The organism is Streptomyces sp. NPDC023573 (assembly GCF_055559735.1).
Genome location: NZ_JBVHKB010000003.1, coordinates 1 through 57,671, shown reverse-complemented (window position 1 = coordinate 57,671; position 57,671 = coordinate 1). Strand labels below are relative to the sequence as shown.

At 70.1% G+C, this 57,671-nt stretch carries 42 protein-coding genes and 1 pseudogene (1 of these 43 running past the window's edge); 26 read left to right on the top strand and 17 right to left on the bottom strand.

The window, feature by feature from the left end; genetic code table 11:
• Positions 1-533: the 5' portion of an AIM24 family protein gene (locus tag ACZ32T_RS10925; protein ID WP_467263708.1), read on the bottom strand. Its footprint begins 142 nt before the window's first position; 533 of the gene's 675 nt are visible here — the first part of the coding sequence; it begins with the start codon at positions 531-533; the stop codon falls past the left edge of the window.
• A gap of 73 nt (positions 534-606) precedes the next feature.
• On the opposite strand from ACZ32T_RS10925, the gene ACZ32T_RS10920 reads away from it, so the two are divergent.
• A complete protein-coding gene (locus ACZ32T_RS10920) occupies positions 607-1,371 on the top strand; it encodes a peptidyl-tRNA hydrolase (protein WP_467366373.1) in 765 nt (254 codons plus the stop codon).
• 172 nt (positions 1,372-1,543) lie between these two features.
• Entirely contained in the window at positions 1,544-2,341 is a 798-nt protein-coding gene (locus ACZ32T_RS10915; RefSeq protein WP_467366977.1) for a DUF4142 domain-containing protein, read from the top strand.
• Positions 2,342-2,347: 6 nt separating this feature from the next.
• Here ACZ32T_RS10915 and ACZ32T_RS10910 read toward each other — a convergent pair whose 3' ends face one another.
• Entirely contained in the window at positions 2,348-3,706 is a 1,359-nt protein-coding gene (locus ACZ32T_RS10910) for a family 43 glycosylhydrolase (RefSeq protein ID WP_467366370.1), read from the bottom strand.
• Between the two features lie 512 nt (positions 3,707-4,218).
• Here ACZ32T_RS10910 and ACZ32T_RS10905 point away from each other — a divergent pair.
• The 3 genes from ACZ32T_RS10905 (at position 4,219) to ACZ32T_RS10895 (ending at position 7,408) form a co-directional block, all read left to right on the top strand.
• Entirely contained in the window at positions 4,219-5,511 is a 1,293-nt protein-coding gene (locus ACZ32T_RS10905; protein WP_467366368.1) for an MbnB/TglH/ChrH family RiPP precursor modification enzyme, read from the top strand.
• A 6-nt stretch (positions 5,512-5,517) separates the two neighbouring features.
• Positions 5,518-6,513 carry a TIGR04222 domain-containing membrane protein gene (locus ACZ32T_RS10900; RefSeq protein ID WP_467366366.1) on the top strand — a complete coding sequence of 332 codons (996 nt, stop codon included), beginning with the start codon at positions 5,518-5,520 and terminating at the stop codon, positions 6,511-6,513.
• 118 nt (positions 6,514-6,631) lie between these two features.
• Positions 6,632-7,408, top strand: coding sequence for a TIGR04222 domain-containing membrane protein (locus ACZ32T_RS10895; protein WP_467263699.1), 777 nt, complete (start codon positions 6,632-6,634; stop codon positions 7,406-7,408).
• Between the two features lie 275 nt (positions 7,409-7,683).
• Here ACZ32T_RS10895 and hemQ read toward each other — a convergent pair whose 3' ends face one another.
• Both hemQ and hemG read right to left on the bottom strand, forming a co-directional pair.
• A complete protein-coding gene (gene hemQ, locus ACZ32T_RS10890) occupies positions 7,684-8,397 on the bottom strand; it encodes a hydrogen peroxide-dependent heme synthase (protein ID WP_356714022.1) in 714 nt (237 codons plus the stop codon).
• Positions 8,398-8,401: 4 nt separating this feature from the next.
• Positions 8,402-9,889: a protoporphyrinogen oxidase gene (gene hemG, locus ACZ32T_RS10885; RefSeq protein ID WP_467366364.1), complete on the bottom strand. Its 1,488-nt coding sequence runs from the start codon at positions 9,887-9,889 to the stop codon at positions 8,402-8,404.
• A gap of 126 nt (positions 9,890-10,015) precedes the next feature.
• Here hemG and ACZ32T_RS10880 point away from each other — a divergent pair, with 126 nt between their 5' ends.
• Positions 10,016-10,990: a DUF4349 domain-containing protein gene (locus ACZ32T_RS10880; protein ID WP_467366362.1), complete on the top strand. Its 975-nt coding sequence runs from the start codon at positions 10,016-10,018 to the stop codon at positions 10,988-10,990.
• Positions 10,991-11,042: 52 nt separating this feature from the next.
• Positions 11,043-12,419 (top strand): FAD-dependent oxidoreductase, encoded by a 1,377-nt coding sequence (locus ACZ32T_RS10875; RefSeq protein WP_467366360.1) that lies wholly within the window; start codon positions 11,043-11,045, stop codon positions 12,417-12,419.
• Here ACZ32T_RS10875 and hemE read toward each other — a convergent pair whose 3' ends face one another.
• Positions 12,420-13,502, bottom strand: coding sequence for a uroporphyrinogen decarboxylase (gene hemE, locus ACZ32T_RS10870; protein WP_467264373.1), 1,083 nt, complete (start codon positions 13,500-13,502; stop codon positions 12,420-12,422).
• A gap of 119 nt (positions 13,503-13,621) precedes the next feature.
• Here hemE and ACZ32T_RS10865 point away from each other — a divergent pair, with 119 nt between their 5' ends.
• The 9 genes from ACZ32T_RS10865 to ACZ32T_RS10825 all read left to right on the top strand — a co-directional run bounded on the left by ACZ32T_RS10865 (position 13,622) and on the right by ACZ32T_RS10825 (position 27,320).
• A complete protein-coding gene (locus tag ACZ32T_RS10865) occupies positions 13,622-14,281 on the top strand; it encodes a DUF3000 domain-containing protein (RefSeq protein ID WP_467263691.1) in 660 nt (219 codons plus the stop codon).
• Between the two features lie 224 nt (positions 14,282-14,505).
• Entirely contained in the window at positions 14,506-15,168 is a 663-nt protein-coding gene (locus ACZ32T_RS10860; RefSeq protein ID WP_033300087.1) for a helix-turn-helix transcriptional regulator, read from the top strand.
• 132 nt (positions 15,169-15,300) lie between these two features.
• Positions 15,301-16,575: an HRDC domain-containing protein gene (locus ACZ32T_RS10855; RefSeq protein ID WP_467366358.1), complete on the top strand. Its 1,275-nt coding sequence runs from the start codon at positions 15,301-15,303 to the stop codon at positions 16,573-16,575.
• Between the two features lie 258 nt (positions 16,576-16,833).
• Positions 16,834-18,054: a thiolase family protein gene (locus ACZ32T_RS10850; protein WP_362938973.1), complete on the top strand. Its 1,221-nt coding sequence runs from the start codon at positions 16,834-16,836 to the stop codon at positions 18,052-18,054.
• Positions 18,051-20,180: a 3-hydroxyacyl-CoA dehydrogenase NAD-binding domain-containing protein gene (locus ACZ32T_RS10845; protein ID WP_467366356.1), complete on the top strand. Its 2,130-nt coding sequence runs from the start codon at positions 18,051-18,053 to the stop codon at positions 20,178-20,180. Before ACZ32T_RS10850 ends, ACZ32T_RS10845 begins: the two co-directional genes overlap by 4 nt.
• Positions 20,181-20,363: 183 nt before the next feature.
• A complete protein-coding gene (locus ACZ32T_RS10840; protein WP_467366354.1) occupies positions 20,364-21,365 on the top strand; it encodes a signaling protein in 1,002 nt (333 codons plus the stop codon).
• A 313-nt stretch (positions 21,366-21,678) separates the two neighbouring features.
• Entirely contained in the window at positions 21,679-23,694 is a 2,016-nt protein-coding gene (locus ACZ32T_RS10835; protein WP_467263683.1) for a hypothetical protein, read from the top strand.
• 85 nt (positions 23,695-23,779) lie between these two features.
• Positions 23,780-25,276 carry an SDR family NAD(P)-dependent oxidoreductase gene (locus tag ACZ32T_RS10830; protein ID WP_467263681.1) on the top strand — a complete coding sequence of 499 codons (1,497 nt, stop codon included), beginning with the start codon at positions 23,780-23,782 and terminating at the stop codon, positions 25,274-25,276.
• Positions 25,277-25,310: 34 nt separating this feature from the next.
• The gene (locus ACZ32T_RS10825) at positions 25,311-27,320 is read left to right on the top strand and encodes a glycosyltransferase (RefSeq protein WP_467366352.1); all 2,010 of its coding nucleotides are present in this window, start codon (positions 25,311-25,313) and stop codon (positions 27,318-27,320) included.
• 78 nt (positions 27,321-27,398) lie between these two features.
• Here ACZ32T_RS10825 and ACZ32T_RS10820 read toward each other — a convergent pair whose 3' ends face one another.
• The gene (locus ACZ32T_RS10820; RefSeq protein ID WP_467263677.1) at positions 27,399-28,523 is read right to left on the bottom strand and encodes a PLL family lectin; all 1,125 of its coding nucleotides are present in this window, start codon (positions 28,521-28,523) and stop codon (positions 27,399-27,401) included.
• Between the two features lie 328 nt (positions 28,524-28,851).
• Here ACZ32T_RS10820 and ACZ32T_RS10815 point away from each other — a divergent pair, with 328 nt between their 5' ends.
• Together ACZ32T_RS10815 and ACZ32T_RS10810 are read left to right on the top strand one after the other, a co-directional pair.
• Positions 28,852-29,946: an LCP family protein gene (locus tag ACZ32T_RS10815; protein ID WP_467263675.1), complete on the top strand. Its 1,095-nt coding sequence runs from the start codon at positions 28,852-28,854 to the stop codon at positions 29,944-29,946.
• 17 nt (positions 29,947-29,963) lie between these two features.
• Positions 29,964-30,365: a PIN domain-containing protein gene (locus ACZ32T_RS10810; protein WP_467366350.1), complete on the top strand. Its 402-nt coding sequence runs from the start codon at positions 29,964-29,966 to the stop codon at positions 30,363-30,365.
• A gap of 7 nt (positions 30,366-30,372) precedes the next feature.
• Here ACZ32T_RS10810 and ACZ32T_RS10805 read toward each other — a convergent pair whose 3' ends face one another.
• The 9 genes from ACZ32T_RS10805 to ngcE all read right to left on the bottom strand — a co-directional run bounded on the left by ACZ32T_RS10805 (position 30,373) and on the right by ngcE (position 42,509).
• Positions 30,373-31,875: an amino acid permease gene (locus tag ACZ32T_RS10805; RefSeq protein ID WP_467263671.1), complete on the bottom strand. Its 1,503-nt coding sequence runs from the start codon at positions 31,873-31,875 to the stop codon at positions 30,373-30,375.
• A gap of 149 nt (positions 31,876-32,024) precedes the next feature.
• Complete coding sequence (gene dxs, locus ACZ32T_RS10800) at positions 32,025-33,938, bottom strand: 1-deoxy-D-xylulose-5-phosphate synthase (RefSeq protein ID WP_467263669.1); 1,914 nt, start codon at positions 33,936-33,938, stop codon at positions 32,025-32,027.
• Between the two features lie 182 nt (positions 33,939-34,120).
• The gene (locus tag ACZ32T_RS10795) at positions 34,121-35,398 is read right to left on the bottom strand and encodes a sugar ABC transporter permease (protein ID WP_467366348.1); all 1,278 of its coding nucleotides are present in this window, start codon (positions 35,396-35,398) and stop codon (positions 34,121-34,123) included.
• Positions 35,395-36,183: an ATP-binding cassette domain-containing protein gene (locus tag ACZ32T_RS10790; protein WP_362939014.1), complete on the bottom strand. Its 789-nt coding sequence runs from the start codon at positions 36,181-36,183 to the stop codon at positions 35,395-35,397. Before ACZ32T_RS10790 ends, ACZ32T_RS10795 begins: the two co-directional genes overlap by 4 nt.
• Positions 36,184-36,371: 188 nt before the next feature.
• A complete protein-coding gene (locus ACZ32T_RS10785) occupies positions 36,372-37,484 on the bottom strand; it encodes a substrate-binding domain-containing protein (protein WP_467263665.1) in 1,113 nt (370 codons plus the stop codon).
• Between the two features lie 119 nt (positions 37,485-37,603).
• Positions 37,604-38,803 carry an ROK family transcriptional regulator gene (locus ACZ32T_RS10780; RefSeq protein WP_467263663.1) on the bottom strand — a complete coding sequence of 400 codons (1,200 nt, stop codon included), beginning with the start codon at positions 38,801-38,803 and terminating at the stop codon, positions 37,604-37,606.
• Between the two features lie 268 nt (positions 38,804-39,071).
• On the bottom strand, positions 39,072-39,989 hold the full coding sequence (locus ACZ32T_RS10775) for a carbohydrate ABC transporter permease (RefSeq protein ID WP_467366345.1): 918 nt from the start codon (positions 39,987-39,989) through the stop codon (positions 39,072-39,074).
• A 97-nt stretch (positions 39,990-40,086) separates the two neighbouring features.
• Positions 40,087-41,010: a carbohydrate ABC transporter permease gene (locus ACZ32T_RS10770; protein ID WP_467263659.1), complete on the bottom strand. Its 924-nt coding sequence runs from the start codon at positions 41,008-41,010 to the stop codon at positions 40,087-40,089.
• A gap of 50 nt (positions 41,011-41,060) precedes the next feature.
• Entirely contained in the window at positions 41,061-42,509 is a 1,449-nt protein-coding gene (ngcE, locus tag ACZ32T_RS10765; RefSeq protein ID WP_467366343.1) for an N-acetylglucosamine/diacetylchitobiose ABC transporter substrate-binding protein, read from the bottom strand.
• 499 nt (positions 42,510-43,008) lie between these two features.
• On the opposite strand from ngcE, the gene ACZ32T_RS10760 reads away from it, so the two are divergent.
• From ACZ32T_RS10760 to lepB, 5 genes are all read left to right on the top strand, one after another.
• The gene (locus tag ACZ32T_RS10760) at positions 43,009-46,857 is read left to right on the top strand and encodes a GH92 family glycosyl hydrolase (protein WP_467366342.1); all 3,849 of its coding nucleotides are present in this window, start codon (positions 43,009-43,011) and stop codon (positions 46,855-46,857) included.
• Between the two features lie 80 nt (positions 46,858-46,937).
• Complete coding sequence (locus tag ACZ32T_RS10755; RefSeq protein ID WP_467366340.1) at positions 46,938-48,401, top strand: hypothetical protein; 1,464 nt, start codon at positions 46,938-46,940, stop codon at positions 48,399-48,401.
• A 185-nt stretch (positions 48,402-48,586) separates the two neighbouring features.
• Positions 48,587-49,294 (top strand): hypothetical protein, encoded by a 708-nt coding sequence (locus ACZ32T_RS10750; RefSeq protein ID WP_467263651.1) that lies wholly within the window; start codon positions 48,587-48,589, stop codon positions 49,292-49,294.
• Between the two features lie 52 nt (positions 49,295-49,346).
• Positions 49,347-49,994, top strand: coding sequence for a class F sortase (locus ACZ32T_RS10745; protein WP_467264371.1), 648 nt, complete (start codon positions 49,347-49,349; stop codon positions 49,992-49,994).
• Between the two features lie 110 nt (positions 49,995-50,104).
• A complete protein-coding gene (gene lepB / locus ACZ32T_RS10740; protein ID WP_467366337.1) occupies positions 50,105-50,770 on the top strand; it encodes a signal peptidase I in 666 nt (221 codons plus the stop codon).
• A 173-nt stretch (positions 50,771-50,943) separates the two neighbouring features.
• On the opposite strand, the gene ACZ32T_RS10735 is transcribed toward lepB, so the two are convergent.
• Entirely contained in the window at positions 50,944-51,567 is a 624-nt protein-coding gene (locus ACZ32T_RS10735; RefSeq protein ID WP_467366335.1) for a histidine phosphatase family protein, read from the bottom strand.
• Between the two features lie 161 nt (positions 51,568-51,728).
• Here ACZ32T_RS10735 and ACZ32T_RS10730 point away from each other — a divergent pair, with 161 nt between their 5' ends.
• Both ACZ32T_RS10730 and ACZ32T_RS10725 read left to right on the top strand, forming a co-directional pair.
• Complete coding sequence (locus ACZ32T_RS10730) at positions 51,729-53,375, top strand: PucR family transcriptional regulator (protein ID WP_467366333.1); 1,647 nt, start codon at positions 51,729-51,731, stop codon at positions 53,373-53,375.
• Between the two features lie 184 nt (positions 53,376-53,559).
• The gene (locus ACZ32T_RS10725) at positions 53,560-54,894 is read left to right on the top strand and encodes a diaminopimelate decarboxylase (protein ID WP_467366331.1); all 1,335 of its coding nucleotides are present in this window, start codon (positions 53,560-53,562) and stop codon (positions 54,892-54,894) included.
• Positions 54,895-54,989: 95 nt separating this feature from the next.
• On the opposite strand, the gene yicI is transcribed toward ACZ32T_RS10725, so the two are convergent.
• Positions 54,990-57,227, bottom strand: coding sequence for an alpha-xylosidase (yicI, locus tag ACZ32T_RS10720; RefSeq protein WP_467366329.1), 2,238 nt, complete (start codon positions 57,225-57,227; stop codon positions 54,990-54,992).
• 325 nt (positions 57,228-57,552) lie between these two features.
• On the opposite strand from yicI, the pseudogene ACZ32T_RS10715 reads away from it, so the two are divergent.
• Positions 57,553-57,671, top strand: a pseudogene (locus ACZ32T_RS10715) (xylose isomerase); the annotation flags it as partial.

The following is a 57,671-nucleotide window of genomic DNA, read 5'->3' as shown; positions in this document are numbered from 1 at the left end:
AGCTGGGCGCTCCAGCCGACGACCGCGTCCGTGTCGACGTACACCGGCTGCTGCGCGGTGACGGGGATCACGATGGGGTTGCCGTCGCAGATCAGGCCGAGCTTGCCGTGTCCGCTGAAGACGCTGTTGAAGAGGCCGCCGCCCGTCATCCCGGCGCCCTTCACGGTCTTTATCTCGTAGGACAGACCGGCGTCGAAACAGAGGACGTTGCGGCCGTTGATGGTCAGGACGTCGCCCTGCTCCATCTCCACGATGAAACAGTTGGCCGCCTCGTGGGCGAACCACGCCTCCCCCTGGCCGGTGACCGCCATCAGGGCCAGCCCCTCACCGGTCACGGCCCGCTTGAGCATGCCGCCGATGCCCTGGCCCTTGCGCTCGAACCGGAGATCGCCGCGGAAGGCGATCATGGATCCCTGACGTGCGTGCATCTCACCGTTGACGGCGTACTTGATGGACTTGGCGTTCTGCAGGGTCATGCCGGGGGCGGTGGCCTGCTGCGCCATGTGCTCGCTGGAAAAGAGGTCGCTCTTCATAGCGCGCATCCTCACCCGGAGCTCTCCGTTCCGCCAAGAACGCCTTGTCCGAGGGGCCTGGCAGACTGGACGCGTGAGCAGCGACAGCATTCCTGAGCCCCTTCCCGCCGCGTCGGAGGCCCCCGCCGACAGCCCGTTCCGCAGTGAGCCGACGTCCCGTGACGAGGCCCCGCAGTTCGTCCTGCCGCTGGTGGTGCACCTCGAGAAGACCGACCCCCCGGCGCGCAACGACGCGCTGGTGACGGCGGCCCGCGCGGTGCTCACGATCCTCTCGGACCCCCGCTCGCTCGGTGAGGACGAGGGCGGGGCGGAGGGCGAGTGGGCGCGGGTCATGCGCGACTGGCAGGACGCCCGGATCCGCAAGGTGGTGCGGCGGGCGCGCGGCGCGGAGTGGCGCAAGGCCTCCGCGCTGCCCGGGATCACGGTCACGGGCGAGCACGCCGAGGTCCGGGTGTTCCCGCCGGTACCCCTGGACGGCTGGCCGAAGGAGCTGGCCAAGCTCCAGGTGTCGGGAACCGACCTGGACGACCCGGAGCCTCCGGCCGCGCCCGGTCCGGGCGGTCCGGTGCTGTGGATGAGTCCGGACGTCGAGATGTCGGCGGGCAAGGCGATGGCCCAGGCCGGGCACGGCGCCCAGCTCGCCTGGTGGGAGCTGTCGGACACGGAGCGCAAGGCGTGGCGCGAGGCGGGGTTCCCCCTCTCCGTCGCCACCCCTGACGCCGCCCGCTGGCGCGAACTCACCGCGAGCGGGCTGCCGGTGGTGCGGGACGCCGGATTCACCGAGATCGCCCCGGGATCCTGCACGGTCGTCGCCGACCACCCGGCCCTGCGCAGCTGACCCGCCAGGCCCGCCGGGTGGTGCCCACCGCCTGCCCGGCCGGCTGAACATCCCTGGGCCGATATGCGTATCTCCCCGTACTGCCGCATCGGCATTACCGCCAAGTAGGTTGTACTCCGAGTCAGTTGGCGGTTGATTCGAGCTGTCACGCACCGGCCCGGGAGACATCTTGCTGCGACGCGTCAACGGAACGGCCCTCATCATCGCCGCGCTGGTCGCCACGCTCGGCGCGCTCGCCTTTCCCGTGTGGTCGTACGCCGACCGCTCCGGCACCGGCGAGGCCCATCTGAACGCCTCCAGCGTCGGGACGCAGTGGGGACCGCTCTCGGCGACCGACCGGGACTTCCTGGTCAAGGTGCGGCTCGCCGGGCTGTGGGAGCTGCCCGCGGGGCAGCAGGCCATCGAGCGCGCACCGAGCGAGGGGGTGAAGCTCGCGGGCGATCATCTGGTGGTCGGACACACCGACCTGGACCGGCGGGCCCGCGACGTGGCCGCCAAGCTCGGGGTGGAACTCCCGAACCAGCCGACCGAGCAGCAGCAGGGCTGGCTCAGGGAGCTCACCGCCGCCGGCGGCCAGGAGTACGAGCAGAAGTTCGCCAACCTCCTGCGCGCCGCGCACGGCAAGGTGTTCGCGCTGATCGCACAGGTCCGGCACACCACGCGCAACGCGCTGATCCGGCAGCTGGCCTCCGACGCCAACCAGACCGTGCTCGACCACATCACGATGCTGGAGCGCACCGGCTTCGTCGACTTCGACGGCCTGGCGCGCGAGGCGGCCGGCGCCTCGACCGCGAGCCCCTCGGGGCCTCCCGTGTCCTCGGGCGCGGGTGTTCCCCCGGTCCCGGTGCCGGTGACTCCGAGCGGGGGCCAGTCGTTCACCTCCCGCCCGGTGCCGGTGGCTCCGGGCGAGGACCAGTCGTTCACCTCCCGCCCGGTGCCACCGACCATGGCTCCGCTGCCTCAGCCGTAGGGACCGTCAGTCACGGTCGCGGCGCTGGACGTACAGTCGGTTGCCCTTCGGCCCCGTCCACTCCACCCGCACGACACCGGGCACGGCCGCCTCGGCGAGCCGTGCCGGGTCGGACCAGTGGCCGAAGTTCGGGTTGCGGAAGAACGTCGCCCACAGATCGCCTCGGGAATCCTCGAAGAAGTTGTTGTGCCCGGCGCCGACGCCGACGGTCCACCGCTCGGAGTAGGGGCCCTCGAAGGCGTCCGAGACGGCTGCGACCGCGTCGTACTGGTACTGCACACGGCCCGTGCCGCCCGGCTCGTAGGCCTGGCGCGCGGTGCCGTCGGCCTCGATCGACGTCCGGTCCCAGGCGGCGTGGAGCAGGAAGTACTTCCCTCCGTACTTGAACACGTACGCGCCCTCGAGATACGGCTCCGGTGTGTAGGGCGTCTGCCGGAAGGCGGGGAGGCCCGTCGTCGGGACGATGTCCTCCATGTCGTCGCGGAACTTCGCGTACAGGTTGTTGTGCAGCACGAGCCAGGCGTCGTCACCCTCACTGTAGAGGCTGCCGTCGATGTGGTGGTAGGCGCCGGGCTCGATGAAGCTCGGCCCTCCGATGAACGACTCGCCGAAGGGCTTCTCCAGGTTGCCCTCGACGAGCCGGTACGGGCCCTCGACCCCGCCCTCGCTCACGAGCATGAACGAGCCCACCTTCTCGGAGTGGTCTCCCATGCAGGCGACGAGGTACCACTTCCCGCGGAAGCGGTGCAGCTCCGGGGCCCACGCCTGGCCGCGCTTGCCGAACTCCTCGTCGTACCAGTACTCCTGCCACGGCGCGACGACCGTGCGCCCGGGACGGTTCTCGTCGGTGAACTCCGGCGACCACACCTTGCCCTTCTCCGCGCCGGGCCGGATTGCGGTCGTGTCGGCCAGCTTCCAGGGCCCCTTGAGGGAGCGGGCCGTCCAGACGAAGATGCCGTCGTTCCACGGGCCGGCCGCTTCGAGGCCGGGCACGCGAGTGGTGCCCGTGGCGACGTAGAGCGGACGGCCGTCGACGACGAAGCAGTTGACGTAGGTGTCCCGCATCCACACCACTCCGCGCTCCTCGTCGCGGGGGCGCAGCTCCAGCGGCAGGACGAACGAGTTGTCCTCACGGGGCCAGAGGTCCTGCCGGGTGTCCGCGAGGCCGTAGGGCTCGGGGTCGGGCCAGTTCGCCGGGTACCGCCGCCTCGCCGCTGCCGGAGCGGCGTGGTCCGGAGCCGGGGCGGCCGCGGCCTGCGCGGCCGGCGCGGCGGCCACGGGCAGAGCGGCCGCCGCTCCCACTCCGGCGGCCCGGGCCAGCAGGGACCGCCGGCCGAGGTGCGGCCTGTTCTCGGTGCTGGTCATGTCGGTTGCGTTCTCCTTCGGTCGTCCAGGACGCCGTGCCCCCCGGTCCCCGGGGACCGTCGAAGGGCACGGCGGATCGTCCGGCCAGGCCCGGGGCCGGCGTCGGCCGGGTCGGGTCTGTCCGCCGGGCGTTCGCTTTCACGGGGGCGGAGCCGGCGTCGGGCGCTACGGGACGCGCGGCACGGCGGTCGTACGGTGCCGGCCCGTACACCCCGCCGGGGGGGTGCGGCCGTCCTTGGATGGCATGTCGATCAGCATGCGAAGGCCTGTCGATCTCCGTCAACAGACCATGGAATTAATCCGGAGTGTCCGGCTCGTCGGCATATCCGTATCACTCCGCCTTTCCGCAGGTCGGCGGTGCGCCGATGAGCCACCGAGAAGCATCACGATCGGATAACGGCGTACTTCGGTCCTGTCCGGGAACCTCAAATCCAGCTCTGAACGTCCCCGCTTCCGGGTTCACCGCCGCACGACGGGGCCATGACCCCAGCACAGGACGGGGAGGGGACATCATGAAGCTGGGGATCGGCATCGGATGGCGGCCGGAGATCGCGGACGCCGTCGAGGCGCTGCCGGGGATCGACTGGGTCGAGGCGGTCGCGGAGAACCTCTGCGCGGACCATCTCCCCGAGTCCCTCGTACGTCTGCGGGAGCGGGGGGTCACGGTCGTCCCGCACGGGGTGTCGCTCGGCCTGGGCGGGGCCGACCGCCCGGAGCCCGGCCGTCTCGCCGGCCTCGCCGCACGCGCCGAGCTGCTGGGGGCTCCCCTGGTGACCGAGCACATCGCGTTCGTACGCGCCGGAGGGCCGCTCACCTCGTCGCCGGTCCTGGAGGCGGGCCATCTGCTGCCGGTGCCGAGGACCTGGGACGCCCTGGACGCGCTCTGCGAGAACGTGCGGATCGCGCAGGACTCGCTGCCGGTTCCGCTGGCCCTGGAGAACATCGCCGCCCTGATCGCCTGGCCCGGCGAGGAGCTGACCGAGGGCCAGTTCCTCGCGGAGCTGGTCGAGCGCACCGGCGTACGGCTGCTGATCGACGTCGCCAATCTGCACACCAACCGGGTGAACCGTGGCGAGGACCCCGCGAGGGCGCTCGACGAACTGCCGGTGGAGGCCATCGCCTACGTCCATGTGGCGGGCGGAGTCGAGAAGGACGGCGTCTGGCACGACACGCACGCCCACCCCGTGACGCGTCCCGTCCTGGACGTGCTGGGCGAGCTCCGCTCCCGGGTGGACCCGCCCGGGGTCCTGCTGGAGCGCGACGACGACTTCCCGCCGGCCGGCGAGCTGGCCGGTGAACTGACCGCGATCCGCTCCACCCTGGCCGCCGCGGCCGCCGGACCGGGGACAGGCCGGAAGCGGCCCACCCGGCCACCGGAGCCGGCCGTCCGCGCGGCCGGGGCCCGTGACCGGACCGCCGTCGCGCAGACGGCGCTGCTCTCCTCGCTCGTGGCCGGCACGCCCGCCCCGGACGGCTTCGACCGCCGGCGCCTCGGGGTGCAGGGCCGCGCCCTGGCCGTGAAGCGGGCCGAAGTCGTCGCCAAGGTCGCACCGGAGCTGCCCGAGATCCTCGGCGACGGCTACCGGAAGGCGTTCCTCGCGTACGCCAGGAACCGGCCGATGTCCGGCGGTTACCGCCGCGACGCGCTCGGTTTCGCCGAGCAGCTGCTCGCCACCGGCCACCCGGACGACGACGCGGCCCGCCGGAGGCTGACGCGCTGGTGGCAGGAGCGCGCCGCCCCCCGTCCGCCGCGCCGAGGGGCCCGTCTGGTCCATGCCGCCCGTACCGCCCTGCTCGGAAGGTGACTTCGGATGAACGCTCTCGCTCTCCTGCTGACACTGGCCGTGGCCGTCTCCTGCACGCTCCTGGTCGTCGCCACACGCCGCGCCGGCCTGCGGGACGACGGCACCACCGGGTATGTGCACGACCTCTCCGAGGAGGCCTTTCTCAACGGTGGCCCGGCCCGGGTCGTGGACACCGCGCTCACCCGCATGCACACGGACGGACGGCTGACCATCGGTGGCCCCGGCATCGTCGCGGTCCAGCGGCCCGAGGCCCGCGACGCGGTGGAGCGCGCCGTGCTCCAGGAGCTGGCCGCGGCTCCGAACGGCGCCCTGCACACCCTGCGGGAGGCCGTGATGCGGCACCCCGCGGTGCAGGAGATCGGCGACGGCCTGGCCGCCCGCGGGCTGCTGGTCGCGCCCGGCGAGAGCCGGACCCGCCGCACCTGGGCGCTCACGCTGGGTATCGGATGCGTCGTGGGCTTCCCGCTCGCCATCGTGCTGACCGTCGCGCAGTACGCCCTGCACGACGGGTTCACGGACCTGCCCTTCCCCTTCGTCCTGAAGGTGCTGCCCGCCCTCGTGGCCGGGGCCGTGGTCGGTCCGGTCACCGCGGCGTCGGCCAAGGCACGGCTCACCAGGGCGGGGCGCAGGGCCGCCGACAGCTGCCGGGCGGCCGACGCCCATGTGACCGACCCGGCCCGCCTGGTGGCCACCCGGGGGCCGGCCGCGCTCCCCGACCCCGAGCTCCGGGGGCAGTTGGTGGCCGCGGCCAGGCAACGGACCGCCGGGCGCTCCTCGTCGGTCTCCTCGTCCTCGTCCGCCGCCGCGGTCGCGTCGGTGCCCGTGGTGTGGTGCGCCGGGGCGGGCCCCGGTGGCGGGAGCTGCGGCGGGTCCAGCGGCGGGGGCGGTGACTCGGGGACGGGCTCCACGTGCGGTTCGGGATCGAGCTGCGGCAGCAGCGGGTCGAGCTGCGGCGGAGGGTCGAGCTGCAGCAGCGGGAGCAGTTGCGGCGGAGGCTCGTGAGGGAGCAGGTTCGGCAGGCGTAGGAATTCAGCCACCTCTGACCGTCTGTGACCGAGGTTGGTCCGTATCGTGAACAACCCATGGCGCTGCCTTGCCGTTTTCGCATAGAACTCGGCCCATGCTCTGGGTTCTTCTTCTTCTGGTCGCGTGGGGCGCGGCTGCCGTCTCCTGCATCCGGCTGTGCCTCCTCACCGCGGGTGCGGCCCAGCGGCAGCCCCCTGCCGCGCGGGTGCCCGTCTCCCCCGAACTCACTCTGTACGAGACGGCGTTCCTGGCCGGCGGACCGCAGCGGGTGGCCGATCTCGCGCTCGTCTCCATGCATCTGCGGCGTCGGCTGCTGCTCGCCCACACGGGCTGGGCGACGGTCGTCGACCCGGAAGGCCGGGACGAGGTCGAGCGCACCGTGATCCGCGCGATCGGCCCGGAAGGCCAGTCCCGGATAGGCCCCATACGGGCGGCCGCCGCGGCGGCCGACGCCGTGCTCTCCCTCGCCGACCGCCTCGTCGCCGCAGGCCTCGCCGTGCCGCACGGGACGCGTACGGGGCTGGAGTCGGCGGTGCGTGCCGTGCGGGGCGCGGCGGTGCTCGTGGTGGCCCTGGCGGTCACCGCCATGCTGATGCCCGGTCAGGAGACGGGCGACGCGGGCCCGGTGGCCGCGTGGTTCGGGCTTCCGCTCGTGCTGACGCTGGGCTGCCTGGCCATCGCGCGGGTGGAGAACCATCCGTACAGCCCGTGGGCCTCCCCGTCCGGGCAGCGCTGGCTGGACTCGCTCCCTGCCCCGGTGCGCGGCGCGGACCGCGATCTCCTGGCGGCGGTGGCGGTGAGGGGCGTGGGGGCTCTGGAGGACCCCGGCCTGCGTGCGGCGATGCTGAGCGGGGCGCGGACCGGCGGCTGACCCCTCGATGTGCGGCAGGGACCACCCCGGAACGACGGGGCGGCCCCTGCTGCCGTGCTGTCCAGTTGTGCGGACCGGGGCACATCGGCCTGACCGGCGAGGAGCGGCGGCCCACGGAGAGGAATGGCTGACTCCCCCGCGGGCCACGACAGTTCGCCGGCCGTCGGCCGATGTGCACCCGGCACCGGACCCGGTGTCGCTGGAACGACGGGCGGCGTCACACGCGCCGTTGCCCGCCAACTGATCTTCCGGGTCGGGATGACCGGAAACGCTGGCTATGCGAGTCCGGCCACCAAGTCTGCGACGGACTTCCTGCGTCCGGTGTAGAACGGCACCTCTTCGCGGACGTGCAGCCGCGCCTCGGAGGCCCGCAGGTGACGCATGAGGTCGACGATGCGGTAGAGCTCGTCGGCCTCGAAGGCGAGGACCCACTCGTAGTCGCCCAGCGAGAAGGAGGCGACCGTGTTGGCGCGCACGTCGGGGTAGCCACGGGCCATCTTGCCGTGGTCCGAGAGCATGCGGCGGCGGTCCTCGTCAGGCAGCAGGTACCAGTCGTAACTGCGCACGAAGGGGTACACGCTGATGTAGTCGCGCGGGGTCTCGTCGGCCAGGAAGGCCGGCACGTGCGACTTGTTGAACTCGGCGGGGCGGTGCAGCGCCATGTTCGACCAGACAGGCTCGAGTGCGCGGCCCAGCTTCGTGCGCCGGAAGAGGTTGTACGCCTCCTGGAGCTCGTCGGAGGTCTCGGCGTGCCACCAGATCATCAGATCGGCGTCGGCCCTGAGGCCGGACACGTCGTACGTGCCACGGACCGTGATGTCCTTGGCCCCGAGCTGGTCGAACAGCTCCTGGACCTCGTCGGCGTAACCGGCGCGGTCCACGGGAAGGACGTCCTTCAGCCTGAAGACGGACCACAGGGTGTAGCGGATGACCTCGTTGAGGTCCTTGGCCTTCTTGCCTGCGTTCGGAAGCTTTTCTGGCGCACTCATACGGCTATTGTCCCGCCTCGCTCCCGGTGCCCCGAACCCGGGGGCGCGTGTTGTCGATCTCCCCCGTGACCGGGCCCGTGAGGTCCTGGACGATCTCGTCCGCGGCGCGGTGCGCGCCGGCGACGCAGGCCGGGATCCCGACGCCGTCGTACACCGCTCCGCAGACCCGCAGACCGGGCAGCTTGGCGACCTCCTCGCGGATCCTGGCGACGCGGGAGAGGTGGCCCACGGGGTACTGGGGGAGCCCCCCGATCCACCGGGTGACCTCGGTGTCCACGGGCCGGGCCGTCAGCCCGGCGGCGGAGGCGAGCTCGCCCAGGGACGCGGCGACGAGCTCGGAGTCCTCACGGTGCAGGTGCTCCTCCTCGCCGTAGCGGCCGACGGAGGTGCGCAGCACGAAGAGGTCGGGAGCCGCGTCGGCGACCCACTGCCACTTGTTGCTGGAGAAGGTGGCGGCCTTGATCGTGCGCCCGTCGACGGGCGGTACGAGGAATCCGGAGCGCCCCCGGAGCGCCTCGGTGTTCTCGATGTCGGTGCGCCGGAAGGCCATGGTGATCAGGGCCATCGAGGCGTACTCGACGGCGGCGAGCTCGACCGAGGCGGCCGGGCACTCGGCGGCGAGCAGGGTGGAGGCGGACCAGGCCGGGGTGGCCAGGACGAGAGCGTCGGCGGCGATCACCCGGCTGTCGGTGCGCACGTCCCAGCCCTCGCCGCTCCGGGTCAGGCCGAGCACCGGGGTCTCCATGAGGATCTCGGCGCCACCGGCCCTCAAGGCTTCGGCCACGGCGCCCGGCAGGGTGCCGATGCCTCCCTCGATGCCCTGGAAGACGGGTCCGGTCTGCTGCCGGGCGGCGGCCCTCTCCTGGATGCGGAGTACGCCGTCGAGGAGCGGGCCGCCCTCCTTCACGGCCTCGAAGAGCTGGGGCACGGCCGCGCGCATCGAGATCCGGTAGGCGTCACCCGCGTACACCCCGCCGAGCAGCGGCTCGACGAGCCGGTCGACGACCTCGCGGCCGAGCCGGTCGGCGACGTACGAGCCGACCGCGACGTCGTCGCCGACGGCGGTCGGGGTGAGGTCGCGCTCCTCGGCGATCCGGGCCAGGCCCTCGGGCGAGAGCACGCCGCTGAGCGCCGACGGGTCGCCCGGCACGCCCATCACATGGCCCTTGGGCATGGGGCGCAGGGCGCCGCGGGTCCAGACCGAGGCGGTGGCGGTGGCGGGCGGCTGGAGCCGGTCGCCGAGTCCGGCCGCGGTGGCCAGCTCGACGGCCTCGGGCCGGCGCGCGAGCATCGACTCGGCGCCGAGGTCGACCCGGGTGCCCGCGATCTCGCCGGTCATCAGCTTGCCGCCGAGCCGCTCCGTCGCCTCCAGGACGGTGACCCGCAGACCGGAGTCCAGCAGCCGGTGGGCGGCGGCGAGTCCGGCGATGCCGCCGCCGATGACGACGACGTGGCCCGTACGTGTGGTGTCGCGCTGAGAGGAACGCTGCATGGGTCCACTCTCTCAAACCCGTCCCGAGTCCCGAACGTGACCGCTTCGAAACCGCGGGGACGAAACCCGCGCACGGGTCCCGCACGTCGAACCGCCACCACCGACAACGGCCCTGGGGGACGCGTCATGCCTTTCGACCGACACACGGACAGCCATCCACCCACCCGCCCCGGCCGCCGGACATCACGCGTGACGGCGGCCGCCGGGCTGCTCGTGGTGCTCCTGGCCACCGGCGCGTGCGGCGGTGCCTCCGACAGCGGCGGGGAGGGGTTCAAGTCCGCGGCGGACGGCAAGGCCGGCCCGGCGGCGGCCGGTGCCGGCGAGAAGCCGGCCGTGAAGCCCGCCGACGGCGCCTCCGCGGCGCCGGAACCCGGTGCCGCGGTCGCGGTGCACGTCATCCGCACGGCCACGCTCTCCATCGAGGTGAAGAACGTGCCGGAGGCGGTCGCCGCGGCCCGGAGCGCCGCGGAGGACGCCGGTGGGATCGTGGCGGACGAGACCACGGAACGGGTCGACGACACCCACGACACGTCTCATCTCGTCCTGCGCGTGCCGCAGGCCCGGTACGAGGAGGTGCTGAACGGCCTCGCCGGATCGGGGAAGCTGCTGTCGCGTACGTCGAACGCGAAGGACGTCACCGGGCAGGTCGTGGACGTCGAGAGCCGGATCGCGACGCAGCGGGCGAGCGTGGCCCGGGTCCGTGACCTGATGGACAAGGCCGAGAAGCTCACCGACGTGGTGACGCTGGAAGGTGAACTGAGCAGCAGGCAGTCCGACTTGGAGTCCCTGCTCGCCCAGCAGGCGTCGCTGGAGGACCGCACCTCCCTCGCGACCGTCACGCTCGAACTCAGCGAGCCGTACGAGGACGGGAAGGATCCCGGGGACGAGGACACCGGTTTCCTGGACGCGCTGGAAGGCGGCTGGGACGCCTTCGTGACGATGCTGCGGTGGATCGCGGTGGCGGTCGGTGCCACGGCGCCGTTCCTGGCCGCGGCGGCCGTCCTGGTGCTCCTGTGGCGGCTGGTCCGCGGCCGACTGCCACGACGCCGTACGACGCCCCGGCCGGCCACGGACACCTCCGAGGCCCCGCCGGCCCCGTAGGCGTCGTAGCGTGGCCCCTGACCCTGCACACGGCGTCGAAGGGACCCGGCACATGACGGAGCGACTGGTGGTCGTCGGAGGCGACGCGGCGGGCATGTCCGCCGCGTCGCAGGCCCGCAGGCTCAAGGGGCCCGACGCGATGAGCATCGTGGCCTTCGAACGCGGCGACTTCACGTCGTACTCCGCCTGCGGCATCCCGTACTGGGTGAGCGGCGACGTCGAGGGGCCGGACGACCTCATCGCCCGGACGCCCGAGGAGCACCGGGCCCGTTCCATCGATCTGCGCACCCGCACCGAGGTGACGGAGATCGACGTCGCCGGGCACCGGGTACGGGCGCTGGACCGCGACAGCGGCGAGACGTACTGGACGGGCTACGACAAGCTGGTGATCGCCACCGGCGCCCGGCCGGTACGCCCCGACCTGCCCGGGATCGACGCCCCGGGCGTCCACGGCGTGCAGACACTGGGCGACGGCCAGGCGCTCCTGGAATCGCTGGAACGGGCTCCGGGGCGCCGGGCGGTCGTCGTCGGCGCGGGCTACATCGGCGTCGAGATGGCCGAGGCGATGCTCAAGCGCGGCTTCGAGGTGACGGTGCTCAACCGCGGCGCGCAGCCGATGGCGACCCTCGATCCGGACATGGGGAAGCTGGTCCACGACGCGATGGACGGGCTGGGCATCACCACGGTCAACGGCGCCGGGGTCACCCGTATCGGTACCGGCCCGGACGGCCGGGTCACGGAGGTCGTCACGGACGGGGGGACCTACCCGGCGGATGTCGTCGTGCTCGGTATCGGCGTCGAGCCGGAGACCGCCCTGGCCCGCGAGGCCGGTCTGCCGCTGGGGCCGCACGGCGGCCTCCTGACGGACCTGTCGATGCGGGTCGTGGGGCAGGACGACATCTGGGCGGGCGGGGACTGCGTGGAGGTCCTGGACCTCGTCGCCGGCCGCACCCGGCACATCGCGCTCGGCACCCACGCCAACAAGCACGGCCAGATCATCGGGTCCAACGTGGGCGGCGGCTACGGCACGTTCCCCGGCGTGGTGGGCACGGCGGTGAGCAAGGTCTGCGACCTGGAGATCGCCAGGACCGGGCTGCGTGAGAAGGACGCCCGCGCGGTCGGCCTGCGCTTCGTCACGGCGACGATCGAGTCGACGGGGCGCGCCGGCTACTACCCGGGGGCGAAGCCGATGACGGTGAAGATGCTCGCCGAGTACCGGACCGGCCGGCTGCTGGGCGTGCAGATCATCGGCCGTGAGGGGGCGGCGAAGCGCGTGGACGTCGCGGCGGTGGCGCTCACCGCGGGGATGACGGTGGAGGCCATGACGGCCCTCGACCTCGGCTACGCCCCGCCGTTCTCCCCGGTCTGGGACCCGGTCCTGGTGGCCGCCCGCAAGGCCGTGTCGGCGGTGCGGACGGCCGGCGGCTGACTAGCGGGCCGTCTGCTGGTGGACGTACTCCACCAGGCGCGTCAGGGCGTCCGGGGGCGTGGTCGGCATGACGCCGTGCCCGAGGTTGAAGATGTGGCCCTCGAGACCGGCGGCGGCGTCGAGCACCTCGCGGGTCTTCGCCTCCACCGCCTCGGACGGCGCGAACAGCACCGCGGGGTCCAGGTTGCCCTGGAGCGCCTTGCCGGGGCCGACACGTCGGGCGCCCTCGTCCATCGGGACGCGCCAGTCGACGCCGACGACGTCCGCGCCGGCCTCGCCCATCAGGCCGAGCAGCTCGCCGGTGCCGACGCCGAAGTGGATGCGCGGGACGCCGTACGACGCGACGGCGTCGAAGACCTTCGCGGAGGCCGGCATCACGGAGCGGCGGTAGTCGGCCGGGGCCAGTGCGCCGACCCAGGAGTCGAAGAGCTGCACCGCGGAGGCGCCGGCCTCGATCTGGACCTCGAGGAACGCGCCGGTGATCTCCGCGAGACGGTCGAGCAGGTCGGCCCAGAGCTCCGGCTCGCCGTACATCATGGCCTTGGTGCGCTCGTGGTTGCGGGACGGGCCGCCCTCCACGAGGTAGCTCGCGAGGGTGAACGGCGCACCGGCGAACCCGATGAGCGGCGTGGCGCCCAGCTCCGCGGTGAGCATCCCGATGGCCTCGGTGACGTACGGGACGTCCTCGGGCGTGAGGTCGCGCAGCCGGGCCAGGTCGGCGCGGGTGCGGATCGGCTCGGCGATCACCGGGCCGATGCCGGGCTTGATGTCGAGGTCGATGCCGATGGCCTTGAGCGGTACGACGATGTCGCTGAAGTAGATCGCGGCGTCGACCTTGTGGCGGCGCACGGGCTGCAGCGTGATCTCGGTGACCAGCTCCGGCATCATGCACGAGTCGAGCATCGCGATGCCCTCGCGGACCTTGAGGTACTCGGGCAGCGAGCGTCCCGCCTGACGCATGAACCAGACCGGGGTGTGGGGCACCGGCTCCCGGCGGCAGGCCTTGAGGAAGGCCGAGTCATGGGTGGCGGGGTTCACCGGCAGGCCCGAGGACGGGCCCTCCCCTGATCGGACGGAGCTCAGCTCTTGGGGAAGGTCGTTGGCACTCACGCACAGAATCTTCGCACGGAGCGACGATGAGCCGGACGCCGCATGGGTGTCCCTCCCTGCACGGCGCTCCGGTTCCGCCTACTCTTCCCCGCATGGCTCCGGCTCAGGGACAATTCTCCGATCACTCCGATGACACCGACAGCGAGGAGGGCGCGGACGGCGACACCGTCCCGCCCGCGTTCCGGTCGGCGGTCGACGCGCTGCGTTCCGCCCGGCTGCGCCCTGAACTGGAGGTCGAGCCGACACGGCCGCCGAAGCGGCTCGCCCCGCACGCGTACGCCCTGGAGGCCGCCGTCGTGGAGGGCGAGGACGATCTCGCGGACGGCCGCCTGGTGCTCCTGCACGACCCGTCCGGACACGACGCCTGGCAGGGCACGTTCCGCTTGGTGACGCTCGTACGGGCCGAACTGGAGCCGGAGATGGCAGCCGACCCGCTGCTGCCCGAGGTGTGCTGGTCCTGGCTCACGGGGGCGCTGGACGCCCGGGGTCTCTCGTACGGGGAGGCGGGCGGGACGGTGACGCGCGCCGGTTCGCACTACTTCGGCGCGCTGTCCGCGCGCCGCCCGGCGACGCAGATCGAGATCCGGGCCTCGTGGACGCCGCGCGAGGGGCGAGGCGGGGTGCCGGACACGGCGGCGCACCTGGCCGCCTGGGGCGATCTCCTCTGCCAGCTCGCCGGCCTGCCGCCGTCGGACACGTCCGACGCGGCGGTGGTGACGCTGCCCCAGAGGCGCGGGCCACAGGTCTCGTAACGCTGCGTCATTTTCCTGGAGAGCCGGTCGCACGTGGACCGGCTCTCTTTTCGTACAATCGATCGCGCGTCCTATTTGCCCGAATTGTTACTCACTAAATCGCGATCTTCCCCTAAAGGAGGACGCGCCTGCTGCCGAAGAGGTCAATGACCCTTCAAGCACGGTTCGCCCCGGCTTCATCCCCGAGCCGGCCCGTCCCGCCACTCCACTCCCCAGGAGGCCTGGTGTCCGTTCTCCTCGAGCAGCCCGCAAGCCTGGTCGCCTACCGCCCGAACAAGCCGACGGCCATGGTCGTCGTGGCCGACCCGCGCGTCCGTTCCACCGTCACCCGCCATCTGTGGGCCCTCGGAGTTCGTGACGTCATCGAGGCGTCGTCCATCGCGGAGGCCCGCCCCCGCGTCGGCAACCCGCGCGACATCTGCGTTGCCGACGTCCACCTGCCCGACGGTTCCGGGCTGACCCTGCTGTCCGAGACCCGAGCCGCCGGCTGGCCGAACGGCCTCGCCCTCTCCGCCGCCGATGACATCGGCGCGGTGCGCAACGCCCTCGCGGGCGGCGTGAAGGGCTATGTCGTCACCGGTACCCGTACCAACATCGGCCACCCCACCCGTCCCGGCGTCGCCCCGATCGGCGCCAATGCCGCCCGTATGCACCGCAGGCCTCCCGGTTCCCCGAGCCACCCGGGCGGCTACCGCGAACTCTCCGGCCGTGAGGTGGAGGTGCTCCGCCTGGTCGCCGAAGGCCAGTCCAACAAGGCCATCGGTGTCTCGATGGGCCTCTCCGCCCTCACCGTCAAGAGCCACCTCGCCCGCATCGCCCGCAAGCTCGGCACCGGAGACCGCGCCGGAATGGTCGCCGTGGCCCTGCGCACGGGCATCATCCACTGACCCCGGGGCCCCTGATCCCGGGACCCCGCCGGCACCTGCGCGGATGCGCAACCGGCCGGTTTACGTGCATGGCCGCCCGTCGACGGAACGTTCCGTCGGCGGGCGACGCACATACACAGATACCCTTGGCATGTGACCGACGCCCAAGAGACCGCAGCAGACACTTCACTGCGAACCACCGGGGGCGCTCCCCCGGACGACGTCGCCCCGGCGCCGATCCCCTTGCTCGAACCGCGCGAGGGCATCCCCCCGGTGGTGGCGACCGACGACGCGCTCGCCCGGGTGGTCGCGGACTTCGCCGCGGGCACGGGCCCCGTCGCCGTCGACGCCGAGCGCGCCTCGGGCTATCGCTACGGCCAGCGCGCCTACCTCGTGCAGCTGCGCCGGGAAGGCGCGGGCAGCGCGCTGATCGACCCGGTCGGCTGCCCCGACCTGTCCGCGCTCGGCCAGGCCCTCACCGGCTCCGAGTGGATCCTGCACGCCGCCACCCAGGACCTGCCCTGCCTGCGCGACATAGGCATGACACCGACCTCGCTCTTCGACACGGAGCTCGCCGGACGCCTGGCGGGTTTCCCCCGCGTCGGCCTGGGCGCCATAGTCGAGAACGTCCTCGGCTACGCCCTGGAGAAGGGCCACTCCGCGGTCGACTGGTCCACCCGCCCCCTGCCCGACCCCTGGCTGCGCTACGCCGCGCTCGACGTCGAGCTGCTGGTGGACCTGCGCGACGCCCTGGAGGAGGAGCTGGACCGGCAGGGCAAGCTGGAGTGGGCGCTGGAGGAGTTCGCCGCGATCGCCTCGGCGCCGCCCGCTCCCCCGCGCAAGGACCCGTGGCGCCGGACGTCCGGCATGCACAAGGTGCGCCGCCGCCGTCAGATCGCGGTCGTACGGGAGCTGTGGACCGCCCGTGACCAGGTGGCACAGCGCCGGGACATCTCGCCCGGCAAGGTGCTCGGGGACGCAGCGATCATCGAGGCGGCCCTGGCCCTTCCGGCGAACGTGCAGGCCCTCACCGCGCTGCCCGGCTTCGGGCACCGCATGGGTCGTCGTCAGCTGGAGCAGTGGCAGGCGGCCGTCGACCGGGCCAAGGAGCTGCCCGAGTCGGAGCTGCCGCAGCCCGGCCAGCAGCCTGCGGGCCCGCCGCCTCCCCGCTCGTGGGCCGACAAGGACCCGGCCGCCGCGGCACGGCTGTCGGCGGCCCGCGCCGCCGTCTCGGAGCTCGCCGAGCGGCTGCACATGCCGCAGGAGAATCTGATCACCCCGGACACCGTGCGCCGGATCTGCTGGGAGCCGCCCAAGGTCCTGACTCCGGACGCGGTCGAGACCGTGCTGGCCGGACACGGCGCGCGCCACTGGCAGATCGGACAGGTCGGCCCGCTGCTGCTGCGCGCCCTGGACACCAGCGCCTGACACCGCGCGACACGCGTACGCCCCTGCCGGATCCGGCAGGGGCGTACGCGTGTCGGGGCCGCACCGGGGGCCGGTCCGTCGAGGAGGATCGAATTCACGCCAGTTAACCGGCCCTCCCGTACCCGCTTCGCATGTGACGTTCACCGCTCCGGTGGTGGGGGGTGGGCAGTCCGGTTACCCGCAAGTAGCATGAGGGGCGTGGCGCGCCGATGCGTGCGCCCGCAGCAGTGCCATCCCGCACCCTGGAGGAGAGCCACCGTGCCTCGTACCATCCGGGACGTCGTCTTCGTCGACGGCGTCCGCACCCCGTTCGGCAAAGCGGGCCCGAAGGGCATCTACCACGAGACCCGCGCCGACGATCTCGTCGTGAAGGCCATCCGGGAGCTGCTGCGCCGCAACCCGGACCTGGACCCCGCGAAGATCGACGAGGTCGCCATCGCCGCGACCACGCAGATCGGCGACCAGGGCCTCACGCTCGGCCGCACCGCCGGAATCCTGGCCGGTCTGCCGCAGTCGGTACCCGGTTACTCCATCGACCGCATGTGTGCGGGCGCCCTGACCGCCGTCACCTCGACGGCCGGTTCCATCGCCTTCGGCGCGTACGACGTCGTCATCGCCGGCGGTGTCGAGCACATGGGCCGCCACCCGATGGGTGAGAGCGTGGACCCGAACCCGCGTCTCGTGTCGGAGAAGCTGGTCGACGAGTCCGCCCTCTTCATGGGCATGACCGCGGAGAACCTGCACGACAGGTACCCCTCGATCACCAAGCAGCGCGCCGACGAGTACGCGGTCCGCTCGCAGGAGAAGGCCGCCAAGGCGTACGCCAACGGCAAGATCCAGCAGGACCTGGTGCCGGTCTCCGTGCGCCGCACCAACGCCGAAGCCGGGGAGACGGGCTGGGGCCTGGTCACCGCCGACGAGCCGATGCGCCCGGGCACGACCCTGGAGTCGCTGGCCGGCCTGAAGACCCCGTTCCGCGCCCACGGCCGCGTGACGGCCGGTAACGCCGCGGGTCTCAACGACGGCGCCACCGCCTCGCTGCTCGCCTCCGAGGAGACCGCCCGCGAGCTGGGCCTCCCGGTCAAGATGCGCCTCGTGTCGTACGCCTTCGCGGGTGTCGAGCCGGAGGTCATGGGCTACGGCCCGATCCCGGCGACGGAGAAGGCCCTCGCCAAGGCCGGTCTCTCCATCGACGACATCGGTCTCTTCGAGATCAACGAGGCTTTTGCCGTGCAGGTGCTCGCCTTTCTGGAGCACTACGGCATCGCCGACGACGACCAGCGCGTCAACCAGTACGGCGGCGCTATCGCCTACGGTCACCCGCTCGCCTCGTCCGGCGTCCGCCTGATGACTCAGCTGGCCCGCCAGTTCGAGGAGCAGCCGGAGGTCCGCTACGGCCTGACGACCATGTGCGTCGGCTTCGGCATGGGCGCGACCGTCGTCTGGGAGAACCCGAACTTCAACGGAGGCAACAAGTGAGCTCCACCACTGAGCTTCTGAAGGGCGCGGCCGAGCTGTTCCCCGACGAGGTCGTCACGCAGGCGCACGTACGCCACCTCGACCTTCCCGGCGGCGCGGGCCGTTTCGCCCTCATCACGCTGGACAACGGCTTCGACCACACCAAGCCGACCACCATCGGCCCGCAGTCGCTGGCGAACCTGAACGCCGCCGTCGACCAGGTCGAGAAGGAGGCGGCCGAAGGTTCGATCACCGGTGTCGGTGTGACCGGCAAGCCGTTCATCTTCGCGGTCGGCGCGGACCTCAAGGGCGTCGAGCTCCTCAAGGAGCACAAGGACGCGCTGGCCATCGGCAAGGGCGGCCACGACGTCTTCCGCCGCCTCTCCGGCCTCGCGGTCCCGACGTTCGCGTACTACAACGGCGCGGCGATGGGCGGTGGCGTCGAGATCGGGCTGCACTGCTCGTACCGCACCGTCTCCTCGGCGCTGCCGGCGTTCTCGCTGCCGGAGGTCTTCCTCGGTCTGGTCCCCGGCTGGGGCGGCTGCGTGCTGCTCCCCAACCTGGTCGGCGCCGACCGCGCCGTCTCGGTGATCATCGAGAACTCCCTCAACCAGAACCGTCAGCTCAAGGGCAAGCAGGTCTTCGAGCTCGGGATCGCCGACGCGATCTTCGAGGGCGCGGACTTCCTGGAGCAGTCGCTGATCTGGACCGCGTCCGTCCTCAAGGGCGAGATCGCGGTGGAGCGTCCCGAGGTCGACCGCGGTGACGCCTGGGACCAGGCCGTCGCCCGCGGCAAGGCGATCGCCGACTCCAAGGTGCACGGGGCGGCCCCCGCCGCGTACCGCGCGCTGGAGATCATCGCCGCGGCCAAGAACGGCGACCTGTCCGCCGGCTTCGACGCCGAGGACCAGGCCCTCGCGGACCTGATCATGGGCGGCGAGCTGCGCTCCGGGATCTACTCCTTCAACCTGGTCCAGAAGCGCGCCAAGCGCCCGGCCGGCGCCCCGGACAAGTCCCTGGCCCGCCCGGTCACCAAGGTCGGCGTGGTGGGCGCGGGCCTGATGGCCAGCCAGCTCGCCCTGCTGTTCCTGCGGCGCCTGGAGGTCCCGGTCGTCCTCACGGACATCGACCAGGAGCGCGTCGACAAGGGCGTGGGCTACGTCCGGGCCGAGATCGAGAAGCTGCTCGGCAAGGGCCGTATCAACCAGGACAAGGCCAACCGCCTCAAGGCCCTGGTCTCCGGTGTGCTGGACAAGGCGGAGGGCTTCTCCGACGCCGACTTCATCATCGAGGCCGTCTTCGAGGAGATCGGCGTCAAGCAGCAGGTGTTCGCGGAGGTCGAGGCGGTCGCCCCGGCGCACGCGATCCTCGCCACCAACACCTCCTCCCTCTCGGTCACCGAGATGGCGTCGAAGCTGAAGAACCCGGAGCGGGTCGTCGGCTTCCACTTCTTCAACCCGGTCGCGGTCCTGCCGCTCCTGGAGATCGTCCGCGGCGAGCAGACCGACGACGCCTCGCTGGCCACCGCCTTCGGCGTCGCCCGCAAGCTGAAGAAGACCGCGGTGCTGGTGAAGGACGCCCCGGCGTTCGTCGTCAACCGCATCCTCACCCGCTTCATGGGCGAGATCCAGAACATCATCGACGAGGGCACCCCGGTCGAGACGGCGGAGAAGGCCATCGAGCCCCTCGGCCTGCCGATGTCCCCGCTGGTGCTGCTGGAGCTGGTCGGCCCGGCCATCGGCCTGCACGTCTCCGAGACCCTGAACCGCGCGTTCCCGGACCGCTTCACGGTCTCCGAGAACCTCGCGGCGGTCGTCAAGGCGGGCAAGCGCGGCTTCTACGTCTACGACTCCGGCGCGCCGGTCCTCGACCCCGAGGTCGCCGCCCTCCTCACGCAGGGCGACACCGTCCTGACGGAGGACCAGGTCCGCGACCGCGTCCTGGACGCGGTGGCGCAGGAGATCGGCCTGATGCTGGCCGAGGGCGTCGTCGCCGAGCCGCAGGACGTCGACCTCTGCCTGATCACCGGCGCGGGCTGGCCCTTCCACCTGGGCGGCATCACGCCGTACCTGGACCGTGAGGGCGTCTCGGAGCGGGTGAACGGCAAGCCGTTCCTGGCGCGGGGCGTGGCGAGCGTCCCGGCGTAACACCTGCCGACGGAGGCGAAGGGTACGGCTCGGCAACGGGCCGTACCCTTCCTCTGTTGCCGAAGTTTCCGGACCAGGCGGACCCGTGACAGAATGCCGCACCTCACCCCAAAGCATGGACGGGCCACCCGTTCCCCGAAGAATCGACGGTCGCGCGCAGTCATGGCCACCTCCCAGAGGCCGATGAGCCGGAGAGCAGTGCTGGCGGGCGGCAGCACCGTGGTCGCCGCCACTGTTGTCGGGGTGGCGTTCGGCCGTCGGGAGCGGCACGCCGCGGGCAACGTCGGCACTGTCGGATCGTTCGACATCGACGCGGCTTCGGAGCTGCTGCCCCCCACCCCGCTGCACCACACCACCGGGCCGCAGTCGATCGCCTTCGACGAGCACGGACGGCTGTTCTCGCTCCAGGTCATGCAAGGCGGGGTCCGGCTGGCCGACGAGCGGCGGACGATGTCCGGGAAGGCACGTCGGCTGGCCGGCGACATGTGTGTCACTGCCCATCGCCACGGCGGCGCGGCACCACAGCACATGTACCTGCGCGGATTCGGGCACGGGATCTCGATGGGCGTGGAGCCGTCCGGCACGGGTCCCCAGCTCTGGGTGGAATCCGACGCCGACGGACGGACCGGGTACGGACGTGCCGTGGCGCGGATCCCCTTCCGCCACGACACGGTGCTGGACAGCTCGTCAGCTGCGGTTCGTCACCACCGGCCGCTGCCTCGCAGCCATCGGATCCACCCGGCCGTCGACGTCGCCGCCAACCGTGTTCTGGTGAGCCATCGGGCGGGCGACGCCCACCGCTATACGGCGTACGCCCTCGACGAATTCCTGTCCGGCTCGTACCGTGCCCTGGCGGATCTCCCGAACCTCGCCCTGCGTGACGGGGAGACGCTCCAGGGCTGCGCCGTGCACAAGGACCTCATCTACCAACTCACGGGGACGCCCTACTCGGAGACGGGCGGAGACAATCCACCGGCAGGCGGAGGGAACACCTTCGTGTCGGCCATCGACATGCGCAGCGGGAAGACCGTGGGGCGACGCAAGGTCTCCGTCGCCCCACGCCTGCCCTTCCGGGAGCCGGAGGGTCTCGCCGTTCGGCCCGGGCCCGACCAGGGGCTGTGCGTGGCGTTCTCGGTGAAGTCCGGGGAGCGACGACGACTCGCGGTCTACGCGTGTCCGTCGTAGCGACGGGCACTCATGTCGGCCCGATGGTCACCGAGCGTGAGAGTCACCCTGTATGCGATCACGAAAAGCAAGCGGTTCATAACTGTTCGGTATCCGGTCGTCAAATGTTCGACTTTTCCCCTCTGAAAGTTCACTAAATCTTTCTCGACTGTCTACAGTTCGGTCTGATGCTTCACGAGCTCCATACGCACCGTCCGCCTCTCGGATAGATTCCGCGGTTCGGCCCCCACTGTGATGACGTGCGGCACTCCCTGCTCCCGCCGGCACCGTCGCCGTGCGTTCGCACGATCACTGAAGGAGGGGCTGTCCCCCGATGGGCAAGCCACAGCGCCAAGCCGCGCTCGGTATTCTGATCACAGCCGCGCTGGTGGGCAGTTTCGTCACCATGATGGTGGCGGTCGTGATGGTTTCCCTTCCTGTCTTCGCCTACGCCGCAGCAGTCAGCTACGGAGCGGACCTCCTCCTTCACACCGCCCAGTCCTCGACGCTGGACCGCCTCAGGGACTCCCGTTTCGGTCTCACCATCCGTTTCCTGATCCGTCAGTTCCTGCTGCTCGCCCTCTGCGGCGTCATGATCGACCTCGACTCGTTCGTCGTGCAGATGACGACGGTCGGACTGCTCCTCCTCTTCGTACTGCAACTCGTCTACGGAGCCCTGCTCAAGCGGGTCCGGTCCGAGCGCGCGGCGCTGCCCTTCACCACGCGTGGACTGGACCTGGAGGCGCTGGGGATCCGTCGCCTGCCGCACCCGTTCCTGATGAACAAGCACGTCCGCAAGATGCTCCACCTGGACGTCCCCCTGGTCGCCGGCGCCATCGGCACCATTGCCACGGACGACTGGCGCTACGTCACGTTCGGGGGGATCGCGGCCGTCTGGCTGTCTGTCGTCGCGGTGCTGGTCCTGCTGCCGGGAGCCAGGAACGCACTGGTCCTGCCCACCCCCGACGATGCCCTGGACGAGCTGAACTGGCAGCTCGCGCAGTACCGGCCCCAGGTCGCGCTCTATTTCACCTTCGCCGCGGTCTCCCGGGACTTCATGTACCAGGTGAACATGTGGCTGGAGTCGCTGGAGGCGATGGATCTGCGCCCGATCATCGTCCTGCGCGAGCGGGCGACGCTGCGCTTCCTGGACGCCACCTCCGTGCCGGTCATCTGCGTCCCGAAGGCCGAGAACCTGGCACGGGTCGAGATGCCGGAGCTCCGCGTCACCCTCTACCCGGGAAACGCGGGCAAGAACGTCCACATGCTGCAGCGCCACGAGGTCAAGCACGTCTTCATCGGCCACGGCGACAGCGACAAGCTGGCCAGCAGCAACCGCGTGAGCAAGGTCTTCGACGAGATCTGGGTCGCCGGCCGCGCCGGCCGCGACCGCTACGAACGCATCAAGCACGCCGTGTCCCCGAACCAGATCGTGGAGGTCGGACGTCCGCAGCTCATGCCGCTGCGCCGGTGGACGGGGTCGGTCAGCAACGAGACGCCCACCGTCATCTACGCCCCCACCTGGGAGGGCTGGACCGACGACGCCTGCTACACCTCGGTCATCCCCGCCGGTGAGCAGCTCATCCGCATGCTGCTCTCGCACGAGCGTCAGCTGAGGGTCATATACAAGCCCCACCCGCTGACGGGTACGCGTTCTCCCGCCGCGGCGGCCGCGCACCGGCGCATCATCGCGCTCCTGCAGGAGGACAACGCCCGCAGGTTCGGCCGGAAGGTCATGGACTCGAAGGCCGCCGCCCGCAGGCTGGCGCGCATCGACAAGCGGCTCGCCGCTCTCCAGGAGCGCGGTGTCCGCTCCAAGTACCCGGACCTGACCGAGGAGGAGCGGACCACCCGGATCCGCAAGTTCCGTGACCAGGCCGGCACGCTCTACTGGGACTCCCTGCCCGTCGACGCCCACCATGTGGTGACGGAGCGGGTGCCCACCCTGTACGACTGCTTCAACCATTCGGACCTGCTCATCGGCGACATGTCGAGCGTGGTCTCGGACTTCGTGGCGACCAGGAAGCCGTACGCGATCTTCAACCTGGAGGGCCTGCCGGACGCGGAGTTCAGGAACGAGCAGCGGACCGCCTACGCCTCGTACCTGCTCGATGCCGAGTGCAACGGCCTGGAAACGGCCCTCACCGCCATGTTCTCCGTGGACCAGGACGTGATGGCCCCCTACCGGGAGCAGCTCAAGGAATACCTGCTGGGCCCGGACAGTCCGCCGTCGACCGTCCGCTTCGCCCACGCCGCGAACGATCTCTACCATCGCGGACTGCGGGACTTCCCGGTCGAGTACGGGGACCAGCACGGCTTCCCCGAACAGCAGCCCCACCAGCCGGCCTGACGTCACCGTCGCCGCGCACGCGAGGCTCTCCGCCCCCGTCCGGGCCTCTCGCTCACCCTCACCGCAAACAGGAAGCAGGAACGTCTTGACCACGCGCGCCACCCGTCGCCGTACCGTCGCAGTTGTTCTCGCCGGTGGTACCGGCCGGCGGATCGGGCTCGCCATCCCGAAGCAGCTCCTGAAGATCGCGGGGAAGTCGATCCTGGAGCACACGCTGCGCGTCTTCGAGAACGCTCCGGACATCGACGACGTGATCGTGCTGATGACACCGAGCCATACGGCCGAGGCGAAGCAGATCGTCACCGGGGCCGGGCTGCGCAAGGTGTCGGCGGTCCTGGCCGGGGGCAGCACCCGCAGCGAGACGACCAACATCGCGATCCGGGCGGTGTCCGGGCGGCTCGGCGCGGGCGAGGACTGCAATCTGCTGTTCCACGACGCCGTACGTCCCCTGCTGTCCCAGCGCGTGGTCAGGGAATGTGTGGTGGCGCTGGACCGCTACCACGCCGTGGACGTGGCCATCCCGTCCGCCGACACCGTGATCGTGACCAGAACGCACGGGGACGCGGGCGAGTTCATCACCGAGGTTCCCGACCGTGCCAGGCTCAGGCGGGGGCAGACCCCGCAGGGATTCCGGCTGTCCACCATCCGCGCGGCGTACGAACGGGCGGCCGCCGACCCGTTCTTCCAGGCGACCGACGACTGCTCGGTCGTCGTGAAGTACCTGCCCGAGGTACCCGTCCACGTGGTGGCGGGCGACGAGTACAACATGAAGGTCACCCAGCCGGTAGACGTCTTCATCGCCGACAAGCTGTTCCAGCTGGCCTCCACGACGGTCCCCGCGCCCGGTGGTGACGACTTCTACCGGGAGCGGCTGGCGGGCAGAACCATGCTCGTGTTCGGTGGCTCGTACGGAATCGGCGGCGACATCGCCAGGCTCGCGGAGAGGTACGGGGCGCGGGTCCACGCCCTCGGACGCTCCACGACCGGCACCCACGTCGAGAACCCCGACCACGTGGACGAGGCCTTCGCCAAGGCGTACGCGGAGACGGGCAGGATCGACTTCGTCGTCAACACAGCGGGCGTTCTCCGGATCGGCCGGCTCGATGAGGCCGACGACTCCACGGTCCGCGAAGCGCTGGAGGTCAACTACCTCGCGCCCGTGAACATCGCCCGCACCGCGTACAAGTACCTCGCGGAGACCAGCGGGCAGTTGCTGCTCTTCACATCCAGCAGCTACACCCGGGGGCGCGCGGAGTACAGCCTGTACTCCTCCACGAAGGCCGCCATGGTGAACCTCACCCAGGCGCTGTCCGACGAGTGGGCCGAGGACGGCATACGGGTCAACTGTGTGAATCCGGAGCGGACCGCGACCCCGATGCGGACCAAGGCGTTCGGGCAGGAGCCGAGCGGTTCGCTGCTCTCCTCGGAAGAGGTCGCGCGCAGCTCTCTGGACGTACTCCTCTCCGGGATGACGGGCCATGTGATCGACGTACGCCGGCAGGATCCGACGGCGGCCTCCGACTCGGCATTCGAGTCAGCGCTCTCGCAGGTCCTGCACCACTCCGAGAATCAGCCCGTCTGAGCCGGGCCCACGGCCACTGATCCAGGAGGACCACGTGAAGATCGCTTTTCTGATGTACAGCGCCTACGGCCAGGCCGGTACGTCCGTCGCCACCCAGACCCTCGCCAACTCCCTCGCCGCCAGGCAGCACGAGGTGGAGTTGGTGAGCGTCTTCCAGTACCACGACGTCCCGCCGCTCCGGTTCGACCCGCGCATCAAGCTGCGCACGCTCGTGGACACCCGCAAGGGCTCCTCGGACCTCGATCATCCGATGCACTCGGTCGCCACGGAGCACTGCCCCGGTGCCGGGTGGAAGCCCGAGGACCCGAACCGCTACAGCAAGCTCATGGACGAACGTGCCGCCGTCTATCTGCAGAGTGCCGATGCCGACGTCATCATCGCGACGGCGCCCAACACCATCGCGCTCCTGACCATCCTGGGGACCGGAAAGTACGTCACCCTGGGCCAGGCGCACACGCACTACCACCACCAGAGCCCGGCTTCGCGGAAGATGCTGGACCTCGCCATCCCGCAGCTGGACGGCTTCGTGACGGTGACCGCGAAGGACGCCCAGACCCACCGGGACGCCTACGGCGCGGTCGGGACCGACTTCCATGCCGTCCCCAACGCGGTCACCAGCACGTTCATGCGGTCCGACGTGCGGGAATCCCGCATCGTCACCTCATCCGGACGCATGGTCGACTGGAAGCGGTTCGACCTCCTCATCAACGCCTTCGCGCAGCTCGGCAGGAAGTATCCCGACTGGACACTGCGCATCTACGGCAGCGGTGTGGAGAAGCCGAAGCTCCGTAAGCTCATCGACGATCTCGGGGCGACCGAGCGCATCCTTCTCATGGGGCACACCAGGCACCTCCGTGAGGAACTCGCCAAGTCGGCACTGCACACGTCGACTTCCACGGACGAGACGTTCGGCCTGACGATCGTGGAAGCAATGACCTGTGGGGTCCCGGTGCTCAGCACCGCCGGCCCGCACGGTCCCTCCGAGATCATCTCCGACGGGGTGGACGGCGCCCTGTCCCCCGTCGGGGACGTCGACGCGTTCGCCAAGAACCTCGACTGGCTCATGGGAGACGCCGACACGCGGGTGCAACTCGGTGCGAACGCGGCTGAGAAGGCCCGTAACTACAGCAACGAGGCCCAGGCGCAGACGTACGAGGCGTACCTCTCCCGCCTGCTCATGGCACGCGACTACCGGCCCGAGGCCCTGTGCCGGGCCACGTCCGCGGGAGACCTCGAATTCGTCGTCGACCCCACCTGTGCGCCCGGCAGCCGCTTCACCGTCCTGTGCGTGAACGCGGCGGACGGACGGCAGGCACTGATGGCGGGGGCCGCGGAACAGACGTCCAACGGCCACTACGTGACGATACCGGGGCATCTCCGGCTGGCCCAGGGCACCTGGAACGTTCTCCTGCGCCGTGAGGACGACGGAGTGATGCGGCGGGTGAAGATCAAGGAGCTCCAGCAGTCGGCGAATTCACTCATCTCCAGCCCTGCGCATGCGAGTCCGGTGCGCTTCCGCTCCTTCACCCGTTCCGAGGACGGCGGGTACCTTCAGATCGTCTCCCGCGAGTTTCCCGCGCACGCGGAGGTCCTCTCCGTCGAGACGGCCGGTTCGCATCTGAACGTGCAGATCTTCGCGCTGGGAGTCGACGCCGCCCAGGGAGGCCCACAGGTGGACGTCGCCGGGGACGGTGCCCACATCATCGCCCAGAGCCGGAAGAACAAGGAGTCGTTCTTCACGATCCCGTGCGCGTTCTCGAACGGGGGTGCGAGTTTCACCATGGACCTCCAGCAGTACGCCGACAGGATGGTCGAGCTCGACACCATCTGGGATCTCTCCCTGAGCATTCCGGGAAACCTGACGGTCACGGGCACGGCGCACCGGTTGCGGATCGGCCGTTTCGGCGACGACATCGTCAAGCGCAAGCCCGTCAACGTCTTCCCGAAGCGGTCCGTCGCCACCCCTCAGGGGCGATCGGTGGCGTTCCACCCGTACTACACGGACAGCAACTACCTGTCGATCGGGCTCAAGCTCGCTTCCTGATCCCACGTCGGCCCACCGTCCGCAGGCGGGATTGCGGGAGGGTCCCGCGCGTCCTCGGTCCCTCCCGCCCCGCGGTCCTCAGACCTGGACGGACGGGTCCAGGGCCAGACCGGACTCGCGGTTCTGCCGCGCGATACGCAGCTCGCCGTCCCTCCCTATGAGCGCGAGCACCACCCGCCCGTAGGCGTCGTGAGCGAGCGCCGGACCACCCGTGCAGTACTCACCGGTGGGTGACCACCACACGCCGCCGCCCTCGTTCTCCGTGCCGCACGCGGTGAGCATCACCTGCCCGTCGGGCGTGCTGTGGGCGAGCACGGTGCAGTCGTAGCCGTCGAGCACGGCCCGCATGGCCGCGACGGGCCCGGTGGACGGGTAGCCACCCAGCGGAATCGCCCAGGTCCCAGGGCGATAGGCGACGACTCCGCCCGTGGACTCGTCCGCCCAGTAGTAGGTGACTCTCTCCTGCGCTGTCTCAAGTGCGACGGCGCTGCCCGGGGTGTGCGCGAAGGGGATGTCCTGGTCCTGCTGATAGGCACCGCCCGACTCGCGCCGGCTCAGCCGCAGGGTCGCCCCTGCGGCCGGAGCGAGGACTTCCACCCGCCCGGACGTGGTGGTCACGACTGCCGTACCGTCCTGGACCCGCCGGACCTTCAGATCCTGCCAGGCCTCCCACTTGCCGCCCGCCTTCTCACAGCGCAGGTGCAGGCCGCCGCTTTCGTTCCGTACGAAGACGTGCACCATCCCCGCCGCGTCCACCCCTGCGGCCGGTACACCGAGAAGCGCGGCCTTCGCCTGTTCGCCGTGCGGATTGCCGAGGGAGCGCCACTGAGTGACGGGGCGGCCGGTCTGGAACTGGGTGGCACTCATCAGATCGACGACCGGCGGGCCGCCGTCGGCGTGTACAGCGCGACGACCCACGAAGTGAACGAAACCGTCAGGGCCCTGAGCCACCACGAGGGAGGTCAGTCCAGCTACGGGCAGGAGTTCCGGCCCGGCCCACTCGGAGCTCCCGGGACGCGACTCCGTCCAGCGGAGCACTCCCTCGTCCCCCAGGGCGTAGGCACTGAGCCTGCCGTCCTTGCCCAGAACGAGCCAGCGGCCGCCGGCCACCTCCCGCACCGCGTGATGCGCGCCGGTGTCGCGGCTCGCGGTCTCCTGGACCGGTGCCTTCCCCTGGTTGGCGCGCCTGGATCTGACCGGCATGACGTGAGGTTGTCCTTCCCGAGCTTCTCGGCCCCGCGCCCGGTCCCGCCTGCGTTCCGGCACGCGGAAAACCGAACACACGACCCATCATAGAAGCCCCGGCCGCCGCCGGCACAGGCGCTCCCGGCCCAGCGCGAAGTGGCGGCCTTATCACGCGAGGCGGAACAAGTCGGGAGGGCGCCCTGAAGGTTGCGTGAAGAAGTACACGAGAATCGAAAATATGTCTATAGTGCACACTCAGCGTCCCCACACGCATGGACCGGCCCCACCCGAGTCCCCGACTCCGTACCCGGTCCGCATGGGCCACAGACCAAGGGACTCGCGCAGGATGAGCCACGACGCCGCACCCCCACGCGCCTCACGACGGGCAGAAGCGCCGAAGCGCGGCCGCAAGAAGGAACACAAGCGCCGCCGCGGCCTCAAGATCACGCTCGGGGTCCTGCTCGTGCTCCTGCTCGCGGGCGGCGGTACGGCGTACTGGATGTACGACGACCTCAACAGCAACATCAAGGGCGTCGACATCAACAAGGCGCTCGGCGAGGACCGTCCGGAGAAGCTCCCCACCACCGGTCAGAACCTGCTCGTCCTCGGCTCCGACTCACGCGCCGGGGCGGAGAACAAGGAGCTCGGGGGTGGCGGCGCCGTCGGCGGTGCGCGGTCCGACACCGCGCTGGTGGTGCACATACCCGAGGGCCGCACCGAGGCCGTCGCCGTGTCCATCCCGCGCGACACCCTCGTGACCCGGCCCGAGTGCGTCAAGGGTGACGGTTCCACGATGGCGTCGGCGGAGCGCGTCATGTTCAACTCCGTCTACTCCCAGGTCGGTCCGGCCTGCGTGGTGAAGACCGTGGAGAAGATGTCCGGGGTCAGGATCGACCACTACCTGGAGATCAACTTCGCCGGGTTCAAGGATCTGGTCGACGCGATAGGCGGCGTCACGGTCAAGGTCGAGGAGCCGATCAAGGACAAGTCCTCCGGGCTGGACCTCACCGCCGGCACGCACAAGCTCAACGGCACCGAGTCGCTCGCCTACGTCCGCACCCGGCACGGCGTCGGGGACGGCAGCGACCTCGGCCGCATCGGGCTCCAGCAGCAGTTCCTGCTCGCCCTGCTGACGGAGATCAAGTCGCAGGACCTGCTGGGCAGTCCGACGAGCACCTACAAGATCGCGAACTCCGCGACCAAGTCGCTCACGACCGACGAGGGTCTCGCCTCGCTGACCTCGCTCGCGGAGTTCGCCCGCTCGATGAACGGCGTCGATCCCTCCACCATGGACACGATCATGCTGCCCGTCGCCTACGACAAGCAGGATCCGAACCGCGTCGTGGCCGCCGAGCCGCAGGCCGGCGACCTGTGGGAAGCGATCCGGAAGGACGGCACGATCCCCGAGTCGGCCAAGAAGTCTCCGGCCACCGGCGGCTGACCTGGCATCCTTCGGGGATGACCGGTGAGAGGACCCTGGTGATCGTCGACAGCGCCAATGTGGTGGGGTCCGTCCCTGACGGGTGGTGGCGCGACCGGCACGGTGCGGCCGAGCGGCTGCGGGACTCACTCGTCCCGTACGCCGCCGAGGGGCTGCCCGGCCACCCCGGTCCCGTCGAGCTCGTGCTCGTCGTGGAGGGCGCCGCGCGGCAGGTCGCGTCCGTGCCGGGCGTACGCGTGGAGGCGGCGTCCGGCAGCGGGGACGATCTGATCGCCGCCCTGGCCGCCGCCGCCCAGGACGTACGGCCCTGCGTCGTGGTCACGGCCGACCGCGGACTGCGGCAGCGGGCCGAGGCGTACGGGGCCCGGTGCGTGGGCCCCCGTACGGTACGGCCGCTGCCGCCGCCCCACGGTGCCTGACATGAGGTCAGGAGGACTTCGACATACGGCTGTTCCTGCGCCCGTACACGAAGTAGATGAGCACGCCGATCGCCATCCAGATGCCGAACCGCAGCCAGGTCTCCGCGGGCAGGTTCAGCATCAGCCAGACCGAGGCCGCCACCGACACGATCGGGAGCAGCGGCACCCACGGGGTCCGGAAGGCGCGGTGGAGATCGGGGCGGGTGCGGCGCAGGACGATGACGCCGAGGGCCACGACCACGAACGCGAAGAGCGTGCCGATGTTCACCAGCGTCGCCAGCTCGTTGATGCTCGTGAAGCCGGCCACGATCGCGATGATCACGCCGAGCAGGATGGTCGGGCGGTACGGGGTGTGGAAGCGCGGGTGCGTCACCGAGAAGAACCTCGGGAGCAGCCCGTCACGGCTCATCGCGAAGAACACCCGGGTCTGGCCGAGCAGCAGGATCATGCAGACCGTGGTGAGTCCGACCGCGGCGCCGAAGCTGATGACGCCCGCGTAGAAGGGGTGTCCGACGGCCTTGAACGCATCGGCGAGCGGAGCGCTGACGGAGAGTTCGGAGTAGTGCTGCATGCCGGTGACCACGATCGACACGGCGACGTAGAGCAGCGTGCAGATGACGAGTGAGGCGAGGATCCCGCGCGGCATGTCCCGCTGCGGGAGCTTGGTCTCCTCGGCCGCCGTCGCCACGACGTCGAAGCCGATGAAGGCGAAGAAGACGATGGACGCGGCGGTGAAGATGCCCATGACGCCGAAGTTGGTGGGCTCGTAGCCGAAGATCAGCTGGACCAGCGGCGCGTCAAGGCCCGAGCCCGAGGTCTGGCCCTCGGCCTCGGGGATGAAGGGCGAGTAGTTGGACGCGTCGATGAAGAACAGCCCGGCGATGATCACGATCAGCACGACCGCGATCTTGATCGCCACCACGACCGTGGTCACCCGGGCGGAGAGCTTCATGCCGAGGACCAGGATGACGGTCAGGATCAGCACCAGGGCGAACGCCAGGATGTCGAAGCCGAAGCCGCTCGCCACGTCCGGGCCGGAGAGCGCCTCCGGCATCGTCCAGCCGATGTTGTCCAGGAGCGAGCGGACGTATCCGGACCAGCCGACCGCCACCACCGCCGTGCCCAGCGCGAATTCCAGCACCAGGTCCCAGCCGATGATCCAGGCGACCAGCTCGCCCAGTGAGGCGTAGGAGAAGGTGTACGCCGATCCGGCCACCGGGACGGTGGAGGCGAATTCGGCGTAGCAGAGGGCGGCCAGCGCGCAGACGATGCCCGCCGCGACGAAGGCCAGCGCCGTGGCCGGGCCCGCCGTCTCCTTGGCGACCTTGCCCGTGAGGACGAAGATCCCGGTGCCGATGATGACACCCACTCCGAAGACCGTGAGGTCCAGTGCGGAGAGGGACTTCTTGAGCGCGTGCTCCGGTTCCTCGGTATCACGGATGGACTGTTCGACCGTCTTGGTCCGGAACAGTCCCTTTCCGCTGGGGGGCGTGTCCTGCTGCGTGCTCACCGGCGTACCTCCACGCACTCGTCGTGCACGCCATGATTCGGAAGGGATCGCCCTCGAATGTGCGGTACGCCCCGATTTCACGCGAATGGGCCGGTCGGACCACCCGAGTGGGGTGGCCGACCGGCCCGGAGCCGTGCGGTGGGCGGGTGTCAGTCGCGTACGGGTTCCACGGCGCGGCTCTCGTAACGGCCGTCGAGCTTGGCGACCAGGCCGGTGACCTGGCGGGCGATGTCCGGTGCCGTCAGCCCGATCTCGGCCATGACCTCGCCGCGCGAGGCGTGGTCGAGGAAGACCGGCGGGATGCCGAAGTCGCGCAGCGGTACGTCGACGTCCGCGTCGCGCAGGGCCTGGGCGATGGCGGAACCGACACCGCCGGCCCTGCTGTTGTCCTCGACGGTGACGACGACCCGGTGCTCCGCGGCGAGCGGGGCGAGCGCCTCGTCGACGGGCTTGACCCAGCGCGGGTCGACCACGGTCGTGGAGATGCCCTGGGCGTCCAGCAGAGCGGCGATCTCCAGGCACATCGGGGCGAGGGCGCCGACGGAGACCAGGAGGACGTCCGGCGTGTCCGTGCCGGCCTTACGGAGGACGTCCATGCCACCGGCCTTGCCCACGGCGTTGACCGCGGGGCCGACCGCGCCCTTGGAGAAGCGGACGACGGTGGGCGCGTCGTCCACGTCGACGGCCTCGCGCAGCTGGGCGCGGACCTGGTCGGCGTCGCGCGGGGCGGCGATGCGCAGGGTCGGCACGCACTGGAGGATCGACATGTCCCACATGCCGTTGTGCGAGGCGCCGTCGGTGCCCGTGACGCCCGCCCGGTCCAGGACGAAGGTCACGCCGCACTTGTGCAGGGCGACATCCATGAGGACCTGGTCGAAGGCGCGGTTCAGGAAGGTCGCGTAGACCGCGAAGACGGGGTGGAGCCCGCCGGTGGCCAGGCCGGCCGCGGAGACCGCGCCGTGCTGCTCGGCGATCCCGACGTCGTAGATCCGGTCCGGGAAGGCCTCCTCGAACTTGCCGAGGCCGACGGGCTGGAGCATGGCCGCCGTGATGGCGACGATGTCCTCGCGCTCGTGGCCCAGCTTGACCATCTCCTCGCCGAAGACCGAGGTCCAGTCGAGGCCGGAGGTCGAGATCGGCAGGCCGGTGTCCGGGTGGATCTTGCCGACCGCGTGGAAGCGGTCCGCCTCGTCCTCCAGGGCCGGGGTGTAGCCGCGGCCCTTCTCGGTGAGGCAATGCACGATGACCGGGCCGCCGAAGCGCTTGGCCCGCTGGAGCGCGGACTCCAGGGCCTCGATGTCGTGGCCGTCGATGGGCCCGACGTACTTCAGGCCGAGGTCCTCGAACATGCCCTGCGGGGCGATGAAGTCCTTGAGACCCTTCTTGGCGCCGTGCAGGGTCTCGTACAGCGGCCTGCCGACGACCGGTGTGCGCTCCAGGAGGTCCTTGCCACGGGCCAGGAACCGCTCGTACCCGTCGGTGGTGCGCAGGGTGGCGAGGTGGTTCGCGAGGCCGCCGATGGTCGGGGCGTACGAGCGCTCGTTGTCGTTGACGACGATGACGAGGGGGCGGTCCTTGGCGGCGGCGATGTTGTTCAGCGCCTCCCAGGCCATACCGCCCGTGAGCGCGCCGTCACCGATGACGGCGACGACGTGGTCGTCCTTGCCCAGGACCTCGTTGGCCTTGGCGAGGCCGTCGGCCCAGCCGAGGACCGTCGAGGCGTGCGAGTTCTCGATGACGTCGTGCTCGGACTCGGCACGGGACGGGTATCCCGAGAGGCCGCCCTTGCTCTTGAGCTTCGAGAAGTCCTGCCGGCCGGTGAGCAGCTTGTGTACGTAGCTCTGGTGGCCGGTGTCGAAGAGGACCTTGTCCTGCGGGGACTCGAAGACCCGGTGCAGGGCGATGGTCAGCTCGACCACGCCCAGGTTCGGGCCGAGGTGGCCACCGGTCTTGGACACCGCCTCGACGAGGAAGGTACGGATCTCCCCGGCGAGCTGGTCGAGCTGCTCGAGGCCGAGCCGGTCCAGGTCGCGCGGTCCCCTGATGCGGGTCAGCAGGTCCACCCGTGCCTCCTTGCGTGTGAGCTGATCGAGCTTGCCGATCCGATGAGTCTAATGTTCCGCCGGCGGCCCCGGTCATCGGGCGGCGCATTCCGTCGCGCCGCGCCGGGTCGCGCCGGACGCGCGGGTGCCCGGCATCACGGACGATGCCGGGCACATGTGCGCAGGTGCGACGGTCAGGAGCCTCAGGCGCGGCCTGCGGTCTTCTGCGTCTTGCGGGTGATGGAGTCGATGACGACCGTGGCGAGAAGCACAGCGCCGGTCACCATGTACTGGACCGGGGTCTTGATGCCTTCCAGCGACAGGCCGTACTGGATCGAGACGATCACCATCACGCCGAGCAGGGCGTTCCAGGTGCGGCCCCGGCCTCCGAAGAGGCTGGTGCCGCCGATGACGGCCGCGGCGATGACGTTCATCAGGAGGTCGCCGGTGCCGGAGCCCTGGTTGACGGCCGCGATCTTGGAGGCCCAGAAGAGGCCGCCGATGGCCGCGAAGGTGCCGGCGATGGCGAAGACCGAGACACGGATCGCGGTGACGTTGATACCGGCGCGGCGGGACGCCTCGACGCTGCCGCCGAGGGCGAAGATCTTCCGCCCGTAGGTCGTACGGCGCAGCATGAAGTCCGTGCCGACGAGGACGATGAGGAAGAGGACCAGGGCCAGCGGGAGACCGCGGTACTGGTTGAACATGTACGCCGCGGCGAAGGCGAACACCGCGAGGACGGCGGTGCGCACCACGATGTCGGTGAGCGGCCGGGAGGGGACGCCCGCGGCCTCACGGCGACGGCTGTCCAGGAACGCCGAGAGGAAGAAGGCGATCACCGCGAGAGCGGCCAGACCGTAGGCGGCGGCGACGTCCGTGAAGTAGTACGTGGTCAGCTTGCCGACCACACCGTCGCTGTCGAGGTTGATCGTGCCCGTGTCACCGAGCAGCTGGAGCATGAGCCCCAGCCAGAACAGCAGGCCGGCGAGGGTGACGGCGAAGGCGGGGGCGCCTATCCGGGCGAAGAAGAAGCCGTGGATGGCACCGATGACCGCGCCGCTGACGATCGCGACGACGAGGGCGAGCCACTCGTTCATGCCGTTGGTCACGCTGAGCACGGCCACGACGGCGCCTGAGACACCACTGACCGAACCGACCGACAGGTCGATCTCGCCGAGCAGCAGCACGAAGATGATGCCGACGGCCATCATGCCGGTGGCCACCATCGCCACGGCGATGTCGCTGATGTTCTTCGCGGAGAGGAACTCGGAGTTCAGGCTCTGGAAGACCACGCAGATGATGATCAGGCCGATGACTACCGGGATCGACCCGAGGTCGCCACCGCGCATCTTGCGCTTGAACTCGATGAGGTATCCGCCGAAGCCCTGCTCGCGCACGAGCAGCCGGGGGTCGACCGCGGTGTCCGCGCCCTTGGCGGCCTCCGGGTTGACCACAGCCGTGGACGTCTTGTCGGTCGTCACTTCTTGACCTCCGCGTTACGAGCCGCACGACGGGTCACGGCGTTCTCCGTGGCGCCCGTGATGGCGGAGATGATCTCTTCCTGCGAGGTGGTCTTCACATCGAAGACCCCGTTGTTCCGGCCCAGCCGGAGCACGGCGACCTTGTCGGCCACGGCCTTCACATCGGCCATGTTGTGGCTGATGAGGATGACCGCGTGACCGCGCTCGCGCAGGCGCTCGACCAGGTCGAGGACCTGCGCGGTCTGCTCGACGCCGAGGGCGGCGGTCGGCTCGTCGAGGATGACGAGCTTGGGCTCACCCAGCATGGAACGGGCGATGGCGACGGTCTGGCGCTGTCCGCCGGAGAGCGAGGCGATCGGGATGCGGACGCTGGGGATGCGGATCGACAGCGTGGACAGGAGCTCGCGGGAGCGGCGCTCCATCTCGACCTCGTCGAGGATTCCGTACTTACGGATCTCCCGGCCGAGGTAGAGGTTGCCGACGACGTCGATGTTGTCGCAGAGCGCGAGGTCCTGGTAGACGGTCGCGATGCCCAGGCTCTGGGCGTCGTTCGGCTTGTTGATCTGGACCGGCCGGCCGTCCCACTCGATGACTCCGTCATCGATCGGGTGAACCCCGGCGATCGTCTTGACCAGCGTTGATTTACCGGCGCCGTTGTCGCCCACCAGGGCGACCACTTCACCGGCGTGGACCTCAAGCTCTACATCGGTGAGCGCCTGGACGGCACCGAATCGCTTGGAGACCCCTCGCAACGCCAACACGGGCGTAGCGGACACGTGAACCATCTCCTTCGCCGCCTGACCCGGCGGGGATGCCGCGCCTGGGGGAAGGCGCGGTGGTCGAGCAGAAGAGTAGAAAACCGTTGAAGCGTTCCGTCCGGCGCCCCGCCCGGTAGCGGGACAGTTGGTGGGCGGGGCACCGGACAGGCTTCGGGCCCGCGCTGTACCGGCCGGGGCCGGTCGCGCGGTGGCAGTTAGTTCTTCAGGCCGATCGAGTCGCAGGCGGCCTTGTACTTGGCCGTGCAGATCTCGTCGATCGTCCAGATGCCATCCTTGATGATGGTTTCCTTGATGTTGTCCTTGGTCAGCGAGACGACCGGGACGAGGACGCTCGGAACGCCCTTCGTGCTGGCGTTGTCGACCTTGGACGTGGCGATCGAGTCGAGCTTCTCGCCCTTGGCGAGCGCCACGGCCATCTCCGCGGCGATGATGCCCTCCTGCGGGTACGACTTGTAGACGCTCATGAACTGCTCACCGGCGACGATGTGCTGCACACCCGCGAGCTCGGCGTCCTGGCCGGTGATCGGCGGGAGCTCGGTGACGCCGGCGGACTTGAGCGCCTGGATGATGCCACCCGCCAGACCGTCGTTGGCGGAGTAGACGCCGTCGATCTTGTCCTTGCCGAGGGAGGTGATCGCACCCTCCATGTTGGCGTTGGCGTTCTCGGCCTTCCACTCCTTGGTGTCGTACTCCTTGCCGTACGTCACCTTGCCGTCGAGCACCGACTTGGCGCCCTTCTTGAAGAGCGCGGCGTTCGGGTCGGTGATCGCGCCGTGCATCATCACGACGTTGGGCTTGGTCTTGCCCTTCAGGGCCTCCAGCAGGGCGGTGCCCTGCACGCGGCCGACCTCTTCGTTGTCGAAGGAGGTGTAGGCGTCGATCGGGCCCTCGGCGAGACGGTCGAAGGCGACGACGGGGATGCCCTCGTCCTTGGCCTTCTTGACGCTGTTCTCGATGGCCTTGGAGTCGACGGCGTCGATGATCAACGCGTCGACCTTGTTGGTGATCATGGTGTCGACCTGCTGCGCCTGCAGCGTGGCGTCCTGGCGGGCGTTGGAGTACACGACCTCCGCCTTGCCACCGGTCAGCTCGCTGACCTTCTTCTCGATGATCGGCTTGTCGAACTTCTCGTAGCGGGCCGTGGCGTTCTCGGGAAGGAGCAGACCGATCTTGAGGTCGTCGCCCTTCTTCGCGGATTCCGAGCTGGTCTTGTCGCCGGACTCCTTGGCGCTCCCGCACGCGGCGAGAGAGACGGCCATGGTGGTGGCGGCAACGGCAACGGCGGCACGACGCATACGCGTGTTCATTTCGAACCTCCCTGACGAGGCCGCGACGTTGCGGCCGAGGTGGCTGGAAGTCAACTCGGCCGCGACGTCAGCGTCAAGGAGTAAATACTTAACGAGATGACAACGGTGCCATTCGTTATCTAAGTGAAGGCAGGAGTCGCCGCGGGGAGGGTGCTCTCCAAAAGGGTCGAATCCCCCATCTCGCTGAGCACGAGGGCCAGCGCGCCCAGCACCTCGGCCCGCCCGCCGAGGGCCCCGGGGAGCACGGACAGCTGCCGCGCGGCACTGGGGATGGCGTAGCGCGAGACGGAGTCGCGGATGGGCGCCAGCACCAACTCCCCCGCCTCCGCGAGGGATCCGCCGAGCACCACCCGGCTGGGATTGAGCAGGTTGCACAGGTTCGCCACTCCGCTGCCGATGTGCCGGCCGACGTCCCCGATGACCCGGCGGCAGCCCGGATCGCCCTCGCGGGCGAGCTGGACCATCCGCTCCATGGTGAGGTCGGACCCGTGGCTGGGCTTGAGCAGCGGCAGGACGTACCGGGCGGCGGTGAAGGTCTCCAGGCAGCCGCGGTTGCCGCAGCGGCAGACGGGACCCGACTCGTCGAGGGTGATGTGGCCGATCTCGCCGGCCGTGCCTCCGGGGCCCCGGTAGATGGTCCCGTCGATCACCAGACCGGCACCGACGCCGCTGGCGACCTTGATGTACGCGAGGTCCTTGACGCCCCTGCCGCTGCCCCAGACGAGCTCGCCGAGTGCCCCCAGGTTGGCATCGTTGTCCACGTACACGGGGACACCGAGACGCCCGGCGAGCTCCTGGCTGGGGTTGATGCCCGTCCAGCCCGGCAGGATGGAGGTGGAGCCCAGCGTGCCGGATTCGACGTCGATCGGGCCCGGCACACCCAGACCCACGCCGATCACCTTCCCGGGACTGATCCCTGTGGTCTCGACGAGGCGGTTGACCAGCTGTTCCGCCCGGCCGAAGCCCTGCGCCGACGAGGCGTCCACATCGAGCGGCTCGGACTCCTCGGCGAGCACCTGGTGGGCCAGGTTGCCGATGGCCACCCGGAGGTGGGTATGCCCGAAATCCACCCCTATGACAATCCCTGCGTCTCCGCTGAGGGAGACGCTCCTGGCACGGCGCCCGCCCGCCGAGGTGGGGGTCACCTCGACCGTGCCGCCGTCCTTGAGCTCACGGACGATGTTGGAGACGGTGGCTGCGGAGAGGCCGGTGCTCCTGGCGATCTCGGCCTGGGTCAGGGACCCTGCCATCCTTACGGCACGTACGACCCGCTCAAGGTTGGCCCGATGCAGAGATGTCTGCGACCCCGGAGTCTCCATCGACTCACTCACTCCTGCCGTTTTCTCTAACATGTGAACCCTAAGCTGAGCGTTTTGGGGTGCCCCCCGTCAAGACCTTGAGCAGTCGCAGCCTCCGATGAGCATGGGGCCTCCACATCCCGACAGGCGCGAAAGCATCGGAAAGGGCATGAAAACCACCCCCCGGCCGAGGGCCGAAGGGTGGTTCCCCGCTCGGGAAGCCTGTTCGTTTCCGGTGACTCCTGTTACCCGAGTGACGACAAGACCTGACAGCTGAACGCGCGTACCGCTACTTGAGCGCCCCCGCCGTCAGCCCCGCGACGACCTGGCGCTGGAAGACGATGTACGCGGCGAGGACCGGCAGCATCGCCATGACCAGGCCGGCGAAGAGACCCGACCAGTCCCCCTTGTACCCCTGGCTGGTGGCCAGTTCGACCAGGCCCTGGGAGAGCACCTTGCCGTCCGGGTCGGTGTTCAGCACCGTCGGCAGCATGTACTGGTTCCACTGTCCGAGGAAGTTGAAGATACCGACGCTGATCAGACCGGGCTTCGCCATCGGCAGCATCACCTGGAAGAACGTCCGGGTGTGCGACGCCCCGTCGAGCATGGCCGCTTCCGCGATCGAGGTCGGCAGGGTCCGGAAGAACGAGGTGAGGAAGAAGACGGTGAACGGCAGCGAGTACGCGATGTAGACCAGGATCAGCCCGTGCACCGAGTTCAGCAGGCCCATGTTGTTCATGACGAAGAACAGCGGGACCAGCGCCAGGATGATCGGGAAGCTCATCCCCCCGATGAAGAGGAAGTAGATGAAACGGTTCCCCGGAAAGTCGAACCGCGCCAGCACGTAGGCCGCCATCGAGCCCAGCAGCAGGGTGCCGATCAGCGAACCGCCCACCACCATGATGGTGTTGAGGAAGTAGTCGCTCATGTGGGCCTGGTTCCAGGCCCGTGACCAGTTCTCGAAGTGGAGCTTGTCCGGCAGTTCCCAGGGCCTCGACAGGATCGAGTCGTCCGTCTTGAACGACGACATCACCGCCCAGAGCAGCGGCATGACGACGAGTACCGCCCAGATGACCAGTACACCGTGCGAGAAGACGTTGAGGACCTTGCCCTCGCTGCTCTTCGCCGGCTCGCCCGCCGGGATGCCGGTCTTCGTCACCGGCGAGCGCGGGGCCGGGACGGCGGGAGGAATCTCAGTGACCTTCATGTGTGCTCACCTCGTACAACTGTCGAGCCGGCCACCGGGACCGAACTGTTCTGCGCGCCGCCGGTCACCCGATAGCCGTACCCCGCAACGAACCGCATCAGAACTCCAGCCGTTCGCGCCGGCCCAGTTTCATCACGATGGCCGCGAAGAGCATGGTGACGATGAGCAGGCCGACACCGATCGTCGTGGCGTAGCCGGCCTGGGCGTCCCGGAAGGCCGTCTGGTAGACGTACAGCGGCAGGACGGTGGTGGAGTAGTCGGGACCGCCGGGGCCGACCGTCATGACCTGTACGGCGGTGAAGGCCTCCACCCCGAGCGCCAGGATGCCCATGTAGACCCATCCGGACTGCACGGTGTCCCAGAGCAGCGGCAGAGTGATCTTGAAGAACGTCGTGATGCGGTCGGCGCCGTCGAGAAGCGCGGCCTCGTAGAAGTCCTTCGGGATGGACGCCATTCCCGCGGAGAAGAGGACGACGAAGAAGCCGACCGTCGACCAGATCAGCACGACCATGACGCAGTACAGCGCCAGGTCGGGGTCGCCGAGCCAGTCCGGCTGGAGGCTCTTGAGGCCCACCGCCTTGAGTGTCGCGTTCAGCATTCCCGAGGTCGGGTTGAAGGCGAACTGGAAGAGCAGGGCCACGATCACGATCGACAGGACCTGGGGGAAGAAATAGGCGACCTTGTAGAAAGCGGAGCCCCGCACGCCGGCGACCGCGGCGTTCTTACGCCGCCGGCCGCCGACGTTGAGCATGAAGGCGAAGAAGAGCGCGAGGCCCAGCGTCACCAGCGGCAGCAGCAGCGCCAGCAGCACACTGTGCTGCAGCGACTTCCAGAAGATGTCGTCGTCGAGCATCCGGCTGTAGTTGTCGAAGCCGACCATCTTGAAGTCGGAGCTCAGTCCGGTCCAGTCCGTGAACGAGTAGTAGATGGACTGGGCGAAGGGCCAGATGACGAAGATGGCGTACAACGCCAGTGGGGCTGCCAGGAACCCCACGATGAACCGGTACTTGCCGTGCTGCATCGTTTACCGACCCCGATTTCCGAGCGGGTGCCGCCGCTGGTGACGGTTGCTCACTGGTGCTTGTAGTGCTTGATGGAATCGTCCTTGGCCGCCGCGTCCGCGAAGGCCTGGATCTTCTTGATGGTCTCCGCCGGGGTCGCGCGGCCGGCCATCATCTCGCCGATGCCGGCGATACCGATCTGCTCCTTCTGCAGCTTGGCGTACCAGCCCTCGAGACGCGGGTTCATCACGTTCTCGCCGGCCTTCGTCAGGGCGTCGGCGGCCGATTGCAGCGCCGTGGTGAGGGTGAGGCCGTCCGTGCCGCCGTTGAGAGCGGTCAGCGACTTGACCTTCTGGGTGAAGTTCTTGGAGGACTCCTCGCTGAGCATGATGCGCAGCTGCTCCATGCCGCCCTCGGGGTTCTTCGACTTCGCCGGCACGATGAACGGCTCACCGCCCGACGCCCAGAGGGTGCCGAAGGGCAGCTTGTCGGAGGAGTCCAGGCTGGACGGCGCCCCGACCATCATCTTGAAGTCCTCGGGCGTGGTGGGCGCGGCCTCGTTCTCCACCCACGAACCGTTCGGGATGAAGAGCGCCTTGCCCTTGGTCCACTCGGTCTGCGACTGGATGTGCGTCAGACCGGGCGTGCCCTTGAGGATGTAGCCCTTCTGGAAGAGCTCGTAGTACGCCTCGAAGGCGGCCTTGACGGCCGGGTCCTTCCAGGCATTGGGCTCCAGGTTGTCGATCTTGTCGAGGACCTCTCGGCCGCCGATCTTGCCGATGAAGGGGTAGAGCGAGAACGGCAGGTAGTACGGGTACTTGCCCGGGTACGTCCAGCCGGCGATGCCCTTCTTCTTCGCCTTCGCACAGAGCGCGAGCATCTCGTCCCAGGTCTCCGGGTACGCCGAGTCGAGCTTCTCGAGGTTGGTCTGGGAGTACCAGACGCCGTAGACCGTGTACGCGTAGTACATGACCCAGACCGGGTCGCCGTCGAACTGGCCCATCTCCAGGACACCGGGGCGCAGCGTGTCGCGGACCTTTTTCGCCGGGTCGTCGTAGGACGGCGCGTCCATCAGGGGCGTCAGGTCGGCCAGCTGCTTCTTGCCGACCAGGACACCCATGTCCATCTGCTCGGCACCCGAGTTGTCGATCAGGTCCGGCGGGGTGCCGCCGTTGAAGCGCGGCTGCAGGATCGACTGGATCTTCTCGGTCGCCGAGTGCTTGACCTTGGGTGCCTTGGGAAAGGCCTCGTTGTACTTCTTCTCGGCGTCGATGGCGTACTGCTCGCCGAAGCCACCGTTGAAGATGACGACCTCGAGGGCTGCGGTCTCGTTGACACCGAGCGGGTTCTTGGCGCTCTTGGTGCCCTTCTCGACCTTCTCGTCACTTCCGCCGTCGCTGCTCGCGCACGCCGACAGGAAGCTCATCGTCGGAACAGCGATCAGGCCGAGTGCGGCAGAACGCTTGATCACATCGCGACGGCCAAGGCCCTCATTCGTGCGGCCGGAGGTGGATCCCATGCTCAAGTCCTCGCCTTCTCCAGGACTCAGGCGGTGTACCGGTCACCCGTAGAGAATTCGCCTCAGGCGAAGGGCCCCGCCACCGCGGTCAGTTGCGCTTGGGTCGTGCAGATTGCCGGATTACCAGGTGCAGTGGGGGAGTTTCGGGGGAACGTACGGCGGAACGCCTCGCGGCGCCCACAGCTGTTCCACCCTCCCCCGTGCCCGCGTGCCGTTGTGAAGCGGCTGTGCAGACGCCGACAGGTATAGTCCACTTGCCGCCAACTGAGCAAGATCGAATGCATGGTTGAGCGGCAGTCTTTCCCGAGTTGAGACCTCACGGACACCTCGGCACCGCGTGCCTTCGCGCGGAATCGCCGTTTTCCGCAATACGGTCGAATCACCGGCGTCGACCCCGTGCAACACCCTTGACACATCCCGCCACTTGGCTCCCTACTGGAACCCGCATCCTGCAATGACAACGTTGTCCAAAGCATGTCCCCAGGAGGAACGGCTTCGTATGCAGCCCCTACGCGGTCCTCAGCACGGCTCCCGGCACAGACACAACCGCTCCGCCGCGGTCCTCGCGGCCTCTCTCGTCCTCGCCCTGGCGGCCCCCACCGCGGCGCTCGCCCAGCCCTCCGGCGCCGCCGAGAAGCCTTCCGGCGACACGTCGTTCAGTTCCTCGTTCGAGGCGGACGAAAAGCAGCCGGACTGGCGTAATACCGTCGAAGAAGGCGCCGACGGAAAGAAAAGGGCATCGGGTGTCGACGGTGGATTCTCCGCCGGAATACCGGGCAACATCACCGATCAGGTCACGGATCTGCGCGCCAGCGGCGAGAATGCCAACGGCGGGGAGGTCAAGGAGAACCTCGTCGACGTCGAGCCCGGCACCAAGTGGCTGGCCTTCCAGCCCACGGGCTGGGTCGAGTTCGACCTCGTCGAGCCCACCGAGGTCGTGACCTACGCCCTCACCTCGGCCAACGACCACGACGAGCGGGACCCCCGGGACTGGACCCTGAAGGGCTCCGCGGACGGCAAGACCTGGACGGACCTGGACACCCGGACCGGCCAGACGTTCTCCGAGCGCCTCCAGACCAAGTCGTACGACTTCACGGCGGACACCGCCTACCAGCACTTCCGGCTGGAGATCACGAAGAACAACGGCGCGTCCGACGCCCTCCAGCTCGCCGACGTCCAGTTCTCGGACGGGGACACCTCCGCCCCCGCCCCCGACGACATGCGCACGCAGGCCGACCGCGGACCCTCGGGCTCCCCCACCGCCAAGCAGGGCGCGGGATTCACGGGCAAGAAGGCTCTGCGTTACGCGGGCACGCACAAGCCGGACGGCCACGCCTACTCGTACAACAAGGTCTTCGACGTCGACACGAGGATCACCAAGGACACCCAGCTCTCGTATCTCGTCTATCCTCAGATGGCCGAGACCGACCTCGCCTACCCCGCGACGCACGTGGCGGTGGACCTGGCCTTCACCGACGGCACCTACCTGAGCGAGCTGAAGGCCACCGACAGCCACGGCGGGCCGCTCACCCCGCAGGGCCAGGCCGACGCCAAGCGGCTGTACGTGAACCAGTGGAACAAGGTCGCCTCGCGGATCGGCACGGTCGCGGCGGGCAAGACCGTCGACCGGATCCTGGTGGCGTACGACTCCCCCAAGGGGCCGTCGAAGTTCCAGGGCTGGATCGACGACGTCACGATCGCCCCGAAGGCCCCGGAGAAGCGCAAGGCGCACCTCTCCGACTACGCGTCGACCATCCGCGGCACCAACTCCAGCGGCGGCTTCTCGCGCGGCAACAACATCCCCGCGACCGCGGTCCCGCACGGCTTCAACTTCTGGACGCCGGTGACCAACGCGGGCTCCACGAGCTGGCTGTACGACTACGCGCGGGGCAACAACGAGGACAACCTGCCCACGCTGCAGGCGTTCAGCGCGAGCCATGAGCCGAGCCCCTGGATGGGGGACCGCCAGACCTTCCAGATGATGCCGTCGGCGGCCTCAGGCACTCCGGACGCCTCCCGCGAGGCCCGCGAGCTGCCGTTCCGGCACGAGAACGAGACGGCGACCCCGCACTACTACGGGGTGACGTTCGAGAACGGCCTCAAGGCCGAGATGGCCCCCACCGACCACGCGGCGCGGATGCGGTTCACCTACCCCGGTGACGACGCGAGCCTGGTCTTCGACAACGTCGACAACAGGGGCGGACTCACCCTCGACCCGGAGACCGGTTCCTTCACCGGCTACTCAGACGTGAAGAGCGGCGGCTCCACCGGGGCCACCCGGCTCTTCGTGTACGGCTCCTTCGACGCGCCGGTCACCGACAGCGGCAAGCTGAAGGGCGGCGGCGGTGACGACGTGACCGGCTTCTTCCGCTTCGACGCGGGCAAGGACCGCACGGTCAACCTGCGGCTGGCCACCTCGCTGATCAGCGTCGACCAGGCGAAGAAGAACCTCGCCATGGAGCTGCCGGCGAAGACCTCCTTCGACAAGGTGAAGAGGAACGCGCAGAAGGCCTGGGACAAGATCCTCGGCAAGATCGAGGTCGAGGGCGCGAACGCCGACCAGCTGACCACGCTCTACTCCAGCCTGTACCGGCTCTACCTCTACCCGAACTCGGGCTTCGAGCAGGTCGACGGCGAGAGCACCTACGCGAGCCCCTTCTCGCCGCAGACCGGCACGGACACCCCGACCCACACCGGCGCGAAGCTCGTCAAGGGTGAGGTGTACGTCAACAACGGCTTCTGGGACACCTACCGGACGACGTGGCCGGCGTATTCGTTCTTCTCCCCGAAGCAGGCCGGCAAGCTGGTCGACGGCTTCGTCCAGCACTACAAGGACGGCGGCTGGACCTCCCGCTGGTCCTCCCCCGGCTACGCGGACCTGATGACCGGCACCAGCTCCGACGTGGCGTTCGCCGACGCCTACGTCAAGGGCGTCGACTTCGACGCCGAGGCGGCGTACGACGCGGCGGTCAAGAACGCCACGGTGGCCCCGCCGTCCTCGGGTGTCGGCCGCAAGGGCATGGAGACCTCGGTCTTCACCGGGTACGCCGACACAGAGACGCACGAGGGCCTTTCGTGGTCGCTGGAGGGCTACCTCAACGACTACGGCATCGCGCAGATGGGCGATGCCCTCTACAAGAAGACGAAGAAGCAGCGCTACAAGGAGGAGGCCGCGTACTTCCTCAACCGCGCCCAGAACTACGTCAAGCTCTTCGACGAGAAGGCCGGCTTCTTCCAGGGCAAGAAGCCGAACGGCGACTGGCGCCTGCCCTCCGACCAGTACGACCCCCGCGTCTGGGGCTACGACTACACGGAGACCAACGGCTGGGGCTACGCCTTCACCGCCCCGCAGGACAGCCGGGGCCTGGCCAACCTCTACGGCGGCCGTGACGGTCTGGCGAAGAAGCTGGACACGTACTTCTCGACCCCCGAGACGGCCGGACCCGAGTTCGTCGGTTCGTACGGCGGCGTGATCCACGAGATGACCGAGGCGCGCGACGTGCGGATGGGCCAGTACGGCCACAGCAACCAGGTCGCGCACCACGCCACGTACATGTACGACGCGGCGGCGCAGCCCTGGAAGACGCAGGAGAAGGTCCGCGAGGTCCTCGGCCGCCTGTACACCGGCAGCGAGATCGGCCAGGGCTATCACGGCGACGAGGACAACGGCGAGCAGTCGGCCTGGTTCCTCTTCTCCTCGCTCGGCTTCTACCCGCTGGTCATGGGCAGTGGTGAGTACGCCATCGGCTCGCCGCTCTTCACGAAGACGACCGTGCACCTGGAGAACGGCCGCGAGCTGGTCGTCAAGGCTCCGAAGAACAGCGCGACGAACATCTACGTCCAGGGCCTGAAGGTCAACGGCAAGAAGTGGACCTCCACTTCGCTGCCGCACGACCTGCTCGCCAAGGGCGGCGTCCTGGAGTTCGACATGGGCGCCAAGCCCTCGGCGTGGGGCACGGGCAAGAACGCGGCCCCGGTCTCCGTCACCAAGGACGACAAGGTGCCGACGCCGAAGGGCGACGTGCTCAAGGGCGACGGCGCGCTGTACGACGACACCTCCGCCACCTCGGCCTCGGTCGAGTCGGTGGAGCTGCCGGCCGCCGAGGGCACGAAGGCGGTGCAGTACACACTGACCTCGGCCACCGCGGCGAAGGCCCCGACCGGCTGGGTGCTGCAGGGATCGGCGGACGGCACGTCCTGGAAGGACATCGACAAGAGGTCCGGCCAGACGTTCGCCTGGGACAAGCAGACCCGGGTGTTCTCGGTGCAGGCACCGAAGGTGTACGCGAAGTACCGGCTGGTGAGCGCGGCCGCCGCGACGCTGGCGGAGATCGAGCTGATCTCCTGACCGCCTGAGGGGAGTTGCCGCGCCGGGGGCCGGCCGTCCGCACGAGCGGATGGCCGGCCCCCGGTGTCATAGTGCTACGCATGGCTTCACGGATATGGGCGCGGATCACCGGACGCGCGGCTCTGGCCGCGCTTCTCGCGACGGCCTTCGCGCCGGCCGCCGCGACCGCTTCGGACGCCGTCGCGCTGAGCCTGGAGGACGTGCCGCGCACCGTGGTCGTGTACAACGCGGACGAGGGCGCGAAGGCGGCCGACCGTCGCTTCGAGGTGCCCGTCCGCGTCGTCCCCGGAAACAGCGAACCCGCCCGCAACATCAAGGTCGTGGTCGACGCCTCGGGCCTCGAGGACATCGCCCGCGTGACCAAGGGCGGTTACGGGAACTGCACCGGCAGCGGCTGGGTGTACACCTGTGTGTACGGCACGTTGCAGAACGACGGCGAGAGCAACGCTCCCTTCGACATCTTCGGGCTGGACGGCGTGAGGCCGGGCGACAGCGGCACGGTCACCTACACGGCGAGCGCGGACAACGCCGCTCCGGTCACCGGCACCACCCGCATGGTCGTCGGCGGGCCGACACTCGGCTCGCCAGGGGAGGAGCTGAAGGTCAGCGGGGTCGCGCCGGGTGAAGCCGTACCGCTGACACCGGAGTTCGCGAACCACACGCGCTTCTGGACGGAGCGGGGCGTCGCCGTGCGCGTCGAGGCCGGCGGCGGCCTCACCCTCAGGGCCCGGCACAGCAACTGTTTCTACGCGGGAGCCCCGCCCACGCGGGCGTGGTGCCTGTTCCCCGCCGGGGCCGCGCCGTGGGCCGCGTACCGCACCAGCGCGCCGCTCGCCTACGTCGCCGCCGAGAAGGCACTGCACGGCAGCCTGTCCTACAGCTGGTCATCGGACCCGGAGAAGCCGGCCGGCCACACCGTGCGGGGCACGGGCGCCCCGATCACGCTGACCGGCACGAAGGACGGCGACTTCGACGGCATCGACGGTGACGTCGAGGTGGAGACCACGGTGCAGGCCGACTACCGGCCGGTCACCGGAACGGTCCGGGGGCGCGTCGGTGACACGGTGGAGGTCCGCCTCGGTGTACAGGACCTGGGTCCGGGTGAGCTGACGAACGATGAGGCGAAGGGGCGCTTCGAGGTGGTCCCGCCGGAGGGCACCACGGTCACGTCCGTGCCGTACGACTTCGAGGACCTGAACCCGAGGTGGGGGTGCGAGCGGCCGGAGCAGCCCGGCGGGGCCTTCGTCTGCGACCTCGACGACGATGCCTTCGCCTGGGCGCGGGAGGACGACGGGTCGACCACCATCGTGTTTCACGTCCGCGTGGACCGTCAGGTGACGGGGGCTCACGGCACCATCCGGGCGTACGGCACCTACGACCGCACCCCCGGCAACGACACGGCGGTCATCCCGCTCGACGCCTCACCCGCGCCGGCCTACCGGGCCTTCCTGCGCCCCGCCGTCCGGTGGCCGGTCACTGCGAGTGGCGCCGTGGTCCTGGCTCTGCTGGCCGCTCACTTGTGGCGTCGACGCCGGTCCGCCTGATCCGGCCCTCCCCGTTCCGGCCCCTCGGGCGGCTCCGACGTGAGAATTGGCTGCCAGCTATCGGCTAGTCAGGGTACTTTTGTGCGTTTTTACGGTGTCCCGACGGACTCTTTTGGCGATCCATGTCATCTCTTAGGCGATCAGGTGATCAGTACGACAATCATCTCGGCTTGAAGGAGCCCAGCATGCGCATTTCCACTTCCGTCCGCTCCCGCGGCGCCCGCACGGGCGTCACGATGGCCGCCGCGGTCGCCGTCGCAGGTGCCACCCTCGCCGCAGCCCCCGCCGCCTACGCCCTGCCCGGGGACAGCGGCGACATCGAGGTCACCTCGGTCGGCTGGCACTCGCGTGGTGACCGCGACGGTGTCGAGGTCTGCAAGTTCGTGCTCAAGGCGAGCAACTTCGAGTCCTTCCCCTCCGTCCCCTGGACGATCACCGAGCAGCCCCCGACCGTCCCCCCGGGGGACACCCTGCTGGGCACCCTCCCGCTCGTGAACGGCCAGGCCCGCAGCCAGCAGTACCTGCTCCCGGAGGGCACGTACCAGCTGGTGTGGACCGTCCCGGCGGGCCCGAAGCAGAGGAGCTTCGAGGTCGACTGCTCCCCCCGGCCCGGCCAGGGCGGCAGCCGCGGTGACAGCGACGACGAGCGTGCGGAGTCGGGCGCCGAGAAGAGTGGCGAGAAGAACGACGAGGAGAAGTCCGACGCGATCTACGAGAAGCCGTCCGGCGCGGTGCCGGCGGGTGGCGGCGGCGTCCCCGAGATGGAGAGCGTCAGCTCCGAGGGCGAGTCGAACGTGGGCGCCTCGGCCGCGCTGGTCGCCGGTGCCGCCGGTATCGCGGGGCTGATCATGGTCCGTCGATCCGCGCGCCGTCGTGCCCGCAACGAGGCATAGTCCGCGCGGCCGACGGCGACGACGGGGACCGAGTCGTGCATGCCGGCTCACGATCACCCTGTGCGTGACCTTCTCGCTGGTGACCGGCGTCGTGTGGGCGAGTTCCGACTCGCCCGAGGATGCCTCGTCGGTCACCGCCGCCCGCGGCAGCGACGCCGCGGGCGGCGGGGCCCCGCCGTTCCGGAGGGCACCGCACAAGCCGCCGAAGGCGGTACCCGCATCGCATGCCCCACTGGTGCACTCCCGGCCGCTGAAGGTCGCCGTCCCCGCGATCTTCATCGAGGCCCCGGTCACCGGCCTCGCCCTCGACAAGAAGGGCAGGCTCGGCGCCCCGCCGCTGAGCAAGCCCAAGCTGGTCGGGTGGTACCGGAAGGGCCCGTCCCCCGGAGAGGCGGGAACCTCACTGCTCGTCGGTCACCGGGACACCGCGACCGGGCCGGCGATCTTCCTCAATCTCAACGCCCTTCGCCGCGGGGACACGGTGAAGGTCACCCGGGCGGACAAGCGGACCGCGGTCTTCACCGTCGACGAGGTGAAGACCTACACCAAGGAAGAGTTCCCCGACGACAAGGTGTACGGGACCACCGGCCGCCCGGAGCTCAGGCTCCTGACGTGCGGAGGGCGCTTCGACAAGAAGAAGGGCTACTCGGCCAACGTCGTCGTCTTCGCCCACCTCACCTCACTGAAGAAGGCGGCCTGAAGCCGGGCACGCCGCACGGAACCGGCCGGTACCTCGGGGGCGAGGTACCGGCCGTCCGTCGTTGCGCTAATCTCCCCGCACGCACGTACACACGTACGAAGGGGGGACGTGTGAGTACGACGGGACGAGGGCTGCGACGGGCCGCCTGGGCCTCGGGCGTCATCGGGGCACTGCTGCTGGCGGGACCCGCGGCGCTGTTCGCGACGGGCTACACGTCGGCGGAGGTGTCGGGCAGTTCCATGGAGCCGACGTACTCCATCGGCGACCGAGTCGTCTTCGAGCGGATCGACGCGGACGACGTACGGCGTGGGGACGTGGTCCTGTACCGCGTACCGGAGCGCTACGAGGGCCTGGCCACGTTCGGGCGGGTGATCGGCGTCGGCGGGGACCGTGTCGCCCAACAGCCGGGCGGTGCCGTGACCTTGAACGGCACCACACTCACCGAGCCGTACGTCAAGGACGGCGATCCGTCCGGCATGGCGCCCGGTTACGACGTGGAGGTCCCCGAGGGACGCCTCTTCGTGCTCGGCGACTTCCGCGCCGACGCCAGGGATGCCCGCTACTTCCTGGACGACCGGTCGGGCACCGTACCGTCGACCTCTGTTGTGGCACGGCCCCTCGACGGCAGCGGCGGCCCCCTGGGGCTGGGGCTGACGGCGCTGCTCGGTCTGCTGCTGCTCGCCACCGCACTCGGGTCGGGGATCGCGGCGCGAGAGAAGCGCCGGCCACCCGTCCGGGTGATGCCGCCGGATTCCCGGCATACGGGGATGGGGTAGCCGACAGCTTCCGCACCATGCCGCTGCCGAAGGACCCGGCCCCGCGCTCGCCTTCGCCGCCGCGCCCTGGACGCGGTTCGTCGGTGCGCTCCGGAACGGCGCCCTCTGAGGGACCCGCCCGTCACTCCTGCCCGGGAGGCCTCCGGTGCACGTTCCGGTCCCTCCGCTTCCGCTCAGTCGATGGCGTCGAACAGCCTTTGCGGCAGCGCCATGTTCAGCGCCGTCACCACCGGCTTGCCGTGTTCCGTACCGAGGCGGGAGACCGCGCCCGTGGCGAGCTGGAAGAGCTCCCCGCTCGCCGGGGTCAGCCGCAGGTAGCGCGCCGTGAGCACGCGCAGGAAGTGCGAGTGCGCCACCAGCGCGATGTCCGCCTCGCCGAGACGGGAGGCCGCCGCGCGGACCTCGGCCAGGATCCGGTCCGCCCGGTCGCCGATCTCCTGCGGGCTCTCCCCCGGGTGCTCCTCGGGGCCGGGCGCGACGCCGTCGGTCCAGAGGTTCCAGTCGGGGCGGGTGCGGCGGATCTCGACCGTGGTGATTCCCTCGTACGCCCCGTAGTCCCACTCCCGCAGGTCCGGTGTCTCGCGGGGTGCGGGCAGACCCGCCAGCTCGGCGGTACGGCGGGCGCGGAGATAGGGGCTGACCAGGGTGAGCCCGATCTCGCGTTCGGCGAGGAGCGGGACGAGGGCGCGGGCCTGGCGCTCCCCGAGCTCGGTGAGGGGCAGGTCGGTCCAGCTCGTGTGCTGCCCGGACCGGGACCACTCGGTCTCGCCGTGCCGGATAAGGATCAACTCGCCCATGGGTGCTTCCGCTCTCTGTGCCGTACCGGTGCGTATGCACCGCTGGTGCCAACCTGCGGGCCCACGATCGCATTCCTCCGGGCCCCGCGCGGGACGGCTCGCCCCGGTCGTGGTGACCGGGGGCCTGGCAGCCTGCGGCGGCGAGCGGCAAGTATGTGCTGATGCACGTCTCCGGAACCGACCGCCCCGATGCGGGCCCCACTCTGGCCCAGCTCCTCGCACTGATCGCCGCCGGGACGCTCGACGTCGTCGTCGCCCCGTGCGGCACCGGTGTGCCGGTGTCCGACGTGGTCCTGCACGACCCGGGTGAGGAGCGGGACGAGGAGATGTGGGCGGCCACCGGGCTGGTCCTGCTCGCGGTCGGCGTCGAGGTCGCCGCGCCCGAGGCGGTCGACGTGCTGCGTGCCGCGGACCGCGCCGGGGCGGCGGCCGTGGTGATGCGACGCGGCGCCCGGGGGCCCCGGACGGCTCTGCTGGAGGCGGCGGAGCGTGGGCGTACGGCGTTGCTGACGCGGCGGCCCGGTCAGGGCTGGACCGAGGTGCTCGGCCGGCTGCGGACGGCGCTGGCGCACAGCGTCCCGGGCGGATCAGCGGACCCGGCCGGAACGGGCGGGCTGCGGCTGGGTGATCTGCCGGGCCTGGCCAACACCGTGGCGGATCTCGTCGGCGGCGCGATCACCATCGAGGACCCGCAGTCGCGGGTGCTGGCGTACTCCCGCATGGACCACGAGCCCGATTCGATGCGCAGACTCACGATCCTCGGCCAGGAGGTGCCCCGCTGGCGGGTCGTCGAACTGCGGGAGAGCGGCTTCTTCCAGGCCCTGTGGAACACCGACGACGTGGTGCGGCTTCCCGCCGACGAACGGTACGCCGAGCGGCTGGCGGTCGCGGTGCGGCACGGATCGGAGGTGCTCGGCTCGATCTGGGCCGCCGCCGACGGCCGGCCGCTGGCGCAGGACGCGGTGGCGGCGCTCCGGACGGCGGGCCGCGCCGCGGTCCCCCACCTGTCGCACCACCGGACGTGGGGCCGGGCCGCCGCCTGGGCGCGCGAGGGAGCGGTGCACGCGCTTCTGGCGGGCGGTCCGCAGGCGGCGCACGACGTCGGGATCGCGCGGGACCGGCCGCACGCCGTGCTGGTGGCGGAGGCGTACGACGGCCGGGACACCGCGCCGGGGGATGCCGGTGAACGCGTGCTCGACGTGCTGGCGTTGCAGGCCGCCGCCTACCGTCCGGGATGCGTGACCGCCCGGTCGGGGCGGCGGCTGTACGCCGTGGTGCCGGCCGCGGACGGTGAGGCGGACCCCGCGCGCACGCTGCTGGCGGCGGTCCGTTCGGTGCCGAGGGGTGTGGTCTTCGCGGGTGCCGGACCCGTGGTGGCGGACCTCGCGGAGCTGCCCGCCTCCCGCGACGCCGCGGAGCTGGTGGTACGCGTGCTGAGGGAGCGGGCCACGCGGCTGCCGGCCGGCATGGCCGGATCGGCGGTGGCCTCGTACGAGGAGGTGGCGTCCGAGGCGGCCGTACTGCGCCTCCTCGACCGGGTGGAGCCGCTGTGGGGGACGGTGTCCGGCCCGGTCCACTCGATGGTGGAGCACGACCGGGCGCACGGCTCGCGGTACGGCGATTCGGTCGCCGCACACCTCGACGCCTTCGGTGACACGGCCGCGGCCGCGCGGCGCCTCAACGTGCATCCCAACACTCTGCGATACCGGCTGCGCCGGGCCAGGGAACTGTTCGGCGTGGACCTCGCCGATCCTGCCGTACGGCTCCTGGCGGACGTGGGGCTGCGCCTGGGCCGGCGCACCGGGTGAACCGTGGCCGGAGGACACCCGTCCCCGTGATCGATCCGTTGTGCCGCCGGACAGGAACGGCGGCAAGTCCTGGTGGTGACTGACGAAGACGCGCACGGCTCCGTACACGGAAGCTGGTCATGACGGCCCGCGACCGGACGAGCGCGGAGCACGAGCGACCCCTCACGTAGGAGTGTGTTTTCAGGTGACATCCCGTTCGGCCCCTCAGCGCGAGCGCGCCCGTGAGGCGGCGCTCGCCCGTGTCGTCGAGGAGGGCCTGCTCGGCCCCGGCTCTCCCCTGGTCGGTCTGCTCGACGTCGACGGGGTGCTGGCGGCGGTGGACGCGCTGAACGAGGCGTTCGAGGGGCCGGCCACGGTCCATCACACGTTCGCGGCCAAGGCGTGCGGGCTGGTGCCGGTGCTGCGGCTGCTCGCCGAGGCCGGGATGGGCTGTGAGGTCGCCTCGCCCGGCGAGCTCGAACAGGCGCTGGCAGCCGGCTTCACGCCCGACCGGCTGGTCTTCGACAGCCCCGCGAAGACGGTCGAGGAGCTGGAGTTCGCGCTGGAACACGGGATCGCGATCAACCTGGACAACTTCCAGGAGCTGGAACGCGTCGACCGTCTGCTGGCAGGTCGACAGCCGTCGGGCCCCGTGGGGCTGCGGGTGAACCCTCAGGTCGGCGCCGGCGCCATCGGGGCGATGAGCACCGCCACCGCGACGTCCAAGTTCGGCGTCGCACTGCGCGACCCGGGCGCCGTGGACGCGGTGATCGACGCCTTCACCCGGCGCCCCTGGCTCAACCGCCTGCACGCGCACGTCGGCTCCCAGGGCTGTCCCCTCCCGCTCATCGCCCAGGGGGTCAGCGCCGCGTACGAGCTCGCGGAACGGATCAACGAGCGACTGGGCCACGCCCGGATCACCGGCCTGGACATCGGCGGCGGCCTGCCCGTCAATTTCGACAGCGAGGACGACCGCCCCACCTACGTCGACTACGTCGCCGAGCTGCGCGACGCCGCCCCGGGACTCTTCGACGGCCGCTACGTCCTCGTCACCGAGTTCGGCCGCTCGCTGCTGGCGAAGAGCGGCACGATCGGCTCGCTCGTCGAGTACACCAAGTCGGCCGGCGGCCGGCGGATCGCGGTCACCCACGCCGGAGCCCAGGTGGCCACCCGCACGGTGTTCATGCCGGACGCCTGGCCCCTGCGCGTCGGCGTGTTCGACGCCGCGGGCCGCCCCAAGGAGGGGCCGCTCCAGGTCGTGGACATCGCCGGGCCGTGCTGCTTCGCCGGTGACCTGACCGCGACGGCACGCGCGCTCCCGGCGATCGAGCCCGGGGACGTGGTGGCGCTGTACGACACCGGGGCGTACTACTTCTCCTCGCACTTCTCCTACAACTCACTGCCCAGACCCGCTGTGTACGGCTATCGCACGGATTCCGCCGGGCAGGTACGCCTCGCCACGGTCCGCGACGCCCAGACCGTGCGCGAAGTCGTCGAGGAGAGCGGCCTCACCCACGCGGGCGCCCTCGTGGCGCTGTGAGCGGGCCGCGGCACCCCACCCGCCGAACCCGCCGGACACCGGACCGCCCGCCCCTGACAGCAGGGGCGGGCGGTCGGTGTGAGGACGCGTGCCCGTCAGGCCTTCGCCCCGACGACCGTGACCGTGTACGGCTGGTCCGTGTCCGTCGTGACGCGGACCTCGCCGCCCTCGCGGACCACCTCGTAGGTCGCCGCCACCGCGCCCGTGCGGTCCGGGACGGTGACCGTGCGGGTGAAGTCGCCCGTACCGTCGGGGGCGAACACGCGGAGTTCGAGGCCGTCGAGCCACTCGCCGTCCGGGCGGGTCTCGTCCGCGCCGAGCGCCAGGACCGCGCCCTGGCGGACCAGCAGGGGCAGGCTGTCGAAGCCGTGGGTCTCGCGGCGCCAGGCGGGGCCGGTGACCGTGTCGCCCGTCAGCAGGTGCGTCCAGGTGCCCTCGGGCACGTAGTACTCGACCTCGCCGTCGTCGGTGAAGACCGGGGCGACCAGGACGTCCGGGCCCAGCAGGTACTCGCGGTCCGCGGTGCGGGCCGTCGGGTCGTCCGGGAACTCCAGCAGCAGGGGGCGCATCGTCGGGACGCCCGTGCGGTGGGCCTCGACGGCCACACCGTAGAGGTAGGGCATGAGGCGGTGCTTGAGGCGGGTGAACTGCCGGGCCACGTCGACCGCTTCGTCACCGAACTCCCACGGCACACGGTACGACGACGAGCCGTGCAGCCGACTGTGCGAGGAGAGAAGGCCGAAGGCGAGCCAGCGCTTGAAGACGGCCGGGTCGGGGGTGCCCTCGAAGCCGCCGATGTCGTGGCTCCAGAAGCCGAAGCCGGACAGCGACAGGGAGAGACCGCCGCGCAGGGACTCCGCCATGGCCTCGAAGGAGGACCAGCAGTCGCCGCCCCAGTGCACCGGGTACTGCTGGCCGCCGGCGGCGGCGGAGCGGGCGAAGAGGACGGCCTCGCCCTGGCCGCGCTCGCTCTCCAGGAGCTCGAAGACGGCCTTGTTGTAGAGGTGCGTGTAGTAGTTGTGCATGCGCTCCTGGTCGGAGCCGTCGTGCCAGACGACGTCCGTGGGGATGCGCTCGCCGAAGTCGGTCTTGAAGCCGTCGACGCCCTGGTCGAGGAGGCCCTTCAGCTTGCTCTGGAACCAGGCGGTGGCCTCGGGGTTGGTGAAGTCGACCAGCGCCATGCCGGCCTGCCACTTGTCCCACTGCCAGATGTCACCGTCCGGCGTGCGGACGAAGTAGCCCTCGCGCGCCCCTTCCTCGTACAGGGCGCTCTTCTGCCCGATGTACGGGTTGATCCAGACGCAGATCCTCAGGCCCTTGTCCTTGAGCCGGGCGATCATGCCCTCCGGGTCGGGGAAGACGGCCGGGTCCCACTCGAAGTCGCACCACTGGTACTCGCGCATCCAGAAGCAGTCGAAGTGGAAGACGCTCAGCGGGATTCCGCGCTCGGCCATGCCGTCGACGAAGGAGGTGACGGTGGCCTCGTCGTACGACGTGGTGAAGGAGGTGGTCAGCCAGAGGCCGAACGACCACGCCGGGGGCAGGGCGGGGAGGCCGGTGAGAGCGGCGTAGCGGCTCAGGACGTCCTTCGGGGTGGGCCCCGCGATGACGAAGTACTCCAGCGTCTGGTCCTCGACGCTGAACTGCACCTGGCCCACGGCCTCGGAGCCGACCTCGAAGGAGACCTTGCCGGGGTGGTTGACGAAGACGCCGTAGCCGCGTGAGGAGAGGTAGAACGGGATGTTCTTGTACGCCTGCTCGCTGCTGGTACCGCCGTCGGCCTGCCACATGTCGACGGTCTGGCCGTTCTTCACGTACGGCGTGAAGCGCTCGCCGAGGCCGTGGACGGTCTCGCCCACGCCGAGGGCGAGCTGGGCGAACATGTGGTGGCTGCCGTCGTCGACGGTGGCGAACGCGCTGCCCTTGCGGCCGGCGGAGGTCAGGACCCGGCCGTCCGCGTCGAGGAACTCCAGTCCGAAGGTGCCTTCGGTGGGCAGCCGCAGGGTGAGCGGGCCGCTGGTCAGCTCGGCGGCCGCGCCGTCGGTACGGGTGGTGGCGGCGGACTGCGGGGCGGCGCCCGGCAGTTCGAAGTCGGGGCCCTTGCGGCGCTTGCCGGCGTGGTGGGTCAGCCGCACCGCGATGACACCTTCGGCCGGGGCGTGGGCCTCGACGGTGATCAGCGGGGCGTTCAGGGTGTCGCCGCGGCGCTCGACGCGCTTGACGGCGGCGTAGGCGGCAAGACGGTCGTCGTCGAGGCGGACATCGCGGACTTCCGTGGCGTACGAGGCGTGCACACCACTGCGCATCTGCCAGAAGCCGTCGGTGAACTTCATGGGGGTGGTCCTTAGCCGATCAGGGGTGCGGGGCGGGACGTCAGGGCGCCTGCGGCGAGCGCGGCTGCGGGTCCTCTCGATTTTGATCGTACACAAAACAAATATGGCCGAGAAGAGCGGTAGGCAGCGGGAATTCCCGTATTGCCCGAGTAACCGAACCATGACACAGGGGCCCGGATCTGCCATGTTTGCGCCATGTAACCGACACGTCACGGAAATGGTCTAGAAACGATTGGCTGGATGGCGTATTAGTACTGCAAGCAAACAAATTGGCCCGATCCGGCGGAACTGTCGTCGGGCCTGACGTCGAGCAAGAGGCTGTGCAATGTCGGACCGCTTCACCCCCACCCCCGCGGACAGGTTCACCTTCGGTCTCTGGACCGTGGGCTGGCGTGGCAACGACCCGTTCGGTGACGCGACGCGTCCCGCGCTGGACCCGGTCGA

Excerpts from the sequence above, each read along its gene's own strand:
- ACZ32T_RS10910 (WP_467366370.1), bottom strand. The coding sequence starts at position 3,706 with ATGACCAGCACCGAGAACAGGCCGCACCTCGGCCGGCGGTCCCTGCTG.
- ACZ32T_RS10905 (WP_467366368.1), top strand. The coding sequence starts at position 4,219 with ATGAAGCTGGGGATCGGCATCGGATGGCGGCCGGAGATCGCGGACGCC.
- ACZ32T_RS10900 (WP_467366366.1), top strand. The coding sequence starts at position 5,518 with ATGAACGCTCTCGCTCTCCTGCTGACACTGGCCGTGGCCGTCTCCTGC.
- ACZ32T_RS10895 (WP_467263699.1), top strand. The coding sequence starts at position 6,632 with ATGCTCTGGGTTCTTCTTCTTCTGGTCGCGTGGGGCGCGGCTGCCGTC.
- hemQ (WP_356714022.1), bottom strand. The coding sequence starts at position 8,397 with ATGAGTGCGCCAGAAAAGCTTCCGAACGCAGGCAAGAAGGCCAAGGAC.
- hemG (WP_467366364.1), bottom strand. The coding sequence starts at position 9,889 with ATGCAGCGTTCCTCTCAGCGCGACACCACACGTACGGGCCACGTCGTC.
- ACZ32T_RS10880 (WP_467366362.1), top strand. The coding sequence starts at position 10,016 with ATGCCTTTCGACCGACACACGGACAGCCATCCACCCACCCGCCCCGGC.
- ACZ32T_RS10875 (WP_467366360.1), top strand. The coding sequence starts at position 11,043 with ATGACGGAGCGACTGGTGGTCGTCGGAGGCGACGCGGCGGGCATGTCC.
- ACZ32T_RS10865 (WP_467263691.1), top strand. The coding sequence starts at position 13,622 with ATGGCTCCGGCTCAGGGACAATTCTCCGATCACTCCGATGACACCGAC.
- ACZ32T_RS10840 (WP_467366354.1), top strand. The coding sequence starts at position 20,364 with ATGAGCCGGAGAGCAGTGCTGGCGGGCGGCAGCACCGTGGTCGCCGCC.
- ACZ32T_RS10835 (WP_467263683.1), top strand. The coding sequence starts at position 21,679 with ATGGGCAAGCCACAGCGCCAAGCCGCGCTCGGTATTCTGATCACAGCC.
- ACZ32T_RS10820 (WP_467263677.1), bottom strand. The coding sequence starts at position 28,523 with ATGCCGGTCAGATCCAGGCGCGCCAACCAGGGGAAGGCACCGGTCCAG.
- ACZ32T_RS10815 (WP_467263675.1), top strand. The coding sequence starts at position 28,852 with ATGAGCCACGACGCCGCACCCCCACGCGCCTCACGACGGGCAGAAGCG.
- ACZ32T_RS10810 (WP_467366350.1), top strand. The coding sequence starts at position 29,964 with ATGACCGGTGAGAGGACCCTGGTGATCGTCGACAGCGCCAATGTGGTG.
- ACZ32T_RS10790 (WP_362939014.1), bottom strand. The coding sequence starts at position 36,183 with ATGGTTCACGTGTCCGCTACGCCCGTGTTGGCGTTGCGAGGGGTCTCC.
- ACZ32T_RS10785 (WP_467263665.1), bottom strand. The coding sequence starts at position 37,484 with ATGAACACGCGTATGCGTCGTGCCGCCGTTGCCGTTGCCGCCACCACC.
- ACZ32T_RS10780 (WP_467263663.1), bottom strand. The coding sequence starts at position 38,803 with ATGGAGACTCCGGGGTCGCAGACATCTCTGCATCGGGCCAACCTTGAG.
- ACZ32T_RS10775 (WP_467366345.1), bottom strand. The coding sequence starts at position 39,989 with ATGAAGGTCACTGAGATTCCTCCCGCCGTCCCGGCCCCGCGCTCGCCG.
- ACZ32T_RS10770 (WP_467263659.1), bottom strand. The coding sequence starts at position 41,010 with ATGCAGCACGGCAAGTACCGGTTCATCGTGGGGTTCCTGGCAGCCCCA.
- ngcE (WP_467366343.1), bottom strand. The coding sequence starts at position 42,509 with ATGGGATCCACCTCCGGCCGCACGAATGAGGGCCTTGGCCGTCGCGAT.
- ACZ32T_RS10760 (WP_467366342.1), top strand. The coding sequence starts at position 43,009 with ATGCAGCCCCTACGCGGTCCTCAGCACGGCTCCCGGCACAGACACAAC.
- ACZ32T_RS10755 (WP_467366340.1), top strand. The coding sequence starts at position 46,938 with ATGGCTTCACGGATATGGGCGCGGATCACCGGACGCGCGGCTCTGGCC.
- ACZ32T_RS10750 (WP_467263651.1), top strand. The coding sequence starts at position 48,587 with ATGCGCATTTCCACTTCCGTCCGCTCCCGCGGCGCCCGCACGGGCGTC.
- ACZ32T_RS10735 (WP_467366335.1), bottom strand. The coding sequence starts at position 51,567 with ATGGGCGAGTTGATCCTTATCCGGCACGGCGAGACCGAGTGGTCCCGG.
- ACZ32T_RS10730 (WP_467366333.1), top strand. The coding sequence starts at position 51,729 with ATGCACGTCTCCGGAACCGACCGCCCCGATGCGGGCCCCACTCTGGCC.
- yicI (WP_467366329.1), bottom strand. The coding sequence starts at position 57,227 with ATGAAGTTCACCGACGGCTTCTGGCAGATGCGCAGTGGTGTGCACGCC.